Source organism: Mesorhizobium sp. B1-1-1 (assembly GCF_006442955.1).
GTDB lineage: Bacteria > Pseudomonadota > Alphaproteobacteria > Rhizobiales > Rhizobiaceae > Mesorhizobium.
Map to the genome: position 1 here is coordinate 1 of NZ_VFWW01000007.1, position 57,671 is coordinate 57,671.

Annotated in this window: 46 protein-coding genes (1 of these 46 running past the window's edge); 21 read left to right on the forward strand and 25 right to left on the reverse strand. The window is 60.1% G+C overall.

Annotation, left to right across the window (positions count from 1 at the left end; all coding sequences use genetic code 11):
• The coding region (locus FJ986_RS30620; protein ID WP_210241338.1) for a hypothetical protein at nucleotides 1-209 on the forward strand (209 nt) is incomplete at its 5' end.
• On the opposite strand, the gene FJ986_RS15360 is transcribed toward FJ986_RS30620, so the two are convergent.
• Complete coding sequence (locus FJ986_RS15360; RefSeq protein WP_140520751.1) at nucleotides 202-1,320, reverse strand: glycosyltransferase family 9 protein; 1,119 nt, start codon at nucleotides 1,318-1,320, stop codon at nucleotides 202-204. The genes FJ986_RS30620 and FJ986_RS15360 overlap by 8 nt on opposite strands.
• Nucleotides 1,321-1,624: 304 nt before the next feature.
• Here FJ986_RS15360 and FJ986_RS15365 point away from each other — a divergent pair, with 304 nt between their 5' ends.
• Nucleotides 1,625-1,969, forward strand: a complete 345-nt coding sequence (locus FJ986_RS15365; RefSeq protein WP_140555952.1) for a hypothetical protein — start codon at nucleotides 1,625-1,627, stop codon at nucleotides 1,967-1,969.
• 27 nt (nucleotides 1,970-1,996) lie between these two features.
• On the opposite strand, the gene FJ986_RS15370 is transcribed toward FJ986_RS15365, so the two are convergent.
• The 4 genes from FJ986_RS15370 to FJ986_RS15385 all read right to left on the reverse strand — a co-directional run bounded on the left by FJ986_RS15370 (nucleotide 1,997) and on the right by FJ986_RS15385 (nucleotide 7,416).
• Nucleotides 1,997-3,616 (reverse strand): ABC transporter ATP-binding protein, encoded by a 1,620-nt coding sequence (locus FJ986_RS15370; RefSeq protein WP_140674868.1) that lies wholly within the window; start codon nucleotides 3,614-3,616, stop codon nucleotides 1,997-1,999.
• Nucleotide 3,617: 1 nt separating this feature from the next.
• Nucleotides 3,618-4,736, reverse strand: a complete 1,119-nt coding sequence (locus FJ986_RS15375) for an ABC transporter permease subunit (protein WP_140674870.1) — start codon at nucleotides 4,734-4,736, stop codon at nucleotides 3,618-3,620.
• Nucleotides 4,729-5,652, reverse strand: coding sequence for an ABC transporter permease subunit (locus FJ986_RS15380; RefSeq protein ID WP_140494801.1), 924 nt, complete (start codon nucleotides 5,650-5,652; stop codon nucleotides 4,729-4,731). The genes FJ986_RS15375 and FJ986_RS15380 overlap by 8 nt, the downstream gene beginning before the upstream one ends.
• A 171-nt stretch (nucleotides 5,653-5,823) precedes the next feature.
• Nucleotides 5,824-7,416 carry a peptide ABC transporter substrate-binding protein gene (locus tag FJ986_RS15385; RefSeq protein WP_140494803.1) on the reverse strand — a complete coding sequence of 531 codons (1,593 nt, stop codon included), beginning with the start codon at nucleotides 7,414-7,416 and terminating at the stop codon, nucleotides 5,824-5,826.
• 285 nt (nucleotides 7,417-7,701) lie between these two features.
• Here FJ986_RS15385 and FJ986_RS15390 point away from each other — a divergent pair, with 285 nt between their 5' ends.
• Together FJ986_RS15390 and FJ986_RS15395 are read left to right on the forward strand one after the other, a co-directional pair.
• On the forward strand, nucleotides 7,702-8,148 hold the full coding sequence (locus tag FJ986_RS15390) for a TadE/TadG family type IV pilus assembly protein (protein ID WP_140495051.1): 447 nt from the start codon (nucleotides 7,702-7,704) through the stop codon (nucleotides 8,146-8,148).
• Complete coding sequence (locus FJ986_RS15395; RefSeq protein ID WP_140624495.1) at nucleotides 8,149-9,918, forward strand: TadG family pilus assembly protein; 1,770 nt, start codon at nucleotides 8,149-8,151, stop codon at nucleotides 9,916-9,918.
• Between the two features lie 20 nt (nucleotides 9,919-9,938).
• On the opposite strand, the gene FJ986_RS15400 is transcribed toward FJ986_RS15395, so the two are convergent.
• The 10 genes from FJ986_RS15400 to FJ986_RS15445 form a co-directional block, all read right to left on the reverse strand.
• Nucleotides 9,939-11,573 carry an alpha-glucosidase family protein gene (locus FJ986_RS15400; protein WP_140674873.1) on the reverse strand — a complete coding sequence of 545 codons (1,635 nt, stop codon included), beginning with the start codon at nucleotides 11,571-11,573 and terminating at the stop codon, nucleotides 9,939-9,941.
• Entirely contained in the window at nucleotides 11,566-13,569 is a 2,004-nt protein-coding gene (glgX, locus tag FJ986_RS15405; RefSeq protein ID WP_140674876.1) for a glycogen debranching protein GlgX, read from the reverse strand. Before glgX ends, FJ986_RS15400 begins: the two co-directional genes overlap by 8 nt.
• A 157-nt stretch (nucleotides 13,570-13,726) precedes the next feature.
• Nucleotides 13,727-15,355: an alpha-D-glucose phosphate-specific phosphoglucomutase gene (locus tag FJ986_RS15410; RefSeq protein ID WP_140514918.1), complete on the reverse strand. Its 1,629-nt coding sequence runs from the start codon at nucleotides 15,353-15,355 to the stop codon at nucleotides 13,727-13,729.
• Between the two features lie 3 nt (nucleotides 15,356-15,358).
• Nucleotides 15,359-16,804 carry a glycogen synthase GlgA gene (glgA, locus tag FJ986_RS15415; protein ID WP_140494814.1) on the reverse strand — a complete coding sequence of 482 codons (1,446 nt, stop codon included), beginning with the start codon at nucleotides 16,802-16,804 and terminating at the stop codon, nucleotides 15,359-15,361.
• A 135-nt stretch (nucleotides 16,805-16,939) separates the two neighbouring features.
• On the reverse strand, nucleotides 16,940-18,205 hold the full coding sequence (gene glgC, locus FJ986_RS15420) for a glucose-1-phosphate adenylyltransferase (protein WP_140655831.1): 1,266 nt from the start codon (nucleotides 18,203-18,205) through the stop codon (nucleotides 16,940-16,942).
• A gap of 3 nt (nucleotides 18,206-18,208) precedes the next feature.
• Nucleotides 18,209-20,455, reverse strand: coding sequence for a 1,4-alpha-glucan branching protein GlgB (gene glgB / locus FJ986_RS15425; protein ID WP_140564227.1), 2,247 nt, complete (start codon nucleotides 20,453-20,455; stop codon nucleotides 18,209-18,211).
• 104 nt (nucleotides 20,456-20,559) lie between these two features.
• A complete protein-coding gene (locus FJ986_RS15430) occupies nucleotides 20,560-23,028 on the reverse strand; it encodes a glycogen/starch/alpha-glucan phosphorylase (RefSeq protein ID WP_140624492.1) in 2,469 nt (822 codons plus the stop codon).
• A 132-nt stretch (nucleotides 23,029-23,160) separates the two neighbouring features.
• Nucleotides 23,161-23,943, reverse strand: a complete 783-nt coding sequence (locus tag FJ986_RS15435) for an ATP-binding cassette domain-containing protein (RefSeq protein WP_140495053.1) — start codon at nucleotides 23,941-23,943, stop codon at nucleotides 23,161-23,163.
• Nucleotides 23,940-25,001 (reverse strand): ABC transporter permease, encoded by a 1,062-nt coding sequence (locus tag FJ986_RS15440; RefSeq protein WP_140494823.1) that lies wholly within the window; start codon nucleotides 24,999-25,001, stop codon nucleotides 23,940-23,942. Before FJ986_RS15440 ends, FJ986_RS15435 begins: the two co-directional genes overlap by 4 nt.
• Nucleotides 25,002-25,157: 156 nt before the next feature.
• Nucleotides 25,158-26,174: a sugar ABC transporter substrate-binding protein gene (locus FJ986_RS15445; protein ID WP_181165177.1), complete on the reverse strand. Its 1,017-nt coding sequence runs from the start codon at nucleotides 26,172-26,174 to the stop codon at nucleotides 25,158-25,160.
• Nucleotides 26,175-26,403: 229 nt separating this feature from the next.
• Between FJ986_RS15445 and FJ986_RS15450 the strand changes: the two genes are divergently transcribed.
• The 4 genes from FJ986_RS15450 to FJ986_RS15465 all read left to right on the forward strand — a co-directional run bounded on the left by FJ986_RS15450 (nucleotide 26,404) and on the right by FJ986_RS15465 (nucleotide 30,635).
• Entirely contained in the window at nucleotides 26,404-27,630 is a 1,227-nt protein-coding gene (locus FJ986_RS15450) for an ROK family protein (RefSeq protein WP_140520761.1), read from the forward strand.
• A complete protein-coding gene (locus FJ986_RS15455; protein ID WP_140514913.1) occupies nucleotides 27,631-28,077 on the forward strand; it encodes an RbsD/FucU domain-containing protein in 447 nt (148 codons plus the stop codon).
• The gene (locus FJ986_RS15460) at nucleotides 28,074-28,997 is read left to right on the forward strand and encodes a carbohydrate kinase (RefSeq protein WP_140494831.1); all 924 of its coding nucleotides are present in this window, start codon (nucleotides 28,074-28,076) and stop codon (nucleotides 28,995-28,997) included. The genes FJ986_RS15455 and FJ986_RS15460 overlap by 4 nt, the downstream gene beginning before the upstream one ends.
• A gap of 495 nt (nucleotides 28,998-29,492) precedes the next feature.
• The gene (locus tag FJ986_RS15465) at nucleotides 29,493-30,635 is read left to right on the forward strand and encodes a DegT/DnrJ/EryC1/StrS aminotransferase family protein (protein ID WP_140520762.1); all 1,143 of its coding nucleotides are present in this window, start codon (nucleotides 29,493-29,495) and stop codon (nucleotides 30,633-30,635) included.
• A gap of 10 nt (nucleotides 30,636-30,645) precedes the next feature.
• Here FJ986_RS15465 and cysQ read toward each other — a convergent pair whose 3' ends face one another.
• Genes cysQ through cysD form a run of 3 tightly spaced genes read right to left on the reverse strand, consistent with a single transcriptional unit; the run spans nucleotide 30,646 to nucleotide 34,293 of the window.
• Complete coding sequence (cysQ, locus tag FJ986_RS15470) at nucleotides 30,646-31,437, reverse strand: 3'(2'),5'-bisphosphate nucleotidase CysQ (RefSeq protein WP_181165144.1); 792 nt, start codon at nucleotides 31,435-31,437, stop codon at nucleotides 30,646-30,648.
• A gap of 10 nt (nucleotides 31,438-31,447) precedes the next feature.
• Entirely contained in the window at nucleotides 31,448-33,385 is a 1,938-nt protein-coding gene (gene cysN / locus FJ986_RS15475) for a sulfate adenylyltransferase subunit CysN (RefSeq protein WP_181167645.1), read from the reverse strand.
• Nucleotides 33,386-33,387: 2 nt separating this feature from the next.
• On the reverse strand, nucleotides 33,388-34,293 hold the full coding sequence (gene cysD / locus FJ986_RS15480) for a sulfate adenylyltransferase subunit CysD (RefSeq protein ID WP_140494839.1): 906 nt from the start codon (nucleotides 34,291-34,293) through the stop codon (nucleotides 33,388-33,390).
• Nucleotides 34,294-34,776: 483 nt separating this feature from the next.
• Between cysD and FJ986_RS15485 the strand changes: the two genes are divergently transcribed.
• A complete protein-coding gene (locus FJ986_RS15485) occupies nucleotides 34,777-36,054 on the forward strand; it encodes an O-antigen ligase (protein WP_140675187.1) in 1,278 nt (425 codons plus the stop codon).
• A gap of 17 nt (nucleotides 36,055-36,071) precedes the next feature.
• Nucleotides 36,072-37,019 (forward strand): NAD-dependent epimerase/dehydratase family protein, encoded by a 948-nt coding sequence (locus FJ986_RS15490; RefSeq protein ID WP_140674879.1) that lies wholly within the window; start codon nucleotides 36,072-36,074, stop codon nucleotides 37,017-37,019.
• Here the strand turns inward: FJ986_RS15490 and FJ986_RS15495 are convergent.
• Together FJ986_RS15495 and FJ986_RS15500 are read right to left on the reverse strand one after the other, a co-directional pair.
• Nucleotides 37,007-37,546, reverse strand: a complete 540-nt coding sequence (locus FJ986_RS15495; RefSeq protein ID WP_140494844.1) for a sugar transferase — start codon at nucleotides 37,544-37,546, stop codon at nucleotides 37,007-37,009. The two genes, FJ986_RS15490 and FJ986_RS15495, sit on opposite strands and share 13 nt — an antisense overlap.
• 219 nt (nucleotides 37,547-37,765) lie before the next feature.
• The gene (locus FJ986_RS15500) at nucleotides 37,766-39,748 is read right to left on the reverse strand and encodes a nucleoside-diphosphate sugar epimerase/dehydratase (RefSeq protein ID WP_181165146.1); all 1,983 of its coding nucleotides are present in this window, start codon (nucleotides 39,746-39,748) and stop codon (nucleotides 37,766-37,768) included.
• A 542-nt stretch (nucleotides 39,749-40,290) separates the two neighbouring features.
• On the opposite strand from FJ986_RS15500, the gene FJ986_RS15505 reads away from it, so the two are divergent.
• The 10 genes from FJ986_RS15505 (at nucleotide 40,291) to FJ986_RS15550 (ending at nucleotide 51,698) form a co-directional block, all read left to right on the forward strand.
• Complete coding sequence (locus FJ986_RS15505; RefSeq protein WP_140674881.1) at nucleotides 40,291-41,724, forward strand: phosphomannomutase; 1,434 nt, start codon at nucleotides 40,291-40,293, stop codon at nucleotides 41,722-41,724.
• Nucleotides 41,721-43,136, forward strand: coding sequence for a mannose-1-phosphate guanylyltransferase/mannose-6-phosphate isomerase (locus FJ986_RS15510; protein WP_140655811.1), 1,416 nt, complete (start codon nucleotides 41,721-41,723; stop codon nucleotides 43,134-43,136). Before FJ986_RS15505 ends, FJ986_RS15510 begins: the two co-directional genes overlap by 4 nt.
• A gap of 56 nt (nucleotides 43,137-43,192) precedes the next feature.
• Complete coding sequence (gene gmd, locus FJ986_RS15515; protein WP_140674884.1) at nucleotides 43,193-44,179, forward strand: GDP-mannose 4,6-dehydratase; 987 nt, start codon at nucleotides 43,193-43,195, stop codon at nucleotides 44,177-44,179.
• A 12-nt stretch (nucleotides 44,180-44,191) separates the two neighbouring features.
• Nucleotides 44,192-45,136 (forward strand): GDP-mannose 4,6-dehydratase, encoded by a 945-nt coding sequence (locus FJ986_RS15520; RefSeq protein ID WP_246681802.1) that lies wholly within the window; start codon nucleotides 44,192-44,194, stop codon nucleotides 45,134-45,136.
• Between the two features lie 29 nt (nucleotides 45,137-45,165).
• Nucleotides 45,166-45,951: an ABC transporter permease gene (locus FJ986_RS15525; RefSeq protein ID WP_140674889.1), complete on the forward strand. Its 786-nt coding sequence runs from the start codon at nucleotides 45,166-45,168 to the stop codon at nucleotides 45,949-45,951.
• Nucleotides 45,951-47,189 (forward strand): ABC transporter ATP-binding protein, encoded by a 1,239-nt coding sequence (locus FJ986_RS15530; protein ID WP_140674892.1) that lies wholly within the window; start codon nucleotides 45,951-45,953, stop codon nucleotides 47,187-47,189. Before FJ986_RS15525 ends, FJ986_RS15530 begins: the two co-directional genes overlap by 1 nt.
• Complete coding sequence (locus FJ986_RS15535; RefSeq protein ID WP_140674894.1) at nucleotides 47,186-48,049, forward strand: FkbM family methyltransferase; 864 nt, start codon at nucleotides 47,186-47,188, stop codon at nucleotides 48,047-48,049. Before FJ986_RS15530 ends, FJ986_RS15535 begins: the two co-directional genes overlap by 4 nt.
• A complete protein-coding gene (locus FJ986_RS15540; RefSeq protein WP_140674897.1) occupies nucleotides 48,046-49,020 on the forward strand; it encodes an FkbM family methyltransferase in 975 nt (324 codons plus the stop codon). The genes FJ986_RS15535 and FJ986_RS15540 overlap by 4 nt, the downstream gene beginning before the upstream one ends.
• Before the next feature lie 39 nt (nucleotides 49,021-49,059).
• A complete protein-coding gene (locus FJ986_RS15545; RefSeq protein WP_140674900.1) occupies nucleotides 49,060-50,295 on the forward strand; it encodes a glycosyltransferase in 1,236 nt (411 codons plus the stop codon).
• Nucleotides 50,296-50,630: 335 nt separating this feature from the next.
• Nucleotides 50,631-51,698 (forward strand): glycosyltransferase family 1 protein, encoded by a 1,068-nt coding sequence (locus tag FJ986_RS15550; RefSeq protein WP_181181892.1) that lies wholly within the window; start codon nucleotides 50,631-50,633, stop codon nucleotides 51,696-51,698.
• A 78-nt stretch (nucleotides 51,699-51,776) separates the two neighbouring features.
• Here the strand turns inward: FJ986_RS15550 and FJ986_RS15555 are convergent, their stop codons facing one another.
• Complete coding sequence (locus FJ986_RS15555; protein ID WP_140674905.1) at nucleotides 51,777-52,754, reverse strand: FkbM family methyltransferase; 978 nt, start codon at nucleotides 52,752-52,754, stop codon at nucleotides 51,777-51,779.
• Nucleotides 52,755-52,773: 19 nt separating this feature from the next.
• The gene (locus tag FJ986_RS15560; protein ID WP_181181893.1) at nucleotides 52,774-53,577 is read right to left on the reverse strand and encodes an FkbM family methyltransferase; all 804 of its coding nucleotides are present in this window, start codon (nucleotides 53,575-53,577) and stop codon (nucleotides 52,774-52,776) included.
• 459 nt (nucleotides 53,578-54,036) lie between these two features.
• Between FJ986_RS15560 and FJ986_RS15565 the strand changes: the two genes are divergently transcribed.
• Nucleotides 54,037-55,782: a hypothetical protein gene (locus FJ986_RS15565; RefSeq protein ID WP_140674911.1), complete on the forward strand. Its 1,746-nt coding sequence runs from the start codon at nucleotides 54,037-54,039 to the stop codon at nucleotides 55,780-55,782.
• Between the two features lie 56 nt (nucleotides 55,783-55,838).
• On the opposite strand, the gene FJ986_RS15570 is transcribed toward FJ986_RS15565, so the two are convergent.
• The 3 genes in view from FJ986_RS15570 to FJ986_RS15580 are tightly spaced (at most 2 nt apart) and all read right to left on the reverse strand, a layout consistent with a single transcriptional unit that may run on beyond the window.
• A complete protein-coding gene (locus FJ986_RS15570; protein WP_140674914.1) occupies nucleotides 55,839-56,708 on the reverse strand; it encodes a hypothetical protein in 870 nt (289 codons plus the stop codon).
• A gap of 2 nt (nucleotides 56,709-56,710) precedes the next feature.
• Complete coding sequence (locus tag FJ986_RS15575; RefSeq protein ID WP_140674917.1) at nucleotides 56,711-57,352, reverse strand: class I SAM-dependent methyltransferase; 642 nt, start codon at nucleotides 57,350-57,352, stop codon at nucleotides 56,711-56,713.
• Nucleotides 57,349-57,671 carry the 3' portion of a glycosyltransferase family 2 protein gene (locus FJ986_RS15580; protein WP_140675190.1) on the reverse strand. It continues 709 nt past the right edge of the window, so the window shows 323 of its 1,032 coding nt (coding positions 710-1,032); its start codon lies off the right edge, out of view; its stop codon occupies nucleotides 57,349-57,351. The genes FJ986_RS15575 and FJ986_RS15580 overlap by 4 nt, the downstream gene beginning before the upstream one ends.

Genomic DNA, 57,671 nt, shown 5'->3' on the forward strand with positions numbered 1-57,671 from the left:
TCAACACCTCCGGCCAAAAGCCAAAAGTGTTACCCATGTGTCCGGTACAAAACCTCACCTATGTCTCGGGTCGCTCAAAAGCGATACGCGTGTTTGTTGTTCCCGCCGCAGCGGCTCGATGTTTGATCGTCGCCTGCTCCAATTCATCGCTTTACGCAATTCCGGACGGAAAAACCGCTGCGCACTTTTCCTGGAGTTGGTTTAGCTGACGCGTTCTATGAGTTCGATTGCCGCTTTGGTGACGTCGGCGGCGTCAAGCCGTTGAACGCAATAAACGCCCCCTGCATTGCCCACCTTGCAGAGGCCCGGCGCTATGCACTTGCATGGCATCGGAGGCTGCAGCGTACGGTTGGGAACGCCAAGAGGCCCCCAGATGTCAGGTTGGGTCAGACCGAACAGGCCAACGACGGGCGTTTTCATGGCCGCGGCCAGGTGCATGGGTCCGCTTTCGTTGCCCAGGAAGATCAGGGCCTCGCCCAGCAGGGGCAAAAGGGTGGTCAGGGGTGCCTGGCCAACGAGATTTACGATCGGCGATGTTGCCGCATCCAACACCTTGCCTGCGATACCTGCCTCGTCCGGGCCGCCAACGATGACCGCCCGCAGACCCTTTCGACGGTAAATCTCTCCCAGGACCGATGCGAAACGGTCAGGCTGCCAGCAACGGCCTGGGAAACTGGCGCCGGCATGGACGGCGACAAACGACTTCGTTTCCAGTTCGTGTCGGGCAAGCAGCTGCTTTGCCTGACGCGAACCGGATTCGGTTGGCTTGAGGGACGGAATAGGATCGGTCACAGGAATGCCAAGGGCAAACAGCGGCGACAGGTACCGATGCAGATAATGCTCGCCGCCATGGCCGTATGTGGCGGCAAAGATGTTGGCGCTTTGGCGCTCCCAGAATTTCAGGGGCTGCTCCGATGGAACATAGCCTACGCGAAAAGGCGCCTTGACGAAGCGCATCACAAGCCGTGATGTCTTGGAGTCGGACAGATCGATGATAAGATCATAATCCGACTTCCTCAGATCGTGCAGGAGCCTGGTCATTCCGGACATGCGCTCGAAAGGGGAGCCGCGCATTTTGCCGCGATCGAGCGAAACCACGCTGTCGGCGATGCCTTGCTCCAGAACGAATTTCGCCAGCGCCGCCTGGCATAGCATGGTGATCGTCGCGTTCGGAAACTCTGCCCGCAGATGCCTGACCAGAACCGAAGTTAGAACAACATCCCCGATAAACTTCGTCTGATTTATGAGTATTGATTGTACGTTGCCAGCCTTCGGCAGCGCCTTTGCCGGCTCTTTTGAATTCTTGATCCAACTTTTCATGGAATGACTATTCCATTTCAGCCAAAAAGAATCCAAAATTTTCGACAAACGATCGATGTAGGCAATAGCCGCGCAATGACAAGCTCGTTCTGTCCGCTGATATAGGATATCGCCTCAGCCATCAACCAACCAGGAATATTTGTCAACGCAGATGGGGCTCGCAGGCTCTCTTTCAAGGGTTCCGCCGAGGTCGAACTCGTGTCCGTCGTGAATGTGAATGACCCCGGTTCGTTTCGGCGTACGCACGCATGCGGACATATCGGAGGGTGGCCATGGTCGCTTACGCTGGAGTAAGGTCGTGGACATGAAATTGCATTCGACCCCCAGCAGGCCGTTCATCCCCGTGCTCCTCCTCGCCCTTGTCGGAGGCTGCGCGTCGACCAGCGGATCGATCGATCCGGCGAATTACGACAAGATGACATGCGCCGAACTGAACAGCGCCATAGGCGAAGCCGCCAAAGGCATCTCGCAGACAGCCATCACGCGGGGCAAGGTCGCCAGCACCAGTGTTCCGAGATGGCTGCTGGGCGGCTCAAGCGTCAAGGCCGCCGTCGCCAATCGCGAAACGACCAGGATCGATCGGCTGAAGCAGCAGCAAGCGGCCATGGCCGCCGCCAGGGCGCGCAAATGCCCAGGGCTGGCGAGTTGAGCTGAGGCGCCGCCGCCCCAGCTCGCCTCACGCACTCAAGCGAAACCGCGTGACATCGATTGCGGCGCTCATCAGCGTCTGCGTGTAGCCGGCCTGCGGATTGCTGAAAATGTCTTCCGTCGGCCCTTCCTCGACGATCTTGCCCTGCTTCATGACGATGATGTAGTCGGCCATGGCGCGCACCACGGCCAGATCGTGGCTGATGAAGAGGTAAGACAGCTCATGGTCGGCCTGCAGCTTGCGCAGCAACTCCACGATCTGCTTCTGCACCGAGCGGTCGAGGGCGGAGGTCGGCTCGTCCAGCACCACCAGCTTGGGCTTGAGAATCATGGCCCGGGCGATTGCGATGCGCTGGCGCTGGCCGCCTGAGAATTCGTGCGGATAGCGATTGCGCGAATTGGGATCGAGGCCGACTTCACGCAGCGCCTCGACGGCGCGCTGGTCGCGCTGCTTGCCCGAGAGGTTCGGTTCATGCACCAGCAACCCTTCGGTAATGACCTGGCCGATGGTCATGCGCGGCGACAGCGAACCGAACGGATCCTGGAAGACCAGCTGCAATTGGCGCCGCAGCGGCCGCATCGTCTGGCGGTCGGCGGTCGAGATATCGCGGTCGCCGAAGCGGATCACGCCATCGCTCGGCAACAGCCGCAGCAAAGCGCGGCCAAGCGTCGATTTTCCAGAGCCTGATTCGCCGACGATGCCGATCGTCTGATTGCGCCTCAGCCTGATCGAGATATGGTCGACGGCGCGCAGCATCAGCGGTTCGCCGGCCAGAAAGCCGCCGCCGATGCGGAAGGTGACCTCGACGTTTCTGCCTTCGAGCAGGACGGGCGCATTGGCTGGCGGCGGCGCCTTGGTCCCGGTCGGCTCGGCCGCCAGCAGCATCTTGGTGTAGGCATGCTGAGGACTGGCGAAGATGGCTTGCGCGTCCCCCTCCTCCACCACCTCGCCGGAGCGCATGACATAGACCCGGTCGGCAAAGCGCCGCACGATGCCGAGATCGTGGGTGATGAAGACGATCGCCATGCCGAGCTTGCGCTGCAGCTCGGCAAGTAGCATGAGGATCTGCGCCTGGATGGTGACGTCGAGCGCCGTCGTTGGTTCGTCGGCAATCAGGATATCGGGATCGTTTGCCAAAGCCATGGCGATCATGACGCGCTGGCGCTGGCCACCCGACATTTCGTGCGGATAGGATTTCATGCGCCGTTCGGGATCGGGAATATGCACCAGCCTGAGCAGGTTGAGCGCCTCCTCGCGCGCTTGCGCCGCATTCAAGCCCCGATGCCGGCGAATCGGTTCGATCAGCTGGTTGCCGATCGAATAGAGCGGATCGAGCGAGGTCATCGGCTCCTGGAAGATCATGCTGATCTTGCGGCCGCGGACCTTGTTCAACTCGGATTTGCTTAGCGCCAGAAGATTGCGGCCGCGATAATCGACACTGCCGGTGGCTTCTCCATTGGAGGCCAGCAGGCTCATCGCCGCCATCATCGTCTGGCTCTTGCCGGAGCCGGATTCGCCGACCACGGCGACGGTTTCGCCCGCCTTGACGTGGATGTTGATGCCTTTCACCGCCTCGACCGCGCCGTCGAGGGTGCGGAAGCGCACGCGAAGATCCTTTACGCTGAGAATGGTCTCTGCTGCGTCCATCTTAGCGGTCCTTGGGGTCGAGCGCATCGCGCAGGCCGTCGCCGACGAAGTTCAGGGCGAACAAGGTGGAGACCAGGAAGAAGGCAGGGAACAGAAGCAGCCAGTTTGCAGTGCCGATATTCTTGGCGCCGACCGAGATCAGCACGCCCCAGCTGGTCATCGGCTCCTGGATGCCGAGCCCGAGGAACGACAGAAAGCTCTCCAGGATAATGACCTGCGGCACCAGCAGCGTCATGTAGATCACCACCGGCCCGAGCAGGTTGGGAATGACGTGGCGCAAAAGGATGCCGCGCTGGCCGACGCCCATGGCCTCGGCCGCCTGGACATATTCCTGGCGGCGGATGGACAGCGCCTGGCCGCGCACGATGCGGGCCATGTCGAGCCACAGCACGGCGCCGACCGCCAGGAACATCAGCACGAAGTTGCGGCCGAAGAACACCACCAGCATGATGACGAAGAAGATGAAGGGCAGCGAATAAAGCACGTCGACGATGCGCATCATCACCTCGTCGACCCTGCCTCCGGCAAAACCGGCAGTGGCGCCATAGAGCACGCCGATGGCCACGGCCACGACGCCGGCGAGCAGACCGATGGCCAGCGAAACGCGCCCGGCCATCAGCGTCCGCGACAACAGATCGCGGCCGGTGTTGTCGGTGCCGAAAAGAAAATATTGCTGCTTGACCGAGGCGCTCATCGTCGCTTCGAGGCCGTCAGGCGACTTGCTTTCGATCCTGGTGTCGTCGAAGGCGTCGGACCGGTCGAGATAGCGGATGTTGCGGTCGTCGATCGCCTTGCTGGAGGTGACGGTGACGAAGACGCGATTGCCGTCCTGGCGCCAGTCCTCGATGTCGACACGCATGCGCTTGATCGCCTCATTAAGCGCGGTCTCGATCATGTCCGGCTTCGGATAGGCCGACAGGCTCGGCGGCGTACGTACATAATCACCATAGATGGTGGTGTATTGGTGCGGCACGAACCAGGGCCCGAACACGCTGATCACAGCGATCAGGATCAGATAGTAGAGGCTGAACATGGCGGCGCGGTTGGCCTTGAGACGCGCCCAGGCATCGCCCCACAGCGAACGGCCGACGACCGGTGCGGCGATCGCGATATCAGTCATAGCGCACCCTCGGATCGACGACGGCATACATGACGTCGACGATCAGGTTGAAGACGATGGTGAAGATGGCGATGACCACCACCGTCCCCATCACCAGCGTGTAGTCGCGGTTGAGCGCGGCATCGACGAAGTAGCGCCCGACGCCGGGAATGGAGAAGATCGTCTCGACGATGATCGAGCCGGTGAGCAGGGCGGCGGCAGCCGGACCGGTGAAGGAGACGATCGGCAGGACGGCGCCGCGCAGCGCGTGCTTGACCACCACCGACCAGTCGGACAGGCCGAGCGCGCGCGCCGTGCGGATGTGATGCGAGCGCAGCGATTCGATCATCGAGCCGCGCATCAGGCGGGCGACGATGGCGATCTGCGGCAGCGCAAGCGTCAGCACGGGACCGATCTTGTTGATAAGCGCGCCATCGCCCCAGCCGCCGATCGGCAACAGCTTCCAGGTCAATCCGAACACGAGCTGGATAATCGGCGCGATGACGAAGGTCGGGATGGTGCTGCCCGCGGTTGCCAGCGCAATCACCGTGTAGTCGCCAAGTTTGTTCTGGTTGAGCGCCGCAATGGTACCGAGCACGCTGCCGAGCAGCAGCGCCAAGATCAGCGCGGAGGCGCCGAGCTGAATGGAAATAGGCAAGCCCTTCGCGAAAAGCTCGGTGACGGTAAAGTCCGGCATATTGTAGCTCGGGCCGAAATTGCCGCGCAGGAGATTGCCGAGATAGTGGACATATTGCAGCCAGAGCGGGTCGGCGAGCCCGAACTGGGCTTCAAGATTGGCCCTGATCTCGGGGCTCAGGCCCCGCTCCTGGTTGAACGGGCCGCCCGGTGCGACGCGCATCAGGAAGAACGCCAAGGTCACGATGACGAATAGCGTTGGAATGGCGGTCAGAAGCCGCCTGAAAATGTAGCGTAGCATCGGCGGTGCCCTGCTTCGGCCAGGGTGACGGGCATCCAACCGGACGCCCGCAGCGCTCTGGCACCTCTCATCTTCGCACCATGGCCTGCGAAAATCGATTTCGACTTTCGGGCCCCATGCGACGACAGCTCGAACCGCCGTCCTGAACGGGCGGCGGGTCGATCAAGGTTTTCAATCCTTGGAGATGAAGCGGGACGGATGCACGTCCATGACGTTGTCGACGAAGCCATGGAGCTTCGGGGAAACGATATCGTGGTAGCTATAGTAGAGAAGCGGGATCTGGCCGACGTCGTCGACGAGGATACGCTCGGCGGCGGCGAGTTCCTTCATGCGCTCTTCCGGCTTGCCGCCGGCGGCGGCCGCCTTGTCCATGGCCGCCTCATATTGCGGGCTGTCATAGACCGAATAGTTGTTGCCGCTGGCCTTGCGCGAGATGCCCAGGAAGGTTTCGGGATCCTTGTAGTCGGCAATCCAGGCGGCGCGCGCGACGTCATAGTCACCCCTCTGCTCAAGGAAGGAGTAGTGGGTCTTGGTGTCGGTGTTGAGCAGCGTGACGTCGACGCCGAGCGGCTTCAGCTGTTCCTGGATGGCGACCGCGGTGTTCTTGTGGTTCTCCGAGGTGTTGTATCGGATCTCCATCTTCAGCGGATGCTCCGGCGTGTAACCGAGTTTCTCGAGTATCTTCTTGGCTGCGTCCTCGCGGTCGATCTGCGACATGTCGGCATATTTGGCCATCGCCGGCGTGTAGCCCTCGATGCCCGGAGGGACCATCGAATAGCCTGGCAGCATTGAGTTCTGCCAGACCTTCTCGGCAATGAAATCGCGGTCGATGGCCATCGAGATGGCATTGCGCAGCTCGACATTGTCCCAGGGCTTCTTGTCGGTCTTGATCGCGTAGTAATAGGTGCCGAGATACGGCCCCACCTTGATCTGATCACCGAACTTGGCCTTGAGGTCGGCGAGCTGCTCGGTCGGTAGATCGTCGTAGCTGTCGAGTTCGCCGGCCTCGAAGCGCTTCATCGCCGAGGAGCGATCCTCTGTCGGGATGTAGTTGACGACGTCGATCTTGACGCTTCCGGCATCCCAGAATTTCGGATTCTTGACCAGTTTCATATGATCGTTGGGAACCCACTCGGCCAGCGTATAGGGGCCGTTGGAAACGAGATTGCCCGGCTTGATCCAGTCGGCGCCGAGCTTGTCCATGGACGCCTTGTTGACCGGATAGGTCGCCTGGTGGGTCAGCATTTCGAGGAAATATGGCGTCGGCGCCTTCAGCGTCACTTCAAGGGTGGTCGCGTCGATGGCCTTGACGCCCATGTCCTCGGGCTTGCCCTTCTTGGTGTTGACTTCCTCGGCGTTCTTGACGGGATAAAGCATCGAGGCATATTCGGCGGCCGTCGCCGGGTCTTCGAGGCGGCGGAAAGCGAAGACGAAGTCTTCGGCCGTCACCGGGCTGCCGTCGGACCACTGGCCGTCCTTCCTGAGCTTGAAGGTGTAAACGGTACCGTCATCCGACACCGTCCAGCTCTCGGCGGCGCCGGGGATGACGTTGGCCTTCTCGTCCTGCATCACCAGACCTTGGAACAGGTCGCGCAAGACGTTGGCTTCATAAACCGTCGAGGTCTTATGCGGATCAACCGACTCGGATTCGGCAGCAGTGCCTCTGTTGTAGACGACCTCGGCAAAGGCCGGCGTGTAGAATGTTCCGGCGGCCAGCGCCATGGTTGTGGCGAATGCCGTCGCCTTCAGCATGTTTTTCAGCATGAAGTTTCTCCCTGTCGGCGCTGCCAACGGCGCGCCTTTGCGTGTTGACGCCCCGGGACCGATGTCTGGCCCCTTTGAGCGCGCCGCCGGTTCCCTCCGTCGGCTGGTGGCAGGAGACTAGACAGGCGGCAAGCTCTTTTCAACCGAGTACTGATTGACCCTAAGTCAATAGCCAGGAATCAAAGAAGCCGCGGCTAAATTAGCGTAGCTTTTCAATCATACACACTTCCAGGTTGCGCCTAGAGTTTTCGCTTTTTGCATGCGAACTTTGGCATGCTCGGCGGCATGGTTCAGAACCTCATTCGCCGGATCCAGGGGCGCCGATTCCAGACAGACACTTCGGCAACTTCGGCGGTTGAGTTCGCTCTGCTATCACCGATATTCATCCTTCTCCTGCTCGGAATGGTTGCATACGGTATCTATTTCGGCGCGGCCAATTCAATACAGCAGATCGCGGCGGACGCCGCCCGGACGGCCATCTCGGGGCTGAACCAGACCGAGCGGCAGACGCTCGTGGCCTCGTTTCTCGCCAATAATGCCGGTGGATATCCCTTCGTCGACGCCAGCAAGCTGACTTATCGGGCCAATGACAGCACGGCGGACGGCAATCAGTTCGTGGTGTCGATCCAGTACGATGCCCGAAACCTGCCGATCTGGAATCTCTTTCCGGGCATAGCCATGCCGGGTACAACGATCAAACGCCAATCAACGATCAGGGTCGGGGGCATCTGAATGCTGCTCTGCGCGCACTTGAAGGTCGGCAGGCTTGCACGCCTGATGCTTGGTGACCGGCGAGCGAATTTCACGGTGATGGCGGCGTTGAGCGCGCCGGTCGCGCTGGCGCTGGCAGCGGTGGCGATCGACGAGGCCTCCATCTACACCGAGCGCCGAGAAGCACAGGCGATGGTCGACCTGGCGGCGATCACCGCGGCTTCGAACATCAACAACGTCCAGACCGCGGTCTTGACCACGCTCACCGACAACGGGATGCCAGGTGTCGTCGTTCAGGGCTCGGGTAAAACCATTCCCGCGGCGGTGGGCAAAACCGTCGTGACGGTCACGCGGGGCCGATATGCAGGGGCATCCTCGGTCAATGTGGATCAACGCTTCCAAGCAGGCGTAACCCCTTACAACGCGGTTCATGTGACCCTACGCAAGATCCCCAACCGCTATTTCGCAAGCTCGCTGATCCCAACGCCCATCATTGGCACAGAAGCCACCGCCAGCATGACGCCACAGGCCACTTTCTCGGTCGGATCGAGGTTGCTCAGCGTCAATACCAGCAACAGCCCCATCCTCAACGCGCTTCTCGGCGGCCTCCTAGGCGGCAACATCTCGCTCAGCGTCATGGACTACAACGGATTGATCTCCGCCGATGTCAGCGTGCTTTCCTTCGTCGATGCCCTGGCGGTGCAATTGAACCTGACGGGCGTGACCTATTCGGACGTTCTGGCCTCAAAGGCTACAGTCGGCCAGATCGCCACCGCCATGGCCAATGTTCCCGGGCTCGGCAACACGGCCAAGGTCGCCTTGCAAACCATGGCAAGCAAATCGACCAACACGGTCAAGATTCCGCTCAGCCATCTCATCGACCTCGGCCCCCTCGGCAGACTTGGCCTCGGGCAGAGGCCAGCCGGCCTTGGCGTTGACGCCAGCGCGATGGGAATGCTGATGGCCGCCGCCGAACTGGCAAACGGTTCGAAGCAGATCGACCTCGGTCTCAGCACCGGCATACCGGGGGTGCTGTCGAGCACGCTCGCCATCGCCTTCGGCGAACCGCCGCAATCCTCGCCATGGCTGAAGGTTGGCGAAGTCGGCACCATTGTGCGGACGGCCCAGACCCGTATCAAGCTGGTGGTGAAGATCGGAGCCGGCAACAGCAATGTCGGAGGCGGTATCACCCTGGTGTCGTTCAGTCTGCCTCTGCATGTCGAAGTCGCCTATGCCGAGGCCAAGCTCACCGACATAAGTTGTCCGACAGGCCCCAGCAGCATCAAGGTGACCATCGCCACCCGTCCCGGTATCGTCGAAGGGCATCTCGGCGACAGCAGCAGCGCCGGCTTTGCCGATTTCACCAACAAGGAGACGTTTTCCAACACGGAAATCGCGAGCGTGAAACTTCTGATCATCCCGGTGCTGTCGGTGGTGGGCTCAGCGGCGTTCGACATGGCCAACAACACGCCAACGACGTTGACTTTCAACAAGGCCGATATCGATGCCAAGACGATAAGGACCGCTTACACCCAAAATTTTACCCAGTCGTTGACTACGTCGCTGGTCAGCGATTTGTCGCTGACGGCGAATTTACTCGGTCTGCCGCTGCTGAATCTGAACACGCTGATCGCAACCGTAAGCCCGCCAGTGGTGGCACTTCTGAACAGCGTAACAGCTCCGGTCGACACGTTGCTTACCAATCTGCTCGGAGCTCTTGGCGTGCGTCTCGGTGAAGCCGACGTCCGGGTCACCGGCGCAACGTGCGGACGTGCCGTGCTTGTCCAGTAAGATGGCCGGCACGCGCTGATCTAGGCAAGGTGTCCAAGAAAGCATCCGAGTGTCGGCAGCAAAAGCACGGCTTCTCCGGCGAGCGAGGCATCGCCGCCAAGTTTCGCAACCGCTCCTAAGTCTTGCGGCAGCGGCCAATTGGCCGGTTCCCCGGCGAAATTGAAGGCACAAAGCAGCCTCTCATCGCCATGCTCGCGGACAAAGGCCAGCACGTCGCCTTCGGCGTCGAGAAAGCGGATCGAACCGCCGACCAGCGCCGGATGCCGCTTGCGCAAAGCGAGTGCCGAACGGTAGGCGGAAAGTACCGATTGCTCATCGCCGCTCTGTACATCGACCGCGCGAGCGCGATGGCTTTCCGGCACCGGCAGCCAGGGTTTACCGGTGGAGAAGCCCGCATTATCGGCGCCGGACTCCCAGACCATGGGCGTGCGGCAGCCATCCCTTCCCTTCACACCGGGCCAGAAGCGGATGCCTACCGGATCGCGCAGGTCCTCATAGGCAAGTTCCGCCTCCGGCAAACCGAGTTCCTCGCCCTGGTAGAGGCAGATCGAGCCACGCAGGCAAGAGAGCAGCATGATCGAGAATTTGGCCACCACGTCAGGATCGCCGCCCGGCCGCGTCCAGCGGCTGACATGACGCATGACGTCATGGTTGGAAAACGCCCAGCAGACCCAGCCATCTACGACAGCGTTTTCGAAAGCCTCGACACAGCCGCGCACATGCGCCGCCGAAAATTGCGGGCCAAGCAGATCGAAGGTGTAGCACATCTGCAGCTTGTCGCCGCCGGAGGTGTAGGCGGCCAGCGTCTGTAGGGAGCGCCCCTCATCACCGATTTCGCCGACGGCGGCGCGATCCCCGTACTCGTCGAGCAGCGCCCGAAAGCGCCGCAGGAACGCTAGATTTTCCGGCTGCGTCTTGTCGAACAGGTGCTCCTGGTAGAGGTAGGTGTTGGTCTCGGTGTTGGTGCCTGCAACGCTCGACGCCAAGGGCGGATTGCTGCGCAGCCAGCGGTCGTGGACGTAGTAGTTGACGGTGTCCAGCCGGAAGCCGTCGACGCCGCGCTCCAACCAGAACCGCACTGTATCCAGGAGCGCGTCCTGGACCTCCGGGTTGTGAAAGTTGAGATCCGGCTGCGAAGCGAGGAAATTGTGCAGATAGTACTGCCGGCGGGTCGCATCCCATTCCCACGAGGGGCCGCCGAAGACCGACAGCCAGTTGTTGGGCACACCACCATCCGGTCTGGCGTCGGCCCACACGTACCAATCGGCCTTTGGATTGTCGCGGCTGGCGCGGCTTTCGACGAACCATTCGTGCCTGTCGGAGGAGTGCGACAGCACCTGGTCGATGATGATTTTCAGGCCAAGCCGGTGCGCTTCGGCAACCAGTGTATCGAAATCCTCCAACGTGCCGAACATCGGATCGACGTCGCAATAATCCGACACGTCGTAGCCCATATCGGCCATCGGCGACTTGAAGAAAGGCGACAGCCAGACGGCATCGGCGCCGAGCGAGGCAATGTGGGCGAGCCTTGATGTGATGCCGGCGAGATCGCCGCTGCCGTCGCCGGTCGTGTCCTGGAAGGAACGCGGGTAGACGTGGTAAATGACGCAACCGCGCCACCAGTCGGCCGCTCGCTCGGCATTGTCGTCAGTCATCACGACCCTTTCCCTGTCTGGGCCCTTCCGTCCTGCGCTCGATCATGAAATTCACGCTGCGGCCCGGCAGCGCGCGAGAAAGATCAACTGCTTGCGCTTCGATGGCGGGATGCCATCGGAATCCGTCTCGCGCGGGCAATGTGAAGATGCATTGGCGGCGATCGCCATTGACCATGACGGCAAGCCGGCCATCCACGCCGCCGAGCAGCATGACGAGGCGATGCCGGGCGGGATCGTTCCACTCCGCCTCGCCGAGCAGCGCCCCCGTCTCGGTGAGCCAGGCGACGTCGGCAGTGTCCGACCCGGCCAGCGGCTGGCCGGTGAGGAAATCTGTATTAGAGAGCGCCGGCACCGCGCGGCGCAAGGCGGCCAGTGCACGCGCGTAGCCTTCCAGCGCCTGGTCACGCCCCTTCCAGTCGAGCCAGGTGATGGTGTTGTCCTGCGCATAAACGTTGTTATTGCCTTGCTGGCTGCGGCTGAATTCGTCGCCGGCCGTCAGCATGATCGTGCCGCGCGAGGCGAACAGCGTGGCGAGCAGCGCACACTGGTCGCTGAAGCGCGCCTTCGCGATTGCCGCGTCGTCCGTCGCGCCCTCGACGCCGTTGTTCCAGGACAGGTTCTCGTTGTGGCCATCGCGATTTTGCTCACCATTGGCCTCGTTATGCTTCTCCTCATAAGCAACGATGTCGGCCAGAGTCATGCCGTCATGAGCCGCGATGAAATTCACCGTGCGGCTGGCGGGCTGGCCGCCCCTGCCGAAAATATCGGACGAACCGGCAAGTCGTGTCGCCAGCGTACCAACCATGCCGGCATCGCCGCGCCAGAAGCGCCTGGCATCGTCGCGATAACGATCGTTCCATTCCAGGAAGCGGGAGGGGAAGTTGCCGAGCTGATAGCCATCGAGACCGATGTCCCAGGGCTCGGCGATCAACACACGGCCGGCCAACAGCGCATCCTCGCGCATCGCCTCCAGCAACGGCGCTTGCGCTTCGAATGTGCCGTTGACGCGCCCCAGCACCGGTGCCAGGTCGAAACGAAAACCGTCGACGCCGGCATGGCGGACAAAATGGCGAAGCGTGTCGAGCACCATTTCCCGCACCGCCGGGTGATCGCAGGCAATCGTGTTGCCGGTACCGGTGTCATTGACCAGCCTGCCATCCGGCTGATGCCGGTAATAAGCCTGATTGTCGAGGCCGCGCAGCGACAATGTCGGACCGAGCCTGTCACTTTCGCCCGTGTGGTTGAAGACGAGGTCGAGAATGGTGCCGATGCCGGCCGCACGCAGCGCGGCAACGGTAACGCGCAATTCGGCCAGGCCGCCAGGGGCCAGGCGCGGGTCTAGTGCCATGAAGGTGACAGGGTTATAACCCCAGGCGTTGCTCAACCCGAGCGGCGGCAGATGCCGCTCGTCGATCGATGCCGTCACCGGCATCAGCTCGACGGCGGAGACGCCGAGCCTTCGCAGGTGCTCGACGATAGCCGGATGAGCAAGCGCGGCGGTCGTGCCGCGCTGTTTTTCCGGCACATCCGGATGCAGCTTGGTGAAGGCGCGCACCGGCACTTCGTAGATCAGGCCGCCCGGACGGAACAGCGGCGGCGGCACAGGCACAGCCGTGAGCAAGGCTTTCGCCACCGCCTTGGGCATCAGCGGCGCGGTATCGGCACCTTCGTTGCGCCGCGCGGCGAGACGCCAGTGATAGGCATAGGGCCGATCGATCTCGACGGCGTAGGGATCGGTCAGCAGCTTGTCGGGGTCGAACCAAAATCCGCGCTCGGGCGCGTAGTCGCCATCGGCGCGGAAACCGTAGCGGGTGCCCTCGGCAAGGCCGGAGACGAAGAGTGCATGCACCCCCTCTCCTTCCGCTTTCAGCTCCAGCCGGTCGAGTTCGCGGTTTCCCTGTTCGTCGAAGATCGAGACCCAGAGGCGGCGCGCCGACGAGGACCAGGCGGCAAAGCGGATGCCGTCGGGGGTGATGGTGGCGCCTAGTGAGGTCATCGGCGCGTCCTCCACCCTCCCCCTTGTGGGAAGGGTCGCGAACGAAGTGAGCGGGGTGGGGGGTGACGCCGGCAAAGCCCTCTACGAGCACCCCCACCCCGACCCGCTACGCGGATCGACCCTCCCCACAAGGGGGAGGGTGAAGCCACCGCCACGCTCAAGTAATCACGCTCGGCTTGTCGCGGCCGGTATGGCTCCTGATTCCCGCGATGTCATCCGCTGCTGCGATCAGATCGGCGAGCGCCTTCTGCGTATCGAGATCGTGCCTGGCCTTGTCCGGCTCGTAGCGCTCGATGTAGACGCGCAAGGTGGCGCCCGAGGTGCCCGTGCCGGAAAGCCGGAAGACGACGCGCGAGCCGCCTTCGAACAGCACCCTGATGCCTTGATGCTCGCTCACCGAACCGTCGACCGGATCGTGATAGGTGAAGTCGTCGGCATTGGCGATCTTCAGGCCGCGCACGCTGGTGCCCGGCAGCGAGCCAAGCTTTGCGCGCAGTTCATCGACCAGCGCATTGGCGCGCCCGCTCTCGACTTCCTCGTAATCATGGCGCGAATAATAGTTTCGGCCGTAGGTCGCCCAGTGCTCGGTAACGATCTGCTTACAGCTCTCGCCGCGCGCGGCGAGGATGTTGAGCCACAAAAGCACGGCCCACAGGCCGTCCTTCTCGCGCACATGGTTGGAGCCGGTGCCCGCACTTTCCTCGCCGCAGATCGTCGCCATGCCGGCGTCGAGCAAATTGCCGAAGAATTTCCAGCCGGTCGGCGTCTCATACATGCCAATGCCGAGTTTTTCGGCGACGCGGTCGGCGGCCCCACTGGTCGGCATCGAGCGCGCAATGCCCTTCAGGCCTTCCTTGTAGCCCGGCGCCAGGCGGGCGTTGGCGGCGAGCATGGCGACAGAATCCGACGGGGTGACGAAAATGCCCTTGCCGATGATCAAATTGCGGTCGCCGTCACCGTCGGAAGCGGCACCGAAATCCGGGGCGTCCGGTCCCATCATCTCGTCATAGAGATGTTTGGCATGGACCAGGTTCGGATCCGGATGGTGGCCGCCGAAATCCGGCAGCGGCTTGAAGTTGCGGCAGGTGCCGTCGGGCGCGCCAAGCCGGTGTTCGAGGATCTCCTTGGCGTAGGGGCCGGTCACCGCGTGCATGGCGTCGAAGCGCATGCGAAAACCCGACTTGAACAGTTTGCGCAGCGCGTCGAAATCGAACAGGCTTTCCATCAGCTCGGCATAGTCGACGACCGGATCGATGATCTCGACCGTCATGCCGGCGGCCTTGACGGTGCCGATCGCGTCGATGTCGATCGGATCGATGTCGACGGTCTTGAAGCTGGAGATCGCCTTGGTCCTGGCGAAGATCGCATCGGTCAGCTTTTCCGGCGCCGGGCCGCCATTGCCGGCATTGTACTTGATGCCGAAATCCTCGTGCGGGCCGCCCGGATTGTGGCTGGCCGACAGGATGATGCCGCCGAACGTCTTGTATTTGCGGATGACATGCGAAGCGGCCGGCGTCGACAAGATGCCGCCCTGCCCGACCATCACCTTGCCAAACCCGTTGGCGGCGGCCATGGCGATGGCCTTCTGGATGACCTCGCGATTGTAGAAGCGGCCGTCGCCGCCGATCACCAGGGTCTCGCCCTTGAACCCGTCCAGCGCGTCGAAGATCGACTGGATGAAGTTCTCGGCATAGTGCTCCTGCTGGAATACAGGCACCTTCTTGCGCAGCCCCGAAGTGCCGGGCTTCTGGTCGGAATAGGGTTTGGTGGGAACGGTGCGTATCATGCTTCAAGCAACCCTTTTCGAAAGCAGCAGGCGATAGAGTTCAACGTATTTGTCAGCGCTTCGGTCCCAGGACAGGTCGGTCTTCATGCCCTGGCGCTGGATGGCCTCGAAGATCGCGGGGCTGGCATGGGCCTCGGCCAGGCGGCGGATGGCATGAAGCAGCGCGCCGCCGTCGCTGGGCGCGAACTGGAACCCGGTCGCCACGCCGGCGGCAATCGCCGCCTCGTTGGCGTCGATGATGGTGTCGGCGAGCCCCCCGGTGCGGGCGACCACCGGCACGCAGCCATAGCGCAGGCCATAAAGCTGCGTCAGTCCACAAGGCTCGAAGCGCGACGGGATGACGATGGCGTCGCAGCCGCCCTGCATGACGTGAGACAGGCCTTCGTCATACCCCACGACGACGCCTATGCGGCCGCGGTGGCGTGCGGCGGCGGCGAGCAGCGCGCCTTCGAGGCCGGCATCGCCCGAACCCAGAATAGCCAACCGCGCGCCCGTCGCAACGATGCCGTCGACCGCCGTCGCCAGTATGTCCATGCCCTTCTGCCAGGTCAGGCGGCTAACGACGCAGACGATCGGGCTACCGTCGCGATCGAGCCCGAAACGGCCCTCGACAGCGGCCCTGTTGGGCGCGCGCGCCTTGAGCGAGGCGGCTGTATAGTTCGACACCAGATGCTTGTCGGTCTCCGGGTTCCAGATGGCGGTGTCGATGCCGTTGACGATGCCATAGAGATCGCTGGAGCGCATGTTGATCAGGCCGTCGAGACCCATGCCGAATTCCGGTGAGCGGATTTCCTGCGCATAGGTCGGGCTGACGGTGGTGATTGCCCAGGCAGCCTGCAGGCCGGCCTTGAGGAAGCCGACGCCGCCATAATATTCCACGCCGTCAAGCGCCATCGCCGCCGTCGGCAGTCCGAGTTCGCCGAAGATGCCGGCGCCGAACTGCCCCTGGAAGGCGAGGTTGTGGACAGTCATCATCGACGGTGTGCCGACCGCCTTGCCATAGCGCATATAGGCCAGCGTCATCGCCGACTGCCAGTCATGGGCATGCACGATATCGGGCATGTAACCGGAGATGGCACCGCCGGCGATGTCGGCGCCGGCTTGGCTGAGCGCTGCGAAACGGCGCCAATTGTCCGGCCAATCGGCACCCGCGGCATTGCCATAAGGACCGCCGGGACGATCGAACAGATGCGGCGCATCGAGCACGAAAAGATCGAGCCCGGCAAGCTGGACAGAATGGACCGAAGCCTTGCCGCCCTGCAGCAGCGGATACTTGTAGACAGACTTTTTCTTCTTGAAGGCGTCCATCACCATGGGAAAACCGGGAATAAGCGTGCGCATCGTCACGCCTTTGGCGGCCAGCGCGACGGGCAGCGCGCCGGTCACATCGGCAAGCCCGCCGGTCTTGATCAGCGGAAAGATCTCTGGCGTGACCGACAGAACCTGCATGCGCTTACCGAACCGCTCCTGGTGCATGTAGCCCAAACCGTGCAGCGGTTCTGGGGCAAGGACATGCACAAACCACCCTAAAGTGACAGCTTGTTGATCAACCCGATCGGATTGACAACTTGTTGATCAAACTGATCAGGTTGACAACTTGTTGATCATGTCCTGCGTGATCAGGCAGATGCCCTTTTCCGAAACGCGGAAGCGCTTGGCGTCGAGCACGGGATCCTCACCGACCACCAGCCCTTCCGGTATCCTTACACCGTGGTCGATGACGACGCGCTTCAACGTTGCGTTCCGGCCGACATGAACGTCGGGCAGCATGACGACCTCTTCCAGCGTCGAGTAGGAATTGATGCGCGCGCCGGTGAAGATCAGGCTTTTGCGGAGCGTCGCGCCCGAGACGATGCAGTCGCCCGACACAAGCGAGGACACGGCCGAACCGCGCCGTCCATCCTCGTCATGCACGAACTTCGCCGGCGGCTTCAACTCGGCATAGGTCCAGATCGGCCAGTCGCGATCGTAGAGGTCGAGTTCGGGCGTCACGTCGGTCAGGTCGATATTGGCTTCCCAATAGGCATCGACGGTGCCGACATCGCGCCAGTAGGCCTCATTTTCCGCGGTCGAGCGCACGCAGGACTTGGCGAAGCGGTGGGCGATCGCCTTACCGTGCTCGACGATATAGGGGATGATGTCCTTGCCGAAGTCGCGGCTCGAGCCGGGCTCGGCCGCGTCGCGGCGCAACTGCTCCATCAGGAACTTGGTCTTGAACACGTAGATGCCCATCGAGGCCAGGGCAAACTCGGGCCTGTCTGGAATGCCGGGAGGGTCGGCCGGCTTCTCGACGAAGGCGATGATGTTGTCCTTGGCATCGACATGCATGACGCCGAAGCCCGTGGCCTCCATGCGCGGCACTTCGAGGCAGCCGACGGTGACATCGGCGCCGGCGTCGACATGCTGGCGCAGCATCAGCTCGTAGTCCATCTTGTAGATGTGATCGCCGGCGAGGATGACCATGTATTCGGGGCCATAGGCCTCGATGATGTCGATGTTCTGGTAGACCGCGTCGGCCGTGCCTTCATACCACTGGGTTTCCGACACGCGCTGGCTGGCCGGCAGGATATCGAAGCTTTCGTTTCGTTCGGGCCGCAGGAAGTTCCAGCCGCGCTGCAAATGACGGATCAGCGAATGCGCCTTGTATTGGGTGGCAACCCCAAGGCGGCGGATGCCGGAGTTGAGGGCGTTGGAGAGCGCGAAATCGATGATGCGCGTCTTGCCGCCGAAATAGACTGCCGGCTTGGCGCGCCGGTCGGTCAGTTCCTTGAGGCGGCTGCCGCGCCCGCCGGCCAGCACATAGGCCATGGCGTCGCGGGCCAGCGGCTGGGTTCGTTTCGAGTTTGCCATTTTCTACCCTCCCAAGTTACCCGGTCTCGACATGGCTTGTTCCGCGACCAGTTCAAGCATGATCGTCGACAGCGGCGGCAAGAGCATCGTTGCGGAGATGCCCCCTTCCTCCGCCCGCGCTTCGACGGCGCCGCCATTGCCCTTGCCGGATCCGCCATATTCGGAAGCGTCCGTGTTGATGATCTCGCGCCATGTGCCGGCTTTCGGCAGCGGCACGCGGTAGTTGTCGCGCGGCACCGGCGTGAAATTGGAGATGATCGCGACCGGATTGCCTCCCGGCGCGCTGCGCAGCCAGGCGAAGACGGAATTCTGGCTGTCGTCGACGATCAGCCAGGAAAAGCCCTCCGGCTCGCAGTCGCGGCCGTGCAGGGCCGGTCGCGAGCGGTAGAGATAGTTGAGGTCGCGCACCACCTGCCAGACACCGCGATGCGAGCGGAAATCGAGAAGATTCCAGTCGAGCGCGCGCGCCTCGCTCCATTCGCGGCGCTGCGCGAACTCCTGGCCCATGAACAGCAGCTTCTTGCCGGGGTAGCCCCACATGAAAGCGTAGTAGGCGCGCAATGTCGCGAATTTCTGCCAGTCGTCGCCGGCCATCTTGCCAAGCAGCGTGCCTTTGCCGTGCACGACCTCGTCATGCGAGAGCGGCAGCACGAAATTCTCCGAGAAGGCATAGACCAGGCCGAAGGTAAGGTCGTTGTGGTGGTGTTTGCGGAAGATCGGCTCCCTGGAAAAATACTCCAGCGTGTCGTGCATGAAGCCCATGTTCCACTTGAAGCCGAAGCCCAGCCCGCCTTCATGGACCGGCGCCGAGACCTTCGGCCACGAGGTCGATTCCTCGGCGATGGTCATGACGCCCGGATGGTGGCCGTAGAGCTCCTTGTTCATCTTCTGCAGGAAGCTGACCGCCTCGAGGTTCTCGCGGCCGCCCTTCTCGTTAGGAATCCATTCGCCTGCCTTGCGCGAATAATCGAGGTAGAGCATCGAGGCGACCGCGTCGACGCGCAGGCCGTCGACATGATATTTTTCGGCCCAGAACAGTGCGTTGTTGACCAGGAAAGACACCACTTCGCGGCGACCGAAATTATAGATCGCCGTGTTCCAGTCGGGATGAAAACCCTGGCGCGGATCGGCATGCTCGTAGAGCGCGGTGCCGTCGAAATGGACAAGGCCGTGCTCGTCGACCGGAAAATGCGCCGGCACCCAGTCGAGGATGACGCCGACGCCGGCACGGTGGGCGCCGTCGACAAAGCGGGCAAAGCCGGCCGGGTCGCCAAAGCGCGCCGATGGCGCATAGAGGCCTGTCGTCTGGTAGCCCCAGGAGGGATCATAGGGATGTTCGGAGATCGGCATGAACTCGATGTGGGTGAAGCCGGTCTCGACGACATAGGGGATCAGCCGGTCGGCCAGTTCATCCCATGACAGAAACGTTCCATCGTCGCGAAGCTGCCAGGAGCCGGCATGGACCTCGTAGATGGAGATGGCCTCGCGCCGGGGATCGGCATTGCGCCAGAAACTGCGATGCGCCTCGTCGCCCCATTGATGGGCGGGCGACGCAGCGGTCACCGACGCGGTCGCCGGGCGCAGTTCGGACTTGAAGGCAAACGGATCGGCCTTCAGCGGCAATCTCACGCCATCGGGGCCGATGATCTCGTACTTGTAGGGCCTGCCGGCGCCGATATCGGGGATGAATACCTCCCAGATGCCGGTGTCGCGGCGGTCGCGCATCGAATGGCGGCGGCCGTCCCAGTCGTTGAAATCGCCGACCACCGAGACGCGCCTTGCATTGGGGGCCCAGACGGCGAAATGCACTCCGGTGGCGCCTTCGTGCTCGATGACATGCGCGCCGAGCTTGTCGAACAGCCTCAGATGCGAGCCCTCGGCAATGTAGTAATCGTCCATCGGACCGAGCACCGGGCCAAAAGAATAGGGATCCGTCAACCACCAGTCGCCCCCGGCATTCCTGGCGTGATAGCGCAATGGCTGGCGCTTCTTGATCGACAGCTTGCCTTCGAAAAAGCCGCCATCGTCACGCCTGGACAGTTCACCAGCAATCATGCCGGTCAGCGTATAGGCGGTGACGAACTCCGCATGCGGAACGAAACAGCGGGCAAACAGGTTCTTGCCCACCTCATGGACGCCGAGGACCGCAAACGGATTGCCGTGCGTGCCGGCGACAATCGCCGCGACATCGCTGGCCGGGGCCGATCCGTCCGGCCCGCTTGTCGCAGCGGTCGCGCGCGGTTTCCTCATCGGGCAGTGTCCCTCCCCGGGCACCAAATGTTTGTTTTAAGGTATAAATTCGGCGTTTGAACTCACACCCCGGACTACATCGTTCGTGGCCTCATGCAATCACATCAGGCAGGTACGTTCCAGATGTCTTTCGCGTATTGGCGGATCGTGCGATCGGAAGAGAACCAGCCGACGCGCGCGACGTTGCGGATTGCCCTGGCGTACCAGTCCGGACTGTTGCGCCAGACGGCGTCGACGTCTCGCTGGCAAGTGGCATAGGCGTCGAAATCCGCCGCGACCATGAACCAGTCGCTGTCGTAGAGACCATTGATGAGATCGCGGTAGCGGTTGGGATCATCGGGCGAAAAGACGCCCGATGAAACGGCCGCGAGCGCCTGCGACAGTTCGGGCGATGCCTCGATGACGCCACGCGGATCGTAGCCATTGTTGCGGCGCTCGGCGACCTCCGCCGTGGTCAGGCCGAAGATGAAGATGTTGTCGTCGCCGACGCACTCCTTGATTTCGACATTGGCGCCGTCGAGCGTGCCAATGGTCAGCGCGCCGTTCAGCGCGAACTTCATGTTGCCGGTGCCCGAAGCCTCCATGCCGGCGGTCGATATCTGCTCGGAGAGGTCGGCGGCCGGCATCATGATCTCGGCGAGGCTGACATTGTAGTTCGGCACGAACACCACCTTGAGCAAGCCGCGAACGGCCGGATCGCGGTTGATGACCCTGGCAACGTCGTTGGCCAGTTTGATGATCAGCTTGGCATTGTGGTAGCTGGGCGCCGCCTTGCCGCCGAAGAATTTCACGCGCGGCATCCAGTCGCGCTCCGGGTGCGAGCGGATCTGGTCGTAGAGCGCGACCGCCTCGAGGATGTTCAGGAGTTGGCGCTTGTATTCGTGGATGCGCTTGACCTGGATGTCGAACAGCGCCGAGGGATCAAGCCTGATGCCGAGCCGGTCGGCGACGAGATTGGCCAACTTCACCTTGTTCTGCCGCTTCACTCCGGCGAATTTTTCGCGGAAAGCGGTATCGGCGGCAAAGGCATCGAGCCCCTTGATGGCGTCGATGTCATCCAGGAAGCGGTCGCCGATCGCCTCGCGGGCGAGTGCGGTCAGACCTGGGTTGCACTGGATCAGCCAGCGCCGCGGCGTGATGCCGTTGGTCTTGTTGTTGATGCGGTCGGGATAAAGCGTGTGCAGGTCGGCGAACACCGTTTCCTTCATGAGCTCGGTGTGCAGCGCAGAGACCCCATTGATCGAATGCGAGCCGACGAAGGCGAGATTGCCCATGCGCACGCGACGGTCGCCATTCTCCTGGATCAGCGAGATGCGGCTGATCTGCTCGCCGGAGAACTGATTGGTGGCGCGCGCCTCGAGCAGCACCTGCGCATTGATGGCGTAGACGATCTGCATGTGGCGCGGCAAAAGCCGCTCGAACAGCGGCACCGGCCAGCTTTCCAACGCCTCCGGCAGCAGCGTGTGGTTGGTATAGCCGAAGGTGCGTTTGGTGGTGTCCCAGGCCTGGTCGAAATCCATGCCGTGGACGTCCATCAGGAGGCGCATCAGCTCCGGCACGGCGATCGCCGGATGGGTGTCATTGAGGTGGATTGCCGCCTTGTCGGGCAGCGACTTCAGGTCGCCATATTGACTGAGATGCCGCTGCACGATGTCCTGCAAAGAGGCGGTGGAGAAAAAATATTCCTGCCGCAGCCTGAGTTCCTGCCCTGCCATGTGGGAATCGGCGGGATAGAGCACGCGCGACAACGCGTCGGCCTTGTTGCTTTCGGCGAGTGCGCCGATGTGGTCGCCAGCATTGAACTTGTCGAGCAGGATCGGATCGACCGGCATGCCCGACCAAAGCCGCAAGGTGTTGACGCGGTTCCCCCGCCAGCCGACGACGGGTGTGTCGTAGGCGACGGCCAGCACATGCTCGGTCGGCTTCCAGACATGGCGTTCCAGCCGGCCATCCCTGGTGGTGACCGATTCCACCGAGCCGCCGAACCCGACCTCGAACGACCGTTCGCGGCGTTCGAACTCCCAGGGATTGCCGTGATCGAGCCAGGTCTCGGGCAATTCCACCTGCCAGCCGTCATGGATCTCCTGGCGGAACATGCCGTTGGCGTAGCGGATACCGTAGCCATGCGCGGGAATATCGACGGTGGCCATGCTTTCCATGAAGCAGGCGGCGAGCCGGCCGAGGCCGCCATTGCCAAGTGCTGCATCCGGCTCAAGCGTGGCGATGAGGTCGAGTTCCACACCCAGCGACGACAACGCCTCGCGCATGTTCTCCATCAGGCCGAGATTGGAGAAGGCGTCACGCATCAGGCGGCCGATGAGGAACTCCAGCGAGAGGTAATAGACGCGCTTTTCCTGCTGGGCGTAGGCCTCTTTCGTCGCCTGCATCCAGCGATCGACGATGCGGTCGCGCACGACCTTGATCGAGGCGGTCAGCCAATCGTACTGGGTGGCGACGGTGGTGTCCTTGCCGACCCTGTATTTGAGGGCCATCAAGACTTCTCTTGCGAGCGTCTTAGGGTCGGGATTTTCAAGCAGTGGCGGGAGGGGATCGGATGTCATCGTGCGTGTCATGCTGCCTCTCGTGCGGTTGCCACGATCATACCGGCTTTCATCATTCATCCCAGCCCATGCTACCGCATTGCAAAAAACGTTCAATCGATTTAAATAAGCCGGAGGTGACTTACCCAGCGGCAATTTGGCAGTTCAGGCCGCCAGCGCCGCCTCCGGCGGCGTCTTTGCCCCGGTCATGAAGGCGACGGCATCGGACATTGTATGTTGTTTGGGATCGATGACGCACAGCCGACGACCCAGCCGATGGATGTGGATGCGGTCTGCCACTTCGAAGACATGCGGCATGTTGTGCGAGATCAGCACGATCGGCAGGCCGCGCTTCTTCACGTCGAGGATGAGTTCCAGCACGCGGCGGCTTTCCTTGACGCCAAGTGCTGCCGTCGGCTCGTCCATGATGACCATCTTGGAGCCGAAAGCGGCGGCGCGCGCCACTGCCACGCCCTGGCGCTGGCCGCCCGACAGCGTCTCCACCGCCTGGCTGATGTTCTGGATGGTCATCAGGCCGAGTTCAGTCAGCTTGTCGCGGGCGCGCTTTTCCATCGCCGGACGGTCGAGCATGCGAAGCCATTGGCCGACAAAGCCGGGCTTGCGGATCTCGCGGCCGAGAAACATGTTGTCGGCGATCGACAGCGCCGGGGACAGCGCCAGGTTCTGGTAGACGGTCTCGATGCCGGCTTCGCGAGCCTCCATGGGCGACTTGAAGGCGACCGGTTTGCCCTCAAGCCGGATTTCGCCTTCATCGGGCACCACAGCGCCTGAAATCGCCTTGATGAGCGACGACTTGCCGGCGCCGTTGTCACCGATAACAGCGAGGATTTCGCCGGGGTAGAGGTCGAAATCGGCATTGTCCAAGGCGGTGACGCGGCCGTAGCGCTTGACCAGTCCACGAGCGGTGAGGATAGGGTCCTGGGTCATGCCGAAACCTTTCTGATCCATTGATCGACCGCCACGGCGCCGATGATCAGCACGCCGGTGAGCAGCACCTTCCATTGCGGATCGGCACCCAGCATGTTGAGGCCCATGGAGACGACACCGACGATCATCGCGCCGAACAGCGTGCCAAGGATCGAGCCGCGGCCGCCGAAAAGAGAAATACCGCCGATCACCGTGGCGGTGATCGCCTGCAGATTGTAGTCGGTCACGGCGGCCGACGGCGAGATCGACCCATTGCGGCCGATGGAGACCCAGGCGGCGAAAGCGGCGATCAGCCCGGCCAGGGTATAGACCGTCATGAGCACCTTCTTGGTCTGGATACCCGACAGTTTCGCCGCCTCCTGGTCGTCGCCGACGGCGTAGACATGGCGGCCCCATGCCGTGTGATTGAGCACGTACCAAAGGAGCAGCACGAGCGCGACCATCGCAATCACGCCGGCCGTCAGCACAGCGGTGCCGACCTTGAAGCTGAGCGCGAACAGATGCAGCAGCGGCGCCTGAACGTCGACGTCGGTGTCGCGGATCGTCTCATTGGCCGAATAAATGAAGTTCGTCGCCATGACGATGTTCCAGGTGCCGAGTGTCACGATGAATGGCGGCAGTTTCATGTAGGCGACAAGCACCCCGTTGAGCAGCCCGCAGGCAGCACCCGCGGCAAGTCCGATCGCTACGGCAAGGACGCTCGGCAGGCCGTAGCTGACGGCGCAATTGCCCATGATCACGGCCGAAATCACCATGATGACGCCAATCGAAAGGTCGATGCCGGCGGTGAGGATGACCAGGGTCTGGGCGGCACCCAAAATGCCGACGATGGCGATCTGCTGCAGGATCAGCGTCAGCGTGTAGGACGAGAAGAAACGCCCGCCAATGGTGAGGCCGAACACGATGATCGCCAGGACCAGAACGATCAGCGGCACCGCGGCTGGCGTCGAATGCAGAAAATGCTGGATGCGTCTGACCGCCGATTTATGCTCGTCAAACGCGGCAACGCTCGTGTCGCTGCCTGAGAGAACCTTCTCGAATTCCTGAGCTTGAGACATGTTTCCTCCCCGTAGGGTATCAGCCACGCGGCGACACCCGTCCACGCCTTTCCGGTCTCCTGCCGGGATTGTTCGCGGTCACGCGACCATCGTCCACCCGAAGCGGCCGGGGATCAAGTCCGGCCGCTCCGTTTTTCGTTGCCAGTCAGACCGGCATCAGCCCCAGCACTTGGCGAGGCCTTCCTTGGTGTCGATGGACTTCACGCCATTGGCCGGCTTGTCGGTCACCAGATTGACGCCGGTGTCGAAGAAGTTCTTGCCTTCGGTCGGCTTCGGCTTGGTGCCGTCCTTGGCGAAGTTGGCGATGGCCTCGATGCCGAGCGCCGCCATCTGCAGCGGATATTGCTGCGATGTCGCGCCGATGACGCCTTCGGCCACCGACTTCACGCCGGGGCAGCCGCCATCAACGGAGACGATCAGCACCTGGCTTTCCAGGCCGACGGCCTTGAGCGCCTGATAGGCGCCGACCGCGGCCGGCTCGTTGATGGTGTGGATGACGTTGATGGTGTTGTCCTTCTGCAGAAGGTTCTCCATCGCCTTGCGGCCGCCCTCCTCATTGCCGTTGGTGACGTCATGGCCGACGATGCGCGCGTCATCCTCGTCGCCGATCTTGTTAGGATCCTTCACGTCGATGCCGTAGCCCATCATGAAGCCCTGGTCGCGCAGCACGTCCACGGTCGGTTGCGAGGGGGTCAGGTCGAGAAAGCCGATCTTGGCGTCCTTGGCCTTGTCGCCGAGCGTCGCGGCGGCCCAGGCGCCGATCAGCTTGCCGGCCTCCAAATTGTCGGTGGCAAAGGTCGCGTCGGCGGCGTCGATCGGATCGAGCGGCGTGTCGAGCGCGATCACCAGCAGGCCGGCGTCACGCGCCTTCTTCACGGTCGGCACGATGCCCTTGGTGTCGGACGCGGTAATGAGGATGCCCTTGGCGCCGTCGGCGATGCAGCTCTCGATCGCCGCGACCTGGCTTTCGCTGTCGCCGTCGATCTTGCCGGCATAAGTCTTGAGGTCGACACCAAGCTCCTTGGCCTTGGCGGTCGCACCCTCCTTCATCTTGACAAAGAAGGGATTGGTGTCGGTCTTGGTGATCAGGCAGGCGCCGACACCGGCCGCGGATGCGGACGAGGCGAATGCCATCAGGCCCAGAGCGGCCGCCGCAAAAACGGTGGACTTCAACAGTTTTGTATTGGTCACGATTTTCCTCCCAGTGGAACATTCCGGATGCCGGCCAACCGGCATCCGTACGGCATCCAAGCAACCTCTCCCGGTGGGATGCCTGCCTCAAATGACACCAGACCAATCTCTCTGTCAATAATTAAATCACTCTTATTTATTATTGACAGCCTTGCGCCGTTCGCACATTCTGTTCCAAAAGCCTCGAGGGGAAATGACGGGAGGAACAGGGGTGGAGACGGCCACTGCCAGGCATGGTTCGCCCGAGGCGAATGAGAGCCTTATTCACCGTGGTACCAACCAGAGCGGCATGCGGGACCACAATGAGCGGCTGGTGCTGTCGCTGGTGCGCCAGCATGGCAGCCTGGCGAAGTCCGACATCGCCCGCATGACCGGACTGTCGGCGCAAACCGTCTCCGTGATCATGCGCGAGCTCGAGGAGGAAAGCTTGCTGCTGCGGCAGGCGCCGCTGCGCGGCAAGATCGGCCAGCCCTCCATCCCCATGGCGCTCAATCCCGAAGGCGCGTTCTTCATCGGCCTGAAGATCGGCCGCCGCAGCGCCGAACTCGTGCTGATCGATTTCCTCGGCAATGTACGTTCGATGCTGCAGCATTCCTACCGCTACCCTGCCCCGCGCGAGACGGTGGAATTCGTCACATCAGGCATGAAGAAGATGCGTGGCGAGCTTTCGCCCGCGCAGGACAAACGCATAGCGGGACTCGGCATCGCCATGCCGTTCGAGCTCTGGAACTGGGCCGATACCGCCGGCGCGCCGCGCGACGTCATGGACGAATGGCGCCATCGCGATATCCGCGCCGACATCCAGGCGCAATGCGATTTTCCGGTCTATCTGCAGAACGACGCCACTTCGGCCTGCGGCGCGGAACTGGTCTTCGGCCAGGCAGGCGCCCCGCGTGATTTCGTCTATTTCTATATCGGCGCCTTTGCCGGCGGCGGCATCGTCCTCAACGGGCGGCTCTTTGGCGGCCCGACCGGCAACGCCGGCGCGCTGGGCTCCATGCCGGTGCCCGGACCGGAGGGAAAGCCGACCCAATTGATCGACGTGGCTTCGATCGCCATGCTCGAAAAAGCGCTCAATGCACGTGGCGTCGAGGCTTCGCATCTGTGGACGTCGCCCGAGGACTGGGGCGAGATCGGCGCCGAGCTCGACGACTGGATTACAAACGCCTCGCGGGCGCTCGCCTATGCCATCGTCGCGGCATCGTCCGTCATCGACTTCGAGGCGGCGGTGATCGACGGCTGGATGCCGACGCAGGTGCGCCGCAGGCTGGTCGACGCCGTCATCGCAACCATCGACACGGTCGATGCCGAGGGATTGAAACTGCCAAACGTCCGCGAAGGCACCGTCGGTATTCACGCGCGCGCTCTCGGGGGCGCCAGCCTGCCACTATCCGAGCGCTTCCTGATCGGTTCGACCACGATTTCCAGGAGCATCTGAATGCTGATCGGAATTCCGGCGCTGCTCGGTCCGGAGCTTCTGGCGATCCTGCGTGCGATGGGGCATGGCGACGAAATCGCCCTGGTCGATGGAAACTACCCGGCCGAAGAGCAGGCAAAGCGGCTGGTGCGGGCCGACGGCCACCATCTCATTCCGGTGCTGGACGCCATATTGAGCGTGCTGCCCGTCGATGACGTCGTGCCGGAGGCGCTGTTTCGCGCCTCGGCCAAGGGCGACCCCTCGCTCGCCGATCCCGTGCATCATGAAATCGAAGTGCTGTGTGCAAAACGCGCGCCCGGGCGCAAGGTGGTTGCGCTGGCCGGTGCCGACTTCTATGCACGCGTCAGGGCCGCGCACGCCATCGTCGCGACCAGCGAACCCAGGCTCTACGCCAACATCATCATCCGCAAGGGCGTGATCCATCCGCCGGAGACGACAAGACAATGATCCTTTGCTGCGGCGAGGCCCTGATCGATATGCTGCCGCGCACGACGACGGAGGGAGAACGGGCCTTCGCACCCTATGTCGGCGGCGCGGTGTTCAACACCGCCATTGCGCTCGGCCGGCTGGGCGCTCCTGCCAGCTTCTTCTCGGGCCTGTCGTCGGACCTGTTCGGCGGCCAGCTCCGCGAAGCGCTCGGGGCGAGCAAGGTCAGTTCCACCTATGCGCACACTTCGCCCCGGCCGACGACGCTCGCCTTCGTGCGGCTGAACGATGGCCAGGCAACCTACACTTTCTACGACGAGAACACCGCCGGGCGCATGCTGACCGGCGAGGATCTGCCGCAACTTGGTCCGGAGATCGAGGCCATGCTGTTCGGCGCCATCAGCCTTATTTCGGACCCGGCGGGGGCCGCCTACGAGGAATTGATGAAGCGCGAGCATGGTCGTCGCGTCATGATGCTCGACCCCAACATCCGGCCGAACTTCATCCCGGACAAGGCAAAGCATCTGAAGCGTATCCGCGAGATGATGGCGATGGCCGATATCGTGAAACTCTCGGATGAAGATCTTCACTGGTTCGACGAAGCCGGCTCGCACGAGGACGTCGTGCGCAACTGGCTCGACCGCGGACCCAAGCTGATCGTCGTCACCCATGGCAGCGAAGGCGCCGTCGGCTACACCAGGGACCACACGGTCAGCGTAACGCCGCGAAAAGTCGAGGTGGTCGATACGGTCGGCGCCGGTGATACGTTCAATGCCGGCATCCTCGCCTCGCTGCATGAGCAGGGCCGGCTAACGAAAGCGGCGATTTCAGGCCTTTCCGAGGACGCCATCCGTGCGGCCCTGACACTCGGCGCCAAAGCGGCGGCGGTGACGGTATCGCGGGCCGGCGCCAATCCGCCCTGGCGCCATGAGATCGCCTGAGTGGCGCGCCAGAGGAAACGAATCCAAATTAACAGGTTCCTTGGAACCTTCGCCGGCGCGCTGTTGATGAGGCAGTAAAGAAAACCCGCCTGTGCGGCGGGTCCTTGGCGCAACTCAGCACCATAGGCAGATATGTAGCACAGTTGCCTTCACCCCGTCAAGAAAAAATTCCTATCTTCGGATAGTTGCCGCACTGCGGACTGGCCGTTCTCAGGCCTTGGCTGACCCAAGTTCGGGCCGTGGTAAGGCCCAACATGGATTGAGCCGGCCGATCACTTTATGTTTAGCAGGGTCGACTCTGGGGTTATAAGGCCGTAATTGCGCCGCACGAATCCCGGATTTCCGGCGTCCGGCTGACCGACACCGAAAAATGCGGTAACAGACTGCCACGACCGGGCAATTTGTCGCTCCGCGCGCCCGGCTTTCTCGGCAGGCGCAATTCTGGTACCAGCGGGTCGAGGCCAGACCGCCCGGTTAAAATCGTTTGAGGACGACATGCAGTTCATCGATCTTGGCGCACAGCGCGAACGAATCCGCGACCGGCTGAAGGCCGCGGTCGACCATGTCGTCGAGGACGGCCGCTATATCCTCGGTCCCCAGGTAGCCGAATTCGAGAAAAAGCTCGCCGCCTATGTCGGCGTCAAGCACGTCGTGGCCTGCGCCAACGGCACCGACGCACTGCTTTTGCCGCTGTTCGCCGCCGGGATCGGCCCGGGCGATGCCGTGTTCGTTCCGAGCTTCACCTTTGCCGCCACGGCGGAAGTGGTGGCGCTGGCCAAGGCCGAGCCGGTTTTCGTCGACGTCGATCCCAAGACCTACAACATCGACATCGCCAGCCTCGAGGCGGCGATCACGATGATCAAGAAAGAAGGCCGGCTGAAGCCCAGGGCGATCATTCCGGTCGACCTCTTCGGCCTTGCCGCCGACTACGATGCCATCATGGCGATCGCCCACCGAGAAGGCCTGATGGTGATCGAGGATGCCGCCCAATCGATGGGCGGTTCGGCGGACGGCAAGATGTGCGGGTCGTTAGGCACGGTCGGCTCGACCAGTTTCTATCCGGCGAAGCCGCTCGGCTGCTACGGCGACGGCGGAGCGATGTTCACCAACGACGACGCCTTGGCCGACAAGCTGCGCTCCTTCGCCTTCCACGGCAAGGGCGAGACGCAATATGACAACATCCGGGTCGGCATCAATTCACGGCTCGACACGCTGCAGGCCGCGATCCTGATCGAAAAGCTCGCCATTCTCGAGGACGAGATGGTTGCCCGGCAAATGGTGGCGAACCGTTATGCCGAAGGGCTTGCTGATGTCGTCACGGCAGCCCGCAACCTGGACGGCAGCCGCTCGGCCTGGGCGCAATACGCCATCGAGACGCCCAAGCGCGACGGGCTGAAGGCTCATCTCGGCGAAAAAGGCATTCCGTCGGTCATCTACTATGTGAAGCCGCTGCACGAGCAGATCGCCTATCGCGACTATCCGAGAACGCCGACCGGCCTTGCCGTATCCGAGCAATTGCCCAAGCGCATCCTGTGCCTGCCGATGCATCCCTATCTCAGCGAAGCCGATCAGGACCGGATCATCGAGACGATCCGCAACTATATCGGATCGAACTCGGCGCAGGCCGCGGCCGAGTAACCAGCCGGCTTCAGGCGGAGCTTGCCCCTGCCCTGCCGCTGGCGATGAAATGCGGATTGGCAAAATCCGCATCGCCGCCCTGGTCTCGCTTGCCATACATCAAGGGCTGTCCATCCAACGTGCGCGTGATGCCGCCCGCGGCGCGCAGCACGGCATCGCCGGCTGCGGTATCCCACTCCATGGTACGACCGAAGCGCGGATAAATGTCTGCCTCGCCATTGGCGACCAGACAGAATTTCAGCGACGAGCCGACAGAGACGATCTCGGCGATGCCTAGGTCACGAATATAGGCTTCGGTTTCGGGCGTGTTGTGGGAGCGGCTCGCAACCACCGCCAGCGGCGTCGCAGCCGCCCTCACCGAAATCGGCCGGCGAGAGACGATGCGGAAGTCGCCATCTATTTCGAGGAATTCCGCCTTGCCCGGCAGCCCGGAAAAGAACCGGCCCGTGCAGGGCGCGAAAACGACGCCGACTTCCGGCACGCCGTGGCGGACAAGCGCGATGTTGACGGTGAAATCGGTGCGGCGATTGACGAATTCCTTGGTGCCGTCCAGCGGATCGATCAGGAAGAAAGCCCCGTCCAGGTCCGGCGGCACGATGCCGGCGGATGCTTCCTCCTCGGCCACGCAGGGAATGTCGGGAAAGGCCGCACGCAATCCGGCCAGAATGATCTTCTCGCTCTCGCGGTCCGCCTCGGTCACCGGCGAGGAATCTGATTTCTGGTCGACCGCGCAGCCGGCGTGGAACACACGCATGACCTCGCGGCCGGCCGCCAAAGCGAGCCCCTCGAAAATTTCGAGCATCGACCTGTCGTCAGATGCCGCCGCCATTGTCGTATTGGTCTTCGGCAATGTCACGCTCGTTCAGCCAGTGTTCCAGGGCATCTACCATCTCCTCGGCCGATTTGCCGAGCGTCTTCAGATGGATTTCCGGTTTTTCCGGCGCTTCGTAAGGCGAGTCGACACCGGTGAAATTCTTGATCTCGCCATTGAGCGCGCGGGCGTAGAGGCCTTTCGGGTCACGCCTGGCGCATTCCTCGAACGGCGTGTCGACGAACACTTCGACGAACTCGCCTTCGGCCATCAATTCGCGGGCCATGCGCCGCTCGGCGCTGAAAGGCGAAATGAAGGAAACGATGACGATCAGCCCTGCATCGGCCATGAGGCGGGCCACTTCGGCGACGCGGCGGATGTTTTCGACGCGGTCGGCGTCGGTAAAGCCGAGATCGCGGTTGAGGCCGTGGCGGACATTGTCGCCGTCGAGAATGTAGGTATGGCGCCCGGAGGCAAACAGCTTCTTCTCGAACAGGTTGGCGATGGTCGATTTGCCCGAGCCGGACAGCCCGGTGAACCAGAACACGGCGGGCCGCTGGTTCTTGATGTCGGCACGTACCCGCTTGCCGACATCGAGCGATTGCCAATGGATGTTCTCGGCACGGCGCAGCGAATGCAGGATCATGCCGGCGCCGACCGTGGCGTTGCTGATGCGGTCGATCAGGATGAACGCGCCGGTTGTACGGTTCTCGGCGAAGGTGTCGAAAGCGATCGGCGTGCGCGTCGAGATGTTGCAGATGCCCACTTCGTTCATCTCGAGCGACTTGGCAGCTTCACGGGCAAAGTCATTGACATTGACCCGATATTTCAAATCGGTGACGGTAGCGCTGGTCTGGTCGGTCTCGGTGCGCAGGATATAGGAGCGGCCCGGCAGCAGCGCATGTTCGTCGAACCAGACGATGTTGGCGGCGAACTGGTCGGCGACCTGCGGGCGTGCGGCAGGCGCCACCAGCATGTTGCCCCTGGAAATCTCGACCTCGTCATCGAGGACAAGCGTGATGGCCTGGCCGGCCACGGCCTGGGCGAGGTCGCCACCCTGCGCGACGATGCGCCTGACGCGGGAGGATTTGCCCGATTTGGCGACGACGACCTCGTCGCCTTGCGAGATCGCGCCCGAGGCGATCGTTCCGGCGAAGCCGCGAAAATCGAGATTGGGGCGGTTGACGTACTGCACCGGAAAACGGAACGGTAACTCGGCCGCGGCCTCGTCGACCGAAACGGTTTCGAGATGTTCGATCAGCGTCGGGCCGGAATACCATTCCATCCTGTCGGAGCGGCCGGTGACGTTGTCGCCGTAGCGCGCCGACATCGGGATCGGCACGATGGTCTCAAAGCCGAGATCGCGCGAAAACTGCTGATAGTCCTGCGTGATCCGGTCGAAGACCGCCCGATCGAAATCGACGAGATCGATCTTGTTGACGGCTAGCACGATATGGCGGATGCCGAGCAGCGAGGCGATGATCGAGTGGCGCCTGGTCTGGCGCAGCACGCCTTGCCGCGCATCGATCAGCACGATTGCCAGGTCGGCGGTGGACGCGCCGGTCGCCATGTTACGCGTGTACTGCTCGTGGCCGGGCGTGTCGGCGACAATGAATTTGCGCTTTGGCGTGGCGAAGAAGCGATAGGCGACGTCGATGGTGATGCCTTGCTCGCGCTCGGCTTCGAGACCGTCGACCAGCAGTGCGAAATCGATGTCGTCGCCGGTCGTGCCGTGCTTGCGCGAATCGCGTTCGAGCGCGGCAAGCTGGTCCTCGAAAATCTGCTTGGTGTCGGAGAGCAGACGGCCGATCAGCGTCGACTTGCCATCGTCGACGGAGCCGCAGGTGAGGAAGCGCAGCAGCGACTTCTTCTCCTGCGCCGCCAGATAATCGCGGACGCCGTCGGTAGGTGCGAGGCTCTTTGCCATGATGTGGCGCATGGTCAGAAATACCCCTCGCGCTTCTTCTTTTCCATCGAGCCGGCTTCGTCCCGGTCGATCAGGCGGCCCTGCCGTTCGGAGGTGCGCGCGGTCAGCATCTCGCCGACGATAGCTTCCAGCGTGTCTGCTTCCGATTCGATGGCGCCGGTCAGCGGGTAGCAGCCGAGCGTGCGGAAGCGCACCAGCCGATTCTCGATCGCCTCACCGGGGCGCAATTTCATGCGATCGTCGTCCTTGAGGATGAGCATGCCATCGCGTTCCACGACCGGCCGCTGCTTGGCGAAATAGAGCGGCACGATCGGGATGTTCTCCTGCAGGATGTACTGCCAGATGTCGAGCTCGGTCCAGTTGGACAGCGGAAAGACGCGGATCGATTCACCCGTGGCGATGCGGGTGTTGAAGATCTTCCACATTTCGGGACGCTGGTTCTTCGGATCCCAGACATGCTGGGCGTTGCGGAAGGAAAAGATGCGCTCCTTGGCGCGCGATTTTTCCTCGTCGCGGCGGGCGCCGCCAAAGGCGGCATCGAAACCGTATTTGTCGAGCGCCTGGCGCAGCGCCACGGTCTTCATCACATGGGTGTGCGTGTTCGAGCCATGATCGAAGGGATTGATGTTGTCGCGCACGCCATCCTGGTTGACGTGAACCAGGAGATCGAAACCGAGTTTTTGCGCCATCTGATCGCGAAAGGCGATCATCTCGCGAAATTTCCAGGTTGTGTCGACATGAAGGAACGGAAAGGGCGGCTTGGCGGGATAGAATGCCTTCATCGCCAGGTGCATCAGCACGGACGAATCCTTGCCTACGGAATAGAGCATGACCGGCTTGGCGAAGGCGGCCGCGACTTCACGGAATATGTGGATTGACTCGGCCTCAAGCCGCTGCAGGTGCGTAAGCGCTGTTGTCATGGCCTGTCTAGCGTTCTCTCGTGCCTTCCGACAGAAGACCTGGCATCAAATCATCGGGCTTCCCGCCCGGTTCAAGCTTGCTTCTGGACAATGTTATTCTTCCGGGCGTTCTAGCAGATCGCCGCTGCCCAGAACAATGCAAGACGCGCCTGGCAAGGAGTGGTTCGGGAATGAATTTTCCATCCATGCGTCAAAATGCGGAAATTCCTGCTTGTCACGCCGCCGGCTGAGAAAATGCGGGGGAAAAAATTGCTTGATGAAAAGCACGCAGTCTTCGCCGCGCCCAAATCCGATCGTCTGCCAGCGACTACCGATTTTCGGTGGCAATCGGCCTTGATGCACTTTCAGAAAAAGACCCAAGCCGCTATACCGGCCCCTGAAAGCGGGCAGATGCACGATGCGACACGGGCAATTTCGGCAGGGCTATGTTCGCCGCCGTCAGACAATCCGCCGTGTGAAGCGTCCGAGAATGGTGAGCCGCCCTTGAGCCAGCTTTCATCGATAAGACGGCAGTTCTCGCCCGCGCGGATCAATATCTATTTTTCCATCGCTTGCTTCTTTTTTCCACCGGTCCTGGGGTCTGTGGTGAGCTTCGTGTTCAACGGCGGCGGCCTGTGGTCGGTTCTTTTGATCGCCTCGAAAAAGAGGCGCTTCAACATCGACCGGGCGATGATGGCGCTCACGATCGCGATCTATGCCTATTGCGCGGCAAATCTCCTGGCTTCGCTCGCCAATAACGCAATTGTCAGGGATGCGCCGCATCTGATCCCGCTCGTCACCTTCCTGTTTTTCCCCCTCTCCTATTCAACCTGGAGCATTACGCAGAAAACAACCCTTGTCCGGATCATAATCCTCAGCAGCATGGCCGCCTGTTTCGTCGCGCTGCTGTTGGCGATCATCCAGCAATATTGGATCGGGATGAGGGCGGAGGGCGGAGCGGGAAATGCGATCGTGTTCGCCACGGTCGTCTGCCTTGCAGTGATGGCCTGCGTGGCCGGTGCCCTGTCGGGCATCGAAAGGCACAAGAGTGCGCTGATCTGCGCAGCGCTCGGCGGAACGATCGCCATCATCTATTCCGGCACGCGTATCATCTGGCTGGCGCTGCTGATTTCCGGCATTGCCGTGCTGTTGATCAACCAGCATTGGCTGAAAGGGAAGAATGCCGTCCGTCTGCTGCTTCTGATGGCGGCGATCGGCGTCGCGGTCGCCGCTATCGGATTCCATACGATATCCGACAGATTTGATTTTCTGCGCTCTGATTGGGACGCGCTTGGGGCGCACGGCAATTCCGACACCTCGCTTGGAATACGTGTTGCCCTCTGGGACATCGGCCTGAAGGCATTTCGCGACATGCCCTTGTTCGGACACGGAGTGGGCGCCAACCAGCTCTTGATCAGGCAGGGCTTCCAAGACCTGTTCGCGAAAACGGCAGGTTTCAATCATTTCCACAATGGCTTCCTGACGGCATTGGTACAGGCGGGCATCCTGGGCGCCGTGACTTTGGCGGCGATCTTTGTCGTCGCCGGCAGAGACGCCGCCCTGGTCCTGCGCAACAGCGCCGACCCGATCGAGCGCTTTGGCGCCACCATGGTCGTCGTCATGGTGATCACCTACCTGACGGCTGGGATGACAGGCATCCTGATCGGCCAAGACATCCTGGATTCGGTGTTCATGGTCTTCCTGGTATCCGGGACCTATCTTGCGTCGGGACGTCAGGCCCCGTTGCCGGAAGAGATGCCGCTTCCGCCAGTCACGCAATAGCGGCTCCGGGCAAGGCAATGAAGGTCTTGGTCACAGGCGCATCGGGCTTCATCGGACGCCTTGTCGTGCAAAGGCTTTGCGAGGCAGGGGTGGAGGTTCGCCTCGCCTCGCGCTACCCAGAAAGGCTCGCTTCGGGCAGCGACATCGTTGGCTTGCCGCGTTTCGATGCGCCGGCCAAGGACTTCCTTGCCGTCACCCGTGACGTCACGGACGTCGTTCACTGCGCCGGCTTGAACAATGATCAAGGCGAGGCCACCGAAGCCGACTACCGAGCCGCCAACGCGGAACTGAGCGCGCGGCTGGCGCATGCGGCCGCCATGCAGGCAAGCGGACGTTTCATCCAACTGTCATCGGTCCGGGCCGTGATCGGCGCCCGCGTCAGCGCAACGATCGACGAGCATACGGTCCCCGATCCGCAATGCGCCTACGGGTGCTCGAAACGCGAGGGCGAGATCAGGGTCCTGGACGCCTATGCATTGCACGGCCGCGCCGACGCCGCCGTGCTGCGCCTGCCTGCCGCCTACGCAAGCGGCATGAAGGGCAATCTGGCAATGCTGATGCGCCTGGCCGATACAAGCCTGCCGCTGCCGACGGGTGTACTGACGGGAACCCGCTCGCTGGTGTCGGCCGACGCAGCCGCGCAAGCCGTGCGGCATTTGTTGGCTCATCCGGGGCCGCTCAGCCCTGCCTATATAGCCAGCGACGTGCCTCCGGTGTCGGTGGCAGCCGTCGTAAGCGCCTTCCGTAAGGGACTTGGGCGGCCGGTGCGCCTGGCTGCCGTACCGGCCAGCCTGATGCGGATGGCCGCGGTGGCGCTAGGCAAGCGGGCGTTTTGGGAAAGCATGACGGCGACACAGATATGCGACCCTTCCCTGCTCGTCTCGCAGGGCTGGCTGCCGGAAACAGCGACGCTTGATCGTCTAAGCGAAATCGCGGCGCGCAGCAGGCAAGCTCAACCTGGATAAATCGTCGCGAGCAGGATGCGAAGATCAAGGCCGATCGACGCGACCTTGAGATAGTCGGCATCGGTTTCGGCCAATAGGGCCGGGTCCGACATGTCGATGCCCTTGACCTGAGCCAGGCCGGTGATGCCGGGAAGCGCCGATGAAACGCCCAGCCGTCGGCGGCACTCGATCAGCTCGGTTTGCGTCGGCAGGCAGGGACGCGGTCCGACCAAGCTCATCTCGCCCTTCAGAACATTCCAGAACTGCGGCAGCTCATCGAGCTTGAACTTCCGCAGGGTCTTTCCGGCCGGCGTCACGGCATTCGCCGGCGCCTCGTGCGAAGGCAAGGATGGCGTGCCGACATACATCGTGCGCAATTTGTGACAGCGAAAGAGCACGCCATCGCGGCCAACCCGCGTTTGAGAAAAGATGGCCGGACCGGGCGACGATATACGAACAGCCAGGACAGCGAGCGCCAGGACGGGTGAAGTGACCAGGAGCAGCAGCGCCGCGCCGGCAAGATCGAAGATTTGCTTGGCTGTCTTCATGAACCGCCGATAGTGCTCGTTGCCAAAACCAAAGACGAAAATACGAATCCGCTCGACGTAGCATGAGGCTATCGCTCGACCAAGCTCGACCCCTCGCCTGCTCGGGTGCGCCCGCAGAGGAATGCCAGCCAGCGCCCCAGGGTCCCGAAGGTCCGCCGATAAATGCCGCTCTTGCGCAGACTGCTCAAGCGCCGAAGAAGGCCAGGGTCTTTTGAAGCATCAGTTCGCCTGCCCGGCCGCTTTCGGGATCACGGCCTCAGGCACGTCCCCTCTTACCTTCTTGGTATGGTCAAGACCCGCAAGCACAGCGAGCGAGGATGCCTTGTCCTGGCTCTTCACGGATTGCTGCAGGGCCGCAAGCGCCGCCTGGACATCGGACCATTCCGCGACATCGGTGCTCAGGCCAAAAATCTTGGAAATGCCGAGTTCGACCAGCTCCTCATCCTCACCATGCAACGTTTCATGGAGTTTTTCACCCGGCCGGATTCCGGTGAAGCGAATGGGGATGTCCGTGTATGGGCTTTTTCCGGACATGCGGATCATCGTCTCGGCAACTTCGAGGATCGGCACCGGTTTGCCCATGTCGAGCATGTAGACGGCGTAGTCGTCGCCGGCTTTCCGCGAGGCGGCATCGGCCGCGGACATGATGACGAGGTCGACGGCTTCGGCCACGGTCATGAAATAGCGCGTCATGCGCCGGTCGGTTATGGTGACCGGACCTCCGGCCTCGATCTGCGCCTGGAATATGGTTGCGACCGAGCCATTGCTGCCAAAGACATTGCCGAACCGAACGGCTATGAACTTGGTGGCGGGGCGCCGTGCGCCGGGCTCGCCGGCGGGCGTTTCATGCAAGGCGCTGACGATCTGTTCGGCCGCCCGCTTCGTCAGGCCCAGCACGGATGTCGGGTCCACGGCCTTGTCGCTCGAAACAAGCACGAATTGCTTGACGCCGCATTTGGCGGCAACCTCGGCACAGACAAGCGTTCCGAAGACATTGGTCTGGATGGCCGAATCCCAGTTTTCCTCGAGCAAAGGCACATGCTTCAGTGCCGCGGCGTGGAAAACGATGTCCGGCTTGAACTCGGTGACGACACGCGTCATCTGGCGCCGGTCGGCGACATCGACAATGCGGACCTTGAGGCGGTCATGGTCCTTCTCTTCGACGTATTGGCTCAACTGGAAAATGCCGAACTCGGAATTGTCGGCAACCAGCACCGCCTCCGCGCCCAGTTCCAGTGACCTCTTGACCAGGGTGCGGCCGATGGAACCGGCGCCGCCGGTGACCAGGACGCGCTTGCCGCCGACGAAGGCCCCGATGCGTTCGATGTCGGACGGAACCGTGGGGCGGCGCAGGATCGTTTCCATCTCGACCTCGTCGAGAACGAGCTTTCCCTCCTGGCCGAGCTGCGAAAGCCCCGAGAACTGCACCACCGCTATGTCGCCTTGCCGGGCAACACGGACGAGCTCCGAATACTCCTCGATCTCATGTTCGGCGCCGCTGCCGAAAATCAGCAGGTCCAGGCTTGTCGTACCCTTGGCGTATTCTTCCAGCACCTCGATCAGGCGGGGGCGGGTGGCCACGACGGGAACGCCCTGGATCCGAGTGCCCTGCGGAACACCGTGCTCAATCGCCATAATCCCTGCAATTGAATACTCTACAGGCTGCGTCGTGCGCGTGAAACGGATGATTACGTCGGCCTCGCTCAGCTTGCCGACAAACACCGCTCTCTTGGTCGAAGCCTTGCCGCGACTCAGAATGCGCCAGCTCGCGCCGTCGCGAAAGAACCGGTAGAAAATCCGGGGCGCCGAGATGATCGTGAAAGAAACCAGGAAGAAGACGATGAACTGGCGCTCATTGAGGCCCGCCACCGGCTGAAAGGAACGAACAAAAAGCGAAACACAGTAAAGGACGATGGTCAGTATTGCGCAGCCCTTCAGGATGTTGAAGAAATCCGGCGTCGAGGCGAAGCGCCACACAGTATTGTAGAGGCCGCAATATCTGAATAACAGATGACTAAGAATAATGATGCTCGCCCAGCAAGCGAAACCCGCTGGAGAGAACGCTTCGAACGACAGCCTCGACTGCGATAAAGTCAGGCTAAGCGCCACCGCCACCAGAACCATGGCGATGTCTTGAATCATGATGATGGCGCGACGCATTGTGGGCCGGAGTCCGGGTACAGCTTCTACATAGGATTTCATCGGACGGTACTGAACTCCAGGCGCGAAGACTTCAATACTAAAGTGGCTCTAGAGCGAATACCATCCGTCACCGGCGGCTTCTTTTTAGTACCAAATCTTCGGCCCCCGCCGCGTGTATCGCATAGCGTGGACTTGAAATCATCGCCAGAGATTTTTTCATAGGTTGGCGGGTGAAGAGAAAGTCCGTTTGATCAAGATCTTGCACATCAACTGCAAAGAGCCCTAGAGTCCGACAGCAACTCAGGATAGAGAGAGGGGTCGGCCGGAGAGGTCAATCCTTGACTACTCTTTGCCCTGGTGCGGTCTGCTCTCGACCTATGGCCTATGGTTCCGCAGATATCAAGCGGTTCGAGAATGCCGGCAGCGCGATCGTGAGGCCATCGCTCGGTCCTTGACGCCAGACGGCTCTCACCCTGTCGACGCGGCTGGGAATGCAGTGTGGATAGCTGGAAGGAAAGGTAAACCGCCCGAAGCGATTTTGCGGTTGACAGCCAAGTCTGCTGCAATATGACGGTCTTCCCTTTACCAGCCAAAGCGAAGTGATGAAGTTTGGATCAAGTGGCCTGCGAGGGTTGGCTTCAGAATTAGTCGGGAAACCCAGCGGCCTTTATACGGAGGCTTTCGCTTGGCGTCTCGTTGCCGATGGGGTCCGATCGAAGGCCAAGGTGTTCGTTGGTCGCGACTTGCGCGATAGCAGCCCGACGATCGCCGCCAACTGCATGGCTGCCTTGGCGGCAAGTGGGTTTCAACCGATCGATTGCGGTGCCATTCCAACGCCAGCCTTGGCGTTGTATGCCGGGCAGCATGACGCAGCGGCGCTCATGGTTACGGGTTCGCACATCCCTGCGGACCGCAATGGCATCAAGTTCTATAGCCCGCGGGGCGAGATCACCAAGGCCGATGAAGCCGCTATGGCACACTATGCTGCCGAACGGCTAGACGCCTATTGCCCCCCGCCGCCGATAGGTACGGCTTTGCCGGGGCATCACGACAATGCGATCGCCGCCTATCGCGCGCGCGCTGATGACATCTTGGAGCCAGGGTCCCTTTCGGGCCTGAGGCTCGGCGTCTATCAGCACAGTTCGGTCGCGGCGGATCTTCTGGTGGAGGTTCTCCGATCCTTTGGCGCAGATGTGACACCTGTCGGGAAATCGGAGACCTTCGTACCCGTCGATACCGAAGCCGTTGACGAAACCACAATTGCAAAGTTCAAGGGTTGGGTGCGAGAATTCCACCTCGACGCCATCGTGTCGACCGATGCCGATGCTGATCGGCCACTGATTGCCGACGAGAATGGTGACCTGTTTCGCGGCGACCTGATCGGCCTCGCCACGGCTCTGTTCCTGCGGGCTGACATCGTGGTGACGCCCGTGACTTCCAATTCAGGTATTTCGAAAGCCTTCGGTTTTACGGTTCTGAGAACGAAGGTCGGATCTCCCTTCGTCGTCGAAGCCATGGAAGCCTCACACCACCCCGAGAAAATCGTTGTGGGCTTTGAAGCCAATGGTGGCGTTCTCTTGGGGTCGGACTGTTGGCTACACGGCAAGACATTGACGGCATTGCCGACACGGGATTCACTGCTCCCCATCCTGGCTGTCCTCGGAATGGTCGCGTCGACAAGAAAATCGCTGTCAGGTCTGCGCGCGTTGTGGAATCTTCCGGCCTGTGCAAGCGAACGCCTTGAGAATTTCCCAGTGGAGAGTTCGCGCAGCTTGATGCGTCGGCTCGCGGATCGGCCTGCACTGCAGCGGTTTCTGGCCCCGTTCGGGATTGTTGCTGAAGTTGACGAGACCGACGGCCTAAGGACACAAATGCTGACTGGCGAGATCATCCATCTGCGGCCGTCCGGCAACGCGCCTGAACTTCGCTGCTATTCGGAGGCAGCAGACCCAGGCAGAGCGAGAGCGATTGTGGCGCTGACGCTCGACAGGGCGCAGGCAATCGCATCCACAAACGAAGCAGAGGTCATTTCATGAAAGTGGTTCCCGTCATCATCAGCGGTGGAGCCGGATCGCGACTATGGCCTGCCTCAAGGCAATCGCACCCCAAGCCTTTTCTTAAAGTGGCGGATGGGCATTCGCTTATTCAGCACACAGTGCTGCGCGCCGCGTCGATTGAGGGAGTGGTGGAACTCGTGGCTGTAACGTCCGGGGACCACCTTTTCCTCACGAAGGACGACTTCGACGAACTGGATTCGGTTGTGTTGCCACGTACGTTTCTGCTCGAGCCGGAAGGCCGGGATACTGCCGCTGCCGTGGCGGCAGCCACTGTCCATGCCAAGGCAACGCAGGGCCCTGATGCGATTCTATGCGTCTTCCCAGCCGATCACATGATTGGCAACCTGCCCGCATTTCTAGACGTCATGGGCCGCGCCATCGAATACGCAAAACTGGGGCGGATTGCCACACTGGGCATCAGCCCGACCAGGCCGGACACGGCGTTCGGCTATATCGAAGCCGATGGTGAGAAAGTCGTCCGTTTCGTTGAAAAACCGGATCTCGACACAGCCAAAGCCTATGTCGAATCCAAACGCTTCTTCTGGAACGCGGGGATTTTCTGCTTCAGCGCGCAACGAATGCTCGACGAGATGGCTTTGCATTGCCCCGAAGTGATCCAGGCGGTTTCCGACAGTTATGAGAACGGCCGATTCAGTCAAGGCGAAGGCTTTGCCAAAATCGAACTCGCGCCCGAGCATTTTGGCTCCGCTCCGCGAATCTCTCTCGATCACGCGGTTATGGAGAAGGCGAACAATCTTGCCGTGGTTCCTTGCGACATGGATTGGAACGACATCGGATCTTGGAACGCGATGGCCGATTTGATCGCTCCTGACGAAAGCGGCAACAGGCTGCGCGGCGATGTTCATATGGTCGACACCACCGGCAGCTATGTAAGTTCCGACAAGCGCGTCATCGGCACGGTCGGGGTCAGCGATCTGGTGATCGTGGATTCTCCCGACGCATTGCTTGTCGCCTCCCGCGATCGCGTTCAGGACGTCAAGAAGTTGTTCGAGGGCCTCAAGGCTTCCGGGCATGAGGCACATTTGGTCCACAGCACCGTACATAGACCGTGGGGCACCTATACGGTTCTGGAGGAAGGCGAGCGCTTCAAAATCAAACGCATCGAGGTGAAACCCGGCAGACGTTTGAGCCTGCAAATGCACTACCATCGCTCCGAGCACTGGGTCGTGGTCAGCGGGTCCGCGAAAATAGTCAACGGCGACCAGGAGCTGTTCCTGGCGACAAACGAGTCGACCTACATCCCCTGCGGTCATAAACACAGGCTGGAGAACCCGGGCCGGATTGACCTGGTGATCATTGAAGTGCAAAGCGGCGATTATCTCGGCGAGGACGATATCGTGCGTTTTGACGACGTATACGGCCGCGCCTGACAATCCATTGGCTCACGGTGCTGGGCGACCAATCACCGGATAAACCGAGAACATCGATGAAAAAGACAGCTTTGATTACCGGCATCACCGGGCAGGACGGCGCCTATCTGGCGGAGCTTCTGCTTGCCAAAGGGTATGAGGTTCACGGACTTGCACGGCGTTCAAGCACTGCCGATGTGAACACCACGCGCCTGAAGTGGCTCGGCATCGAGAAAGACGTTCGGATCGTGGACGGAAACCTCACGGATTTGTCCGGTCTGGTTAGAACTATGCGCGATGTGAAGCCGGATGAAGTCTACAATCTTGCGGCCCAATCTTTCGTCAAGTCATCGTGGCAGCAGCCGATCCTGACAGGCAACGTTACCGGCATAGGCGTGACCAATGTTCTTGAGGCAATCCGCCTGGAATCGCCGGAGGCCCGTTTCTATCAGGCATCATCCTCGGAAATGTACGGCCTTATCCAGGAGCCGATGCAATCGGAAACCACACCTTTCTACCCCCGTTCCCCTTATGCGGTGGCGAAGCTCTATGGTCACTGGATTACGGTCAATTATCGCGAAAGTTTCGGCCTGCATGCCTCAAGCGGCATCCTGTTCAATCATGAATCTCCGCTTCGCGGCATCGAGTTCGTCACCCGCAAAGTCACGGATGCGGTCGCGCGCATCAAGAAAGGCATGGCAAAGGAATTGCGTCTCGGCAACATCGACGCCAAGCGTGACTGGGGTCATTCCAAGGACTATGTCCGCGCCATGTGGCTGATGGTACAGCAGGACCAGCCGGACGATTACGTGGTTGCGACAGGCAGGACGACAACTGTGCGCGACATGTGCCGAATCGCATTCGAGCATGTTGGGCTCAAGATGGATGACCATCTTGTGATCGATCCCGACCTATTCAGACCGGCCGAAGTCGAAATTCTGCTCGGAAATCCCGCCAAGGCAAAGCAGAAGCTGGGATGGGAGGCGACGACCTCGCTGGAAGCTATGATCTGCGAAATGGTGGACGCGGACCTCGACCGCCATACCAACCCGCCGAGCCGCTGAGTGATCGGAAAGTTGACGCACCGCATCCTTGTAACCGGAGCCAATGGCTTTGTCGGCAAGGCACTGTTGCAGTTGCTGGAGCGGGAACACAGTTCCTGCGAAGTGTTTGCATTTGGCCACGGCGGAGGACAGCGAGACGCGATCGACGTGTTTGACCGGGAGGCGGTCGATGCCGCCGTCCTGAAGGTGCGGCCAACAGCGCTTGTCCATTTGGCGGCAATCGCCGCGCCGTCCGATGCACGCAAAGCGCCGAGGCATGCCTGGAACGTCAATTTTACTGGAACCATGAATCTTGCTGAATCCGTGATGCACAACGCGCCGGAGGCCCGGTTCGTTTATATTGGCAGTTCGGAAGCCTATGGTGCTTCTTTCCAGGGCGCGGCCGATCCGGTGACGGAAAGTGCGCCGCTTCAGCCGATGACGGTCTACGGCGCGACCAAGGCGGCCGCGGACCTGATGATCGGGCAAATGGCATATGACGGTCTGCGCGCCATCCGCTTTCGCCCGTTCAACCACACCGGTCCTGGTCAGTCCGACGCCTATGTGGTCCCTGCTTTCGCGCGCCAGGTCGCCGAGATCGTGTTCGGCAAAAGCGAACCGATCATTCGCGTGGGAAATCTCGAAGCCGAACGAGATTTCCTTGATGTTCGCGACGTGGTTCGCGCCTACGCGAGTGCCGCGATTGCGGACTGGGACGGTAAGCCGGACAGCGTCTTCAACGTCGCATCCGGACACCCCCGGAAGATCCGGCACATACTGGACGCGCTCATTACGCAGTCGGGCATAGACATCGACGTGGTTGCCGATCCGGCAAGGTTCCGCCCAAACGACATTCCCGTCATGTGCGGTGATGCGACAAATGCACGCGACAGGCTGAATTGGAGGCCTCTGGTCCCTTTCGAACAGACAATCGCTGACGTTTTCGGATATTGGCGCCGAGCGTGTAGCGCTGGCTGACATCGTCAGAGCGCAAAAGGTAGAGCAATATGTTCCGAAGCCTGTGGCAGTACCGCCATTTCATCATTTCCTCCATCAAAGGCGAACTGCGCGGTCGTTTCGCGCGCTCACGCCTCGGAGCGCTTTGGTTTATCCTTCACCCGCTCGCACAATCTCTGATTTTTTCGATCGTTCTCGCGGAAGTCATGCGCGCCCGCATGCCAAACAGCGACAATACGGCCGCCTATCCGATCTATCTCCTTTCGGGCATGGCCGCCTGGGGTCTTTTCAGCGAGATATTGAACAGGAGTATCGGCATCTTCATAGAGCAGGCTTCGGCAATGAAGAAGATCGCTTTTCCGCGTCTCTGCCTCCCAGTGATCATTCTGGGCAGCGCGCTTATCAATCACGTCCTTTTGCTTGCCGCGATTATGGTTATATTCCTGTTTTTCGGCCATTTTCCTGGCCTGGCATGGCTATATCTCATTCCCGGGATGCTGGTGATTTCAGCCATGGCATTCGGCATCGGCGTTTTTCTGGGAGTGCTGAATGTATTCGCGCGCGACGTCGCTCAGTTCATGAGCGTTTTCATGCAGCTTTGGTTCTGGTTCACGCCTATCGTTTACTTGAGAAGCGTCGTGCCCCAGCACTTCCAGTGGCTGCTTGCGCTCAATCCGATGACGCCTCTGGTCGGGCTTTACCAAGACGCCCTTCTGCTCAACCAAGGACCGCAATGGACAAGTCTCCTGCCCACGCTTGTGGTCGGCGGCCTTGCGATGCTGCTCTCCTTTACCGTGTTTCGCCGGGCAAGCCCTGAGTTGGTGGATGCCCTCTGATGTCGCTAGTCCTTGACGTCTCCCACGTGGGCAAGTCCTACACCACGTATCGGAGCAATCTCCAAAGATTTGCGAACTGGTTCGGCGCGTCCATCGCGCCGCAAAGCGAATTTTGGGCAAACCGGGATGTCTCTTTCCAAGTTGAGCAAGGTAAGGCTGTCGCCCTGATTGGGCAGAACGGGGCCGGAAAAAGCACGCTGCTCAAGATGATCACAGGCACCGTCCGTCCAACAGTCGGCTCGATCACGGTGACCGGTAGGGTCAGCGCCATCCTCGAACTGGGCCTCGGATTCAACCCTGAGTTTACCGGACGTCAGAACGTATACCAGGCGGGCGGGCTGATGGGGTTTTCCCAGCAGGAACTGACAGCCCTGATGCCTAGCATCGAGGAGTTCGCAGAAATCGGCGAATTCTTCGATCAACCCACCAGAATCTATTCGAGCGGCATGCTAGCGCGCCTCGCCTTTGCGCTCGCCACCGCGAAATGCCCCGATATTCTAATAGTGGATGAGGTGTTGTCTGTCGGCGACAGCTATTTTCAGCACAAGAGCTTCGACCGGATAAGGCAGTTCAAGGCGCAAGGCACCTCTATCATCCTCGTCACTCACAGTATGGGTGACGTTCGAGCATTGAGTGACCGGGTGGTCCTGCTCGACAAAGGCACGATCCTGAGGGACGGCGCACCAGATGAGGTGGTCGACTATTACAACACGTTGATTGCGGCAAAAGAGAACGAGAAGCAGTCCGTTGAGCAGCGGCGCACGCATGACGGCTGGGCGTTCACGAGATCGGGGACGCTTCAGGTCAAGGCATCAGCCTTGGAACTCCTCGACGCGGAGAGCGGAGAGCCGGTGAAGACCGCACTCGTAGGGCAGCCGCTGGTCTTGAGGCTGGTGGCGAAGGCAGATGCAGATGTTCCGCGCCTGGTGCTGGGCTTCATGCTGCGTGACCGCACTGGCCATATCGTTTGGGGCACCAACACCTGGCACACGCAGCAGGCCCTCCAGAATGTGAAGGCAGGCGAAGAGATCGAATTCCAAATGCCTTTCACCTGCACCCTGGGCCAAGGCTCGTATTCCTTTTCGCCGTCGCTCGCCGGCGCAGACACACATCTGGTGGACAATTACGAGTGGCAGGACAATGCGCTGGTCTTCGACGTGATAAACGCGACCCAGCCGTTCTTCATCGGCACGTCCGCGCTTGACGCGCGGTTCATTATCCGAGGGGCAACTGCGTGAACGAACTTGAACGTGCCATAATGACCAGCAGTTGCGTCGATTGCGCCGGCATCACAAAAGTGCAGGAGGCAGGGCGCATCCTCAACACGCCGAACGGCCCGGTTCAGATCATGCACAACGGCTTGCGTGTAAAGGCAGGCGGATATCACGGCGACTGGATGGCACAGATCATCCGTGCGCTGAGGGGCCATCACGAGCCGCAGGAAGAACTGATCTTTCATCATATCTTACGCTACGTGCGCCACAATTCGCTGATCGTGGAACTCGGCGCCTTCTGGTGTTACTATACACTATGGTATTTGCATGAAATCGCCAACGCGACGGCAATTTGCATAGAGCCGGATCCTAACAATCTTCAACTGGGCCGAGACAATGCGGGCCTGAACGGGTTGGAAAGTCGCATCAGCTTTCACAATGCTTGTATCGGCGGCGAGAGACTTGAGAGCCTTGACCTGCGCTGTGAGTCGGACGGACAAATTCGTGCTATGCCTTGCTTCGATATGGCTTCGGTGTCCAAGTTGGCGAATGAGCGGACGATCGAGCTTCTACACATGGACGTACAGGGAGTGGAGTTGCCTTTCATTCGCTCGATGGCAGCTGCGGCGGAAAGCAAGCAGGTGCGATTTGTGGTCGTGTCGACTCACCACAGCTGCATTTCCGGCTCTCGGACCACGCATGCCGATTGCAGAGAAGCACTGCTGGATTTCGGAGCCGTCATCCTGGCAGAGCATGACGTGCAGCAGTCCTACAGCGGCGACGGGCTGATTGCGGCGAGTTTCTTTTCCGAGGACCAGCGCATCGAGCTTCCGCCGGTGTCCCTGAACAAGCCGGCTCTTTCATTGTTTGCCGAACTCCGATGATCATCTCATATGCGCAGAATTTCGAAGACGTGATCTTGTGGCGTGCACTCAAGCACGTGGAACGCGGTTTCTATGTTGATATTGGTGCGCAGGACCCGGTGATCGATTCCGTAAGTTTCGCTTTCTACAAGAAAGGTTGGCGAGGCGTTCACGTCGAGCCGAATGCCGAATTTGCGGCCTCGCTCCGCAGCGCACGCCCCGACGAAGAAGTTCTGGAAATTGCTGTCGGCAAAGAGGACGGAGAGATCGAGTTCTTCGACATTCCCGATACCGGGTTGAGTACGGGAGACAAAGAAACCTCGAGAACCCATGAAGCACGCGGTCTTCGCATTCGGCGTCTCTCGGTTCGTTGCCGCCCTCTTTGGCTAGTTCTGGATGCTTATGTAGATAGAGATATTCACTGGCTGAAAATTGACGTCGAGGGCATGGAGGAGCAGGTGATTGAAAGTTGGTCACCATCTACAGTACGTCCCTGGATTGTTGTCGTCGAAAGCACTAAGCCAAATTCCACCGAACAAAATCATATGCCTTGGGATTCCACGCTACTGAATCTTGGCTATGAGTTTGCCTATTTTGATGGTCTGAATCGTTTCTACGTAAGTGTTGAGCATCCTGATCTCAGAAATAGTTTTGGCCCGGGGCCGAACATTTTCGACAATTTTGCGTTGAGCGGTACCGCTTCGGGGCCAATCTGTGAAAATCTGAACGCCAAAGTCGACGCCTTGATCCAACAACTTTCTGAGGAACAGGATGCCAAGGCCGCACTGGAAACTCACCTTGTCGACCTGCAAAGTGCCCGAACGACACTGGAGGCCAGGCTTATGGAAGAGCGAGGCGCAACAGCCGCACGGGATGCGCAACTCGCCGAAGTCTATGCTTCGACCTCTTGGCGGATCACAAAACCGTTGCGATTTGCGAGCCGTCAGGTGCGTTGGAGATGGGCTGTGATTCGCAACAAGTTTTGGTCCTGAGACCCGTTATCTAGCCAACAAAATACAGGCACGATATTCATGACCAAGCCAGGGACAGTCCTGCTTCTAAGCACCTATCCCATTGTTAAGCCGCAGCACGGAGGACAGGTGCGCCTCCTCAATATCAAGCGGGCCTATGAGAGCGCCGGGTGGAAAGTCACCCCCCTAGCCGTATACCCTGAAGAGGGCTACCAGAAATCGAGTATAGGACCCGATGACATCTTATTTCCTTTAGATAGTCCCCACAGACTTTTCAACGGCAGGCACGTTCCGTTCGTTACGGATATCACATCAGGTGCATTCGCCAGCAGTGAAGATGGCGGGTTACCTCAAATACTGGCGAGTATTTCGGGGCAGATTGATGTCATCCATGTTGAACAGCCATGGTTATGGCCGCTGGCTAAAACCCTGCGAGAGCGTCAACAATATTCTTCGTCGCTTCTTGTCTATGGATCGCAAAATATTGAAGCTCCGCTGAAACGTGGGATCTTCAATGATTGGAATGTTGTGGAATTTGAAGACGCAATTGAAGCGGTTGACCGGCTTGAGCGGCAGGCTGCACGAGAGGCCGATCTAACTATCGCAGTTACGCAGGACGAAGTTGACGTCTTGACGAGTTGGGGGACGAACAACGTCAAATTATTACCCAATGGAATTGAACCTTGGCAAGCCGATGAGGAAGCAATTGCAGAGTGGCGACAGAGGCTTCCGAAACATCCCTGGCTCCTCTACGTGGCGAGCGCACATCCACCCAATTTTACAGGCTTTGCGCAGGTCTTCGGAGAATCGCTCGGCTGCTTTCCTCCAACAAGCAAGCTGGTCGTTGCGGGCAGCGTAACCGAACACATTTATCGAGTGATGAATAATACGAAATGGTCGACATTGAATCTGTCACGGCTACAATTGTTGTTCCCACTACCTGATCGTGACCTTGCTGCCGTTAAAACGCTGGCTCACGGGTTCATATTGCCAATACCTTTTGGAGGCGGCTCGAATATTAAAACCGCAGAAGCTTTGTATTCTGGGGCATATGTGGTTGGCACGCCGTCTGCCTACAGAGGCTTCGAATCATTTATCGATCTGCCGGAAGTGTTTGTGGGAGGTAATGCAAAAGAATTTCAACGAGCAATCAGGGATGTCCTCATTCGCCCGCGAGCTTCACCTTTGCAGGCGGGGTCCGAACAATTGGAACGTCGTAAAAGTTTACGGTGGGACGTTTGTTTGGCTTGCTTGCCAGCGATGGTTAAGAAACTGAAATGCGAAAAGTGTGCGTAGTGAATAAGATCTGGCTTGATGTTACGTCGATACTCCAGTGGACTCGCCCTGCGGTTGGCGTCATTAGAGTTGAAATGGAATGCGGAAAATATGCTCTTGACCGCTTAGAGTCCGCTGTCGAATTCTGTCGCTTTGATCGGAAGGCTGGCTACATAAGGGTTACAGGCTCCGATCTACGACGCGCGATAGACAGAATTGGCCATGTTCACCAAACGCTCGTTGCATCATCGGCTGACGACAGCTTGGTCACACGCCCTGCCGTTCCCCTGATCCGCAGACTGGCCTCAGTCGTTCGGCGGATTTTGAACAAACTGCCGGGTGGGTTTGGTGAATCAATGTTTCGTTTTCTGGCCGTCAGACGAGAAGCCGCGGAGGCCAGCATAAATGGCCTTCGAGAATTCCGAAGGGCTGTTCGCGCATGGCGCAGTCCAGCGGCCCAAACACTTTCTCTGCTGGAAAATTCGAGGCCCCAAACAGACGGCGTCCTCTTTTCTCAGGGAGATGTCTATGTCTCGCTTGGATTGGATTGGGATCAAAAAGACCTTACCTTCGTTGCCGAACGGAAGGGACTTCTGGGCTTCAAAACGATATTCTGCTGTTATGATCTAATCCCGGTAAAATTTCCTCACCTTTGCGTTGGTGATGTAGCCGCAAAGTTCGCCCGTTATTTTGCTGATCTTGCTTGGTGTGCGGACGAAATTGTAAGCATTTCCGAATGCAGCAAACGTGACTTACTCACTTTGCTTGAGGAGCTTGGAACGCCTGTACCAAAAACTACCGTTATCAAGCTTGGCAGTCATCTTCCAACATCCAATAATGCTGGCGTTTCTACTCAAACAAAGGAGGCGTCTGGTGATCGTTTCATCCTTTTCGTGTCGACGATCGAACGCCGGAAAAATCACGAAACGCTTTATCGCGCGTATACGCGCCTGATGGACAAGGGGGTCAAAAACCTGCCGAACCTCGTGTTCGTCGGAATGCCTGGCTGGGGAGTAAACGACTTTCTCGCGGATCTCCGATTTGATAACCGCGTGAAGGATCTCGTGAAAGTGCTTACGAATGTGAGCGATGCGGATCTTAACTGGCTATATAAAAATACCCTGTTTACTGTCTTTCCGTCACTGTATGAAGGTTGGGGGTTAGCTGTCGCCGAGAGCCTTGCCGCAGGAAAGTTCTGCCTTGCCTCAAATGCAGCTTCGATTCCGGAAGTCGGCGGCGATCTTATAGAATACCTCGATCCATGGGACGTTCAGCAATGGGCAGAGCGGCTGGAATGGTACTTCGACAATCCGTATGCTTTGACACAAGCCGAAATGCGAATACGGAAAGAGTACGATGCTCCAACCTGGGAAGACACGGCTATTGCGGTTTTCGGTAGAGCTCAGACGTTGCTCGCGTCATGACAGCCGTCAGAGCACGATTTGACTCGGAGTCATAGCACTCAGTATATCCTTGCTATGATACTTTCTATCCTTGACTACTCACTTAATCCGCGGGTTTATCCAATACTGCCCGCCGTCTCTTGTCGTCCAGCCGGGAATCTCTTTTCTATCTTTTGTATAGTTGAACCTGGTGGGTCTTTCACGCACCAGCGTCCATGCATTGGCATGAAACAATTCGAGCAATTCGCCCTCAATTTTTCGCGAATGAGTCCCGACAAAGATACATCGGACTTTTTCATTCAAGACATCAATTGCTGATGAAAGAACAGATCCCTCCATTCCCTGAATATCAACGTGGATCAAATCTGTAACGCCCTCCGGCAACAAGTCGGAAACCGCATATCCCTGAACCTCCTCGTGTTCAACGACACGACCCAGATAGTCAACTGCTACGGTGCCATTCTCAGTTCGACCTCCGTTCTCCGCAGCGCTCGCGACTTTTGGAAAGTAGAGAGTACACCTTCCGGTTGCGACAGCTCCATTGACCAGCCTGATATCTGCCGAGTGCCCGGAAATCCCGTTCTCAGCGAGATGACCCTCAATAAGACCAAACAGATATTTGCTCGCTTCTACAGCCGTTATTGAGATATTTTTTCGCGCAGATCGTTTCGCCAACACGGCCGAAAAACAAGCCCAAGGGGCGTAGGAGGCACCGAACTCTGCCATAGTAAATGAATTGGAAGGCGCACGCTCGAGCGCATCGAGCGTTGCAAAATATTCGATTGCTTCCGCACGTAGTTGATCGTCGGGGATTGGCGGCAAGACGTGTACGGAACCTGACATGTGGGACGCCCAAGGATGGAGGTGCGCACTGGTACGAACGCCAAAGTAGTCAATGATTTTACCTGCCTCAGGGGCAGATTGCACTGTGTAGTTGGCGAAAAGTCTAGCGTCTTGCTCTTCCCACCCACCAAAGAAATCATCACCAAGAACAGCTCGTGCTTCGATGAACTGCTGCAGACGATTTCGCTTCGAAACCATTCGTTCCACTTTGGACAATTTCAAAAAGCTAAACATAAGTTCTCTATCTGTCCTTTCACGCGAAGAAAGCAGGCCAGCTATGGGCCTTCTCCTTCGGCACTAAGAAAAAATCCCAATAGGATCGGTCGCAGACGTACGCCCATTCCTCACGCGATCGTATCAGGTTACCGAACAGATCCGAGATGTGATACCCGCTTTCATCGGTCCAATGATAAAGGCTTTCAGCAGTCAGGCCATAGAGGCTATAGGCAGGCTTCCCGTACTCAACACTGACGACGGGGCGGGTTCGAGCAAGGACGTTGCGACCGCCATTCAATACGGATATCTCGTGGCCTTCTGTATCGATCTTGATGAAGTCGATTTTTGGGGTACGCGGAAACTCCGTATCGAGAGTGCTGATCTCAACCTGTATGACCTTTGTGCCTCGATCGCCTTCAGTCTCGCGTTCCTTAAAGCCAGATTCGCCTATTGCCTTTGTCATATGCAGGAACTGGCCACGGCCAGGTTCAGTAGACAGTGCCTTCTGGCGCAAATCGATGCCCTGGCCGTGTCGGGAATGAACAATGGCAGCAAAATCCGGGACAGGTTCAAAGCCGACAACAAGCCCGGTTGCCCCTACGCATTCTTTCAGTCGATCGAAATGGAGGCCGTGATTAACGCCAATATCTAAGGCTACGTCGCCAGATTTCAGGAACCGGCGATAGCCGTCAGTGAGAAGGTCCTCGTATTGGGGAATCACGCCAGCTTGATGAAGCTTATAGCATTCGTCGGCCGTGTCAGCGGCTGTTTTGCCGCTGATCGTCGTAGATGTTCTACTTGAAAGCCATCGTGCCACATAGGATCGTGCTTTCCGTATCATATGCTCCTCCGCTACCCCGTGAATGGCCGGCCGGCTTGTCGGATCGACGACGTCCCAGCGTAGCCAATCGCCCTCCCTAGAATAGCGCACCCTTGCACAGCAAACCACCATCGCTGCAGCGTTGGGCTCAACTGCACCGGGCATGGACGCTCGGACCTTGAAATTTCGTCAGTTTGAGGTGATGACGAACTCCGCGCCTTGAGATTGTGTCACCTATCTAGTAGACAGCGACCATGGATGCTGAACGGTTGCATTCGATTCTGAATTTGATTGGCGCTACGATCATCTTCGTGGCTCCAGTGCCTTTTTTTGAAAACCCGATTGTTCCCCCTGACGCTCAGTCTAGTCATCTACGTTGCAGGAGCCACGCCAAATTGGTGATGCTGTTCAAGGATGATATGTCGCCGCAACAGTGTGGAACTACCGTCGTTCGGATGAAATAGAGTGGGGCTACGCCTTGTGACAGCAGTCGCCGACGAGATGTCTAGCAGAACGCATGCCGGAATTTTGACGTTTGTTTGTGCGGCATGCCTATTCCCAATCATTCTGCTTATTAACGGGGCAGTTCCCGGCGTTTTGGCGCCAACTACCGGGCAGGCGCTATGGATCACGAGTTTTGCTCAGTCCTTTGCCAGGGACATGTCTATACACGCGCACAATTTTGGGCTGCCACAACCGGCCGCAATGAGTTTTGGTCTTTCGATGGCGCTCCCGCAGGCAGTTCTGATTTATGCTGGTGCCGATCCAGCTACTGCCTACGTGATCATCGCAGCGATCTGGTTGGCCGTCGCCTATTGGGGCGCTTATAATTTCTCGCGATGGATCGGTGCGGGAAAGCCATCATCCATCATGAGCGCATTGGTGTGGTGCACCCTACCAATCATTTGGACACACCAGCCGTACTCGGCGGTCGGGTCTGGGATGGCTCTTCTACCGTTCTATTTTCTGTTCGCGTTTAAGCTCATTGGTGGCGACGTTCGGCTTTCGACCTGTGCTAGCTGTATAGTTGCATGTTTCATCGCGGTCTTCATGGACGGCTACACGTTCATGATGATGGCGACGGGGGTAGGTTTAGCCTTGGGGTGCGAGATCGCGCTGCGTCGGGACACATGGAAATCCCTGCTGTTCCGAGCTTGCATCATCTCAGCGGGGCTTGGCTCGGCCTACGTGGCCTATGCTTTATATGAAGGAGTAGCTGATTTCGACGGATCACCAATCGACTTCTTTCGCGCGTGGGGCGCAAATATCGAATTCTTCTTCACGCCGACCAAGGGGTTGCTGACGCTGGCCGACCTAATTGGGTGGGGCAAGGACCGGGCCGAGACCATGTATTTCGGCGATGGATCGGTGTACATAGCTACGTTCGCAGGAGTTCTAATAGCTCTGGCTGTCTTCGCCCTACTTTCGGGAAGAACTCGTCCCGAGTATAGAGTGACATTGACTCTGATCACGGTAGTCGGTTTCTGGCTGGCTCTTGGGCCAACTGTGAAACTATTCACTCATCGTCCAGAGGGTGCCAGCCAACTGATGTCCGCTCAGTATGGGTTGTTCCCTTCCGGCAACGGATGGCTAATCAATCTGCCGGGATTCCAAAGCATGCGGGCATCCTATCGATGGGCGGCTTTGGCCTTTTTCGGATGCTGGGCAATTGTCGTTTCAATGATAGCGTCTGGAGGGCTTTCGAACGCCAGCAGAGCATGGTTGCTGGCCACTCTTCTTGCGTTCAATGTTCCGTCTTTATCTCAATTCCGGGGCTACCAAATCTCGCAAGATCGGATCGAAAACTTTTTGGCGGAGATGTCATCGTGGGCACCCTATTTTAATAGGGGCGAGACAGTGGCATTTCTGCCTTACGGCAACGACTTCACGGCCAACACGGCTGCAAATGAGCTCGATATTAGAACTTACAATATCGGCGGCAACAAGAACCAGACTGCGGCTCAACAGGCTTGGCCGGAAGAGATGAATGTTTTCCCTTTCGGGCAGCAAGGCCCGGACTTCGCGTACAATGTTAAAGCGTTTCTCGATAGCGGAAAGGCAGACGCAGTTGTCCTCCCGTATATCAACATGCTCTGGGCTTCGCATTTGTGGCCCGTTCCGGCCGACCAAAAGGCGAACCTTGAACCTATCGCACAGAAGATAGATGAAGACCCGCGCTATGATGTGCAGTACGCGCCGCATTTTGCAGTGATCCGCAAGCACTAGTAAGCTCGGGGCGCTGCTTGATTTCCTGGATGACGAAGAACCGGCTGGCTGCGCCTTCACCGTTGTTCCACGGTTATTTGACAGAACCGACCGCCGACAAAAAAGAGAAGGTCGCCGATGACAGTGATCATTCGCCCGATTACCACTGCCAATAGAATCACCGGGCCAGGGCTGAACCCGCCAAGAAGGAAGAGTAAGACGGCCTCCCTGACACCGACACCTGCCGGCGCGCCCGGAGTCAATAGTCCCGCGAGCCAGGCGATTACATAGGCGCCCGCTATCGCAGGAGCGAGGATGAAGTCGCGGGAGCCGCCGGCAAGATGATAGGCCGCCACAAAAACCACGCCCGAGAGCGCGAGAAACGCGATGTAGAGCATGGCGGCTGTGCCCAAATCGGCGCCGCCGACGCGGGCAACCAACCAGAGCGCGATCGCAATTGCCGCGGTGAAACAAATCCAGCCGACCCAGCCTGGGACATTGGCCACGGCCAGCGGCAGCGCAAGTGGTGAAAACAGGAGCCCGCCTATCGTGAGAAAGGCCAGTTCCCAAACAGTCGACTTCGCCAGCGGACCGTTACCGATGCCGGCCGCGACACCAATGGCCTGCCGGCCCGCGAACTGGAAGATGTTGCCGGGAACGTATTTGGCGAGCTGCGAGATTGCGTAGGCGTGAATAGCCCAAGGCCGAGAGAGCGGAACACCGAGGTGGCGCATGAGCCGCTGCCAGCCGAGAGCCAGCAACAGATTCGACGCTCCGTATAGCCCGGCCAAGGCTGCCACCGCGGCATAGGCGCCAACCCCCATCCGCTGGAAATCAATTTCGCCGGCGTAAGTGTAGAGCCTGTTTCCCACGAAAACAACGCCGGCCAATCCCAAGAGAGCCCCGACGCCATTAAGCCATCTTCTGGCGCTCGGGTCGAGCGCCATCGTCAATGCCTTTTCTTCGACTTACAATGGATCATAGTCCATGGCAGGGGCGACAGGACCTCAACCACATCGAAATACCGGGACACTAGTGAGACGATGCCACGCTGCGACCAATGCTGCAAATGCCCTGGCGTGTTTCCCAGGGCCGATACATATTTCCCGCGCGCGAGATTGAGCATGCGCCAAAGCGGCTCACGGGGCACGCTGAGCACAAGGTCCGCCGTAACGATGCGTTGAAGCGCTTCCATCGCCTTTTGCGGCTCCTCGAGATGCTCCATCACCTCGCAACAGACGACGAGGTCCGCGCTGTCGCGTTCCGGCGTCACTTCATAGATGCTGCGGACAGCGAAGCGACTGGGATCCATGGCGCGCCCGCGGGCATTCTCCCTTGCCATGCCGATCACTTGCGTCGAGAAGTCCGTACCCCGCGCATCGATGGCCTGGTCAAGCCAGCGCATGACCCAATAGCCCTCTCCACATCCGACCTCGTGGATGGTGGTGGGGCTGACCTTTGCCACCAGGCCGGACAGGGCACCGTCAAATCCTGCGACCATCCGACGTGCGATCAGGTTCCGCGTGCCGTATTTGTCATAGGTGTTGCCTATGACGATGCCGTCCTCTGCCTGTCCGCCAGCTACCTTCATCCGTTCAGCCTGCTTTCCTGCCGCTTTGGGCGCAGTCGCGCGATCTCTCCTGGCGTGGCGCGCTGCGCATAGCGGATGTCTTCGAGAAGCTTGCGGTTGGCCGCTATCACATCGGCCAGAAAGGCGACCAGAAGTGCCTGGAAGCCCATCGACATGAGCGCACCCGCCAGGATCACCGACTGTATGTGGCCGCTGCCTCCGTCAAACAGATAGAAATAAAGAAAACGCAGGCCGATCAGAAAACCAACGCCGAAAAGAATGGCCGCGACAGTGCCGAAGAACCGGGCCGGCTGGTAGATAACGAAAATACGGATGATCG

Excerpts from the sequence above, each read along its gene's own strand:
- FJ986_RS15360 (WP_140520751.1), bottom strand. The coding sequence starts at position 1,320 with ATGAAAAGTTGGATCAAGAATTCAAAAGAGCCGGCAAAGGCGCTGCCG.
- FJ986_RS15365 (WP_140555952.1), top strand. The coding sequence starts at position 1,625 with ATGAAATTGCATTCGACCCCCAGCAGGCCGTTCATCCCCGTGCTCCTC.
- FJ986_RS15370 (WP_140674868.1), bottom strand. The coding sequence starts at position 3,616 with ATGGACGCAGCAGAGACCATTCTCAGCGTAAAGGATCTTCGCGTGCGC.
- FJ986_RS15375 (WP_140674870.1), bottom strand. The coding sequence starts at position 4,736 with ATGACTGATATCGCGATCGCCGCACCGGTCGTCGGCCGTTCGCTGTGG.
- FJ986_RS15380 (WP_140494801.1), bottom strand. The coding sequence starts at position 5,652 with ATGCTACGCTACATTTTCAGGCGGCTTCTGACCGCCATTCCAACGCTA.
- FJ986_RS15385 (WP_140494803.1), bottom strand. The coding sequence starts at position 7,416 with ATGCTGAAAAACATGCTGAAGGCGACGGCATTCGCCACAACCATGGCG.
- FJ986_RS15390 (WP_140495051.1), top strand. The coding sequence starts at position 7,702 with ATGGTTCAGAACCTCATTCGCCGGATCCAGGGGCGCCGATTCCAGACA.
- FJ986_RS15395 (WP_140624495.1), top strand. The coding sequence starts at position 8,149 with ATGCTGCTCTGCGCGCACTTGAAGGTCGGCAGGCTTGCACGCCTGATG.
- FJ986_RS15400 (WP_140674873.1), bottom strand. The coding sequence starts at position 11,573 with ATGACTGACGACAATGCCGAGCGAGCGGCCGACTGGTGGCGCGGTTGC.
- glgX (WP_140674876.1), bottom strand. The coding sequence starts at position 13,569 with ATGACCTCACTAGGCGCCACCATCACCCCCGACGGCATCCGCTTTGCC.
- FJ986_RS15410 (WP_140514918.1), bottom strand. The coding sequence starts at position 15,355 with ATGATACGCACCGTTCCCACCAAACCCTATTCCGACCAGAAGCCCGGC.
- glgA (WP_140494814.1), bottom strand. The coding sequence starts at position 16,804 with ATGCAGGTTCTGTCGGTCACGCCAGAGATCTTTCCGCTGATCAAGACC.
- glgC (WP_140655831.1), bottom strand. The coding sequence starts at position 18,205 with ATGGCAAACTCGAAACGAACCCAGCCGCTGGCCCGCGACGCCATGGCC.
- glgB (WP_140564227.1), bottom strand. The coding sequence starts at position 20,455 with ATGAGGAAACCGCGCGCGACCGCTGCGACAAGCGGGCCGGACGGATCG.
- FJ986_RS15430 (WP_140624492.1), bottom strand. The coding sequence starts at position 23,028 with ATGACACGCACGATGACATCCGATCCCCTCCCGCCACTGCTTGAAAAT.
- FJ986_RS15435 (WP_140495053.1), bottom strand. The coding sequence starts at position 23,943 with ATGACCCAGGACCCTATCCTCACCGCTCGTGGACTGGTCAAGCGCTAC.
- FJ986_RS15440 (WP_140494823.1), bottom strand. The coding sequence starts at position 25,001 with ATGTCTCAAGCTCAGGAATTCGAGAAGGTTCTCTCAGGCAGCGACACG.
- FJ986_RS15455 (WP_140514913.1), top strand. The coding sequence starts at position 27,631 with ATGCTGATCGGAATTCCGGCGCTGCTCGGTCCGGAGCTTCTGGCGATC.
- FJ986_RS15460 (WP_140494831.1), top strand. The coding sequence starts at position 28,074 with ATGATCCTTTGCTGCGGCGAGGCCCTGATCGATATGCTGCCGCGCACG.
- FJ986_RS15465 (WP_140520762.1), top strand. The coding sequence starts at position 29,493 with ATGCAGTTCATCGATCTTGGCGCACAGCGCGAACGAATCCGCGACCGG.
- cysQ (WP_181165144.1), bottom strand. The coding sequence starts at position 31,437 with ATGCTCGAAATTTTCGAGGGGCTCGCTTTGGCGGCCGGCCGCGAGGTC.
- cysN (WP_181167645.1), bottom strand. The coding sequence starts at position 33,385 with ATGCGCCACATCATGGCAAAGAGCCTCGCACCTACCGACGGCGTCCGC.
- cysD (WP_140494839.1), bottom strand. The coding sequence starts at position 34,293 with ATGACAACAGCGCTTACGCACCTGCAGCGGCTTGAGGCCGAGTCAATC.
- FJ986_RS15490 (WP_140674879.1), top strand. The coding sequence starts at position 36,072 with ATGAAGGTCTTGGTCACAGGCGCATCGGGCTTCATCGGACGCCTTGTC.
- FJ986_RS15495 (WP_140494844.1), bottom strand. The coding sequence starts at position 37,546 with ATGAAGACAGCCAAGCAAATCTTCGATCTTGCCGGCGCGGCGCTGCTG.
- FJ986_RS15500 (WP_181165146.1), bottom strand. The coding sequence starts at position 39,748 with ATGAAATCCTATGTAGAAGCTGTACCCGGACTCCGGCCCACAATGCGT.
- FJ986_RS15505 (WP_140674881.1), top strand. The coding sequence starts at position 40,291 with ATGAAGTTTGGATCAAGTGGCCTGCGAGGGTTGGCTTCAGAATTAGTC.
- FJ986_RS15510 (WP_140655811.1), top strand. The coding sequence starts at position 41,721 with ATGAAAGTGGTTCCCGTCATCATCAGCGGTGGAGCCGGATCGCGACTA.
- gmd (WP_140674884.1), top strand. The coding sequence starts at position 43,193 with ATGAAAAAGACAGCTTTGATTACCGGCATCACCGGGCAGGACGGCGCC.
- FJ986_RS15525 (WP_140674889.1), top strand. The coding sequence starts at position 45,166 with ATGTTCCGAAGCCTGTGGCAGTACCGCCATTTCATCATTTCCTCCATC.
- FJ986_RS15530 (WP_140674892.1), top strand. The coding sequence starts at position 45,951 with ATGTCGCTAGTCCTTGACGTCTCCCACGTGGGCAAGTCCTACACCACG.
- FJ986_RS15540 (WP_140674897.1), top strand. The coding sequence starts at position 48,046 with ATGATCATCTCATATGCGCAGAATTTCGAAGACGTGATCTTGTGGCGT.
- FJ986_RS15545 (WP_140674900.1), top strand. The coding sequence starts at position 49,060 with ATGACCAAGCCAGGGACAGTCCTGCTTCTAAGCACCTATCCCATTGTT.
- FJ986_RS15550 (WP_181181892.1), top strand. The coding sequence starts at position 50,631 with ATGTTTCGTTTTCTGGCCGTCAGACGAGAAGCCGCGGAGGCCAGCATA.
- FJ986_RS15555 (WP_140674905.1), bottom strand. The coding sequence starts at position 52,754 with ATGTTTAGCTTTTTGAAATTGTCCAAAGTGGAACGAATGGTTTCGAAG.
- FJ986_RS15560 (WP_181181893.1), bottom strand. The coding sequence starts at position 53,577 with ATGATACGGAAAGCACGATCCTATGTGGCACGATGGCTTTCAAGTAGA.
- FJ986_RS15570 (WP_140674914.1), bottom strand. The coding sequence starts at position 56,708 with ATGGCGCTCGACCCGAGCGCCAGAAGATGGCTTAATGGCGTCGGGGCT.
- FJ986_RS15575 (WP_140674917.1), bottom strand. The coding sequence starts at position 57,352 with ATGAAGGTAGCTGGCGGACAGGCAGAGGACGGCATCGTCATAGGCAAC.